Source organism: Haloarcula amylolytica JCM 13557 (genome assembly GCF_000336615.1).
GTDB classification, from domain to species: Archaea; Halobacteriota; Halobacteria; order Halobacteriales; family Haloarculaceae; genus Haloarcula; species Haloarcula amylolytica.
In genome coordinates, this window is the sequence record NZ_AOLW01000018.1 from 109,578 (window position 1) to 150,860 (window position 41,283).

Below are 41,283 nucleotides of genomic sequence, written 5' to 3' on the forward strand. Positions count from 1 at the left end.
GGGTCATCTACGTGAACGCCCACGGCGGGAACGTCGAGCACCTCCGGGAGGTCGGCCGGCGGCTCCGGGACGACGAACTGCTGTACGCCATCGAGTGGATGTGGGACGAGAGTATCCCGGACCTCGTAGACGACCTGTTCGAGCAGAACGGGCCACACGGCGGGCCGAAGGAGACGGCCATGATTCAACACCTGCGCTCCGAGCTGGTTCACGACGACCGCCTCGAAGACGCACGGGACGGCGGGATTCCGAGCGTCGAGGCTGCGGAGACAAAGAAGTACGGTTCGCGAACCTTCTACGACGCCGCTGATAACACCGGCAACGGTGTCCTGGGCGACCAGACCGACGCAACGGCCGAGAAGGGGGCCGAGATGTTCGAGGCCGCGACCGAACAGCTCGTCAGGCTCTGTGAGTGGCTGGACGCCCAAGCGTTCGACGACCTGCTCCCAGAGCCACACGTCTAACGCCGGGCTGTCGGCACCCGAGAACGATTCCCGCTCTCCGGGGCTGCCGTTCGATAGCCAACCCCCGGTAGTTGGGTTTTTGCGACAGGCGGGAGTACGGGATGTATGGCCCTCCTCCTGTTTCCCGGGATGCCCGGTACTACTGAACTGTTCGTCATGCTCGTCATGATGGGGATGTTTCTCGTCGTTCCCCTCGCACTCGTCGTGGCCGCGTATCTGTTCGGCAAGCGCCGCGGCAGAGCCGAAGTGAGCGAGTCGGGCGATTCATAACCAATCGCCAGACGGCGGCCAATCGGCGTGTAATGGGCCTGTCGCGGCGAATCGACTCGTTTATCGGTCCCACTCTATGAGGGAGATGTGTGTCCCCACCGAGTCCCCATCCCGAGTCGCTTCGTAGCCGAGCGTTCGAAATAACGGTTGATGACGGACGAGAGACCTTCAACGCGCTCAGTATCGAGCACGCCGATTGTGAGACGGAATGGATCATCTCCGACACGGTGTATGCGCTCGAAAATATGCGGTAACAGGTAGCAAACTGTTGCGTTGTGGCGTTACGATAGTGGACCCAACTGCGTCGGAACGGTGACGCCGCTGTGTCTGTACCGCCGGTTCTTCGTGTGAGTCATTCCGCCGAGAATCGCCGCCAGACTGGCATGAAGACGCCGTAGAACGAGCCAAAAACCAGGACACCAGCCGCGATAGCTAATTCTCGCCCTGCCACGCCGAATACGTCGTACAGAGTCCGGAGGACGATGAATACCCCGAGTCCCCAGACAGCGAAGGCGGCACGCTCTTTCCAGGAGAGGCCACTTCTGTGGAACACACGCTGTCTCCGCAATAGACGGTATCAAAGCCTGTGGTTCGACGCGATATCGGACCGCGAGTATGAGGGGATGATAACACACGCTGCACAGATCACAGCAGCTGTAACTGGGATGGGTCGTGCTGGTTCCACAGAAGTCCGTTCCCGCCCTCACTCGGTCGGGATAGGGCCGGTCCCGATGACGTCCCGAACCGCGCTTTCGAACTCCTGACGGTCGGCGAAGTACGGGATGTCGACGTCCTCGAGCACCGTTGCGAGTTCCTGCGGGCCGTCCGGCGTCCGAATCGTCGTGTCCCCTTCGCGGCTGACGATGGTGCTGTGTTCGATGCCCCAGGTGAGCCGGGCCGAGACGCGGGCCAGCGGCGCACCGGCAACGTCTGGTCCGTCGCCGAGTTCGACAGCCGGCTCCTCCGCGTCCTCGCTTTCGTCGTCGCTCATACCCGAACTGTTCCCGTGGGTCCGATTAGTGCTTTCGGAACGGCTCGCGCACTTGGTGAATCACGCGCGTGCCCGCGTCATGCATCTGTCTGACGGGTAGTTTTATCGGATGTAGCAGTAGTATACTGCATGACTAGTCTCACCGACGTGTACGAAGGGGAGGTTGGGCGCGTCGCATCGCGCCGCCAGCAACTCGTCGGGACAGCCCTGTTTCTCGTTGGTGTTGCCGGACTCGTCGGGGCAATCGCGCTCGCAACGACCGGCATCGGAAACAGATACGGGCTGGACGCCTACGCAGCCAGGCGGATCGCCGGCGTCATCGCCGGGCTCGGGCTGCCGTCGGTCATCCTCGGCGTGTTCGCGGTGTTACCGGCCAGTCGTCGAATCCGGCTGACCGCCCTCGGTGGCACGGGCGTCGCAACAGTCGGCGTCGTGCTGTTCCGGTCGCTGTATCCCTACAGCTGGACCAGCAGCGACCCGCTGCTGGCACTGCTCACCGGCGTCGTCTACTTCGCCGGTATCGTGACGACGTTCTGGTGCCTGTTCGCGTCGCTTGCGACGTTCAAGACGCGAAACGACCCCGGCGGGACGGCACGCATGGAAGTGACCGAGGAAGGGACGATCCGTCTCGTCGAGGAAGCCCGGACGCTGCCGGGACTGGGCGGCATCGGGTTTTTCGGACAGGACCCGGACGGCACGGTCGAGACGCAGACGAACCGAGCGAGTGCGACCGACGAGGGCGCTGTCAGCGACGGCGGGACCGGACAGCGCTCGGGCACTACGCGCACGGCCAACGGCCGCAGTCGGCAGCCGACGGGCGGCACGCAGTCTGACCGCAGCACGCGGTCCAAGCGACGGTCGGACAGCGGCACGGCGACGGAGCGACAGTCGGACCGTCGGGCGACCACTGGCTCGAACACCGGCCAGCAAAACACCGCGTCGCGTGGGACGAACCGAACCGGCCCTTCCGAGAACGCGCTCGACCCGAAAATAGCCGAAGCCGGTCCGGAAGCGTCGCCGTCGACCGACGGCGGCACGGCGAAGACGGGGCACGACGCGATCACCGAGACGGCGGTCCACCAGGGCGAACCGGACACCTACTGCGGGAACTGCCGGCACTTCGAGTACGTGATGCAGGACGGCGACATCGAGCCGTACTGTTCGTTCCACGGCGAGGTCATGGACGACATGGAACCCTGTTCGGCGTGGGTTCGCAACGACTGATACCGTCGGCACTCCGATTTTGCTAAGCTTCCGCACTGCACAGCGATGGGGACCGACAGAACGGCCTGGGCGAAACCGGGTATTTAACACGGTCGGCAGGCAAACGGTGGTACTACAATGGAGTTTTGCGACGAATGCGGTTCGATGATGAAAACGGACGACGAGCGCTGGGTCTGTGGCAGTTGCGGCTACGAGAAGGCTCGAAACGCCGAGACCGAACAGGAGATGGCCGTCACCACGCAGGGCCAGGAGGAGTCGGAAGTCGTCGACACCTCCGAGGTCGACGCCGAAGACATGGGACCGACGACGGGCGCACGCTGTCCCGAGTGTGGCAACGAGCGGGCCTTCTACGAGATGAAGCAGATCCGCGCGGCCGACGAGTCCGAGACGCGCTTTTTCACCTGCACCGAGTGCGAACACAAGTGGCGCGAGGACGACCACTGAGGCCGGACCGTGCCCACTGACCCCGCGTTCCCGGACGTTCCCGCGGACCGGCTGTGCGACGGCGGCTGGGAGCTCGTCGACGAGAGCGTCGAAACCGTCTTTCAGTTACCGACGGCCCGCGTCGAGGGCGTGACGAAAGTGTACGACGACGCCGAAACGCGCGAGGCGGTCAGAGACGCGGTCGGGTTCGACCACCAGTGGCGGTTCTTCTTCGCGACCGCGCTATCGTTTACCCCGCCGCTCGCGCCGGGTATCGGACCGGCGATGATTCTGCCGACAGTTCGCTCAGAAGCGCAGTCGGCCTTCGCCGAGGAGTTGGCCGACAGAGGGTTCGTATCAGTCGAGCGCGGGCGGAGCGAGCGGGTCCGCGTCGACAGCGGCGACCGGGCGCGGCTCCGGACCTACAGCGCCGAGCTCGACCTCGAAGCGGTCGATGCGACGCTGTCGATCACCGGGTGGGTCGGCGTCTGGCACGGCGATGGGTTCCGTATCGCCGCCGGCGCGTACCCCGACCAGTCGCTGTCGTCACTGCTCGGCATCGAGACCCCCCCTGACCCCCTCCAGCGGTCGCCGTCGGACTACCGGGCCGAACTGCTTGACCTCATTCGCGCCGTGGCGTAAGCGCCAGAAGCGCGCCGTCGAGGAACAGCTCTATCGGCCCGAGACCGAGCCGTTTTGCGAGCGAACTCGGAACGGCGTCCGCGCCGAGGCGGGCCACGGGCGCTCCGCGAACGCGGATTTCAGCCGTCAGTCCGGCCGCAGTCAGCGCCGCGGCGGCGTCTCTTCCCTCGACCGGTCGGTCCCGCCAGAGGGCGAACGCCGCCCCGAAAGACGGTAGGTCGACGGCGACGAGGTCGTCGTACCCGCGAACGCTGAACGCGACCCCGTCCCGCTCGACGGTCAGGTCGGCGTCGACGAGCAGGTCCGGCTTTCCCTCGACCTGGTCGAACAGATCACCGACCGCCTTCGCCGTGGTGACCACTGTCAGTCGTTATCGCGTGTCGTGATAGTCAGCGTGCCATCGACCCGCCAGCGAGCGTGCTCGGCGTCTTCGCCGGCCTTGCTCGGGACGTCGACTTCCATGTCGTCGAAGTCGTACGTTATTTCCGCATTACGACCAGTCAGGCGGTCATAGAGCCCGATCGCGAGGTCTGGCCAAGTTGTCGTCTCCATCGGCGTTTCTGATTCGCTCATGCAGTACAGTGTACGTGCTACTACATGTTTAAAGTCGACCCCAACAAGAGGGGTTGAGAGGGGTGACCGGAGCCGTCAGGGCCGCCGCGCGAATGTCAGGTAGCCGGTATGCCCGACGCCACCGGTCGATGGGCGGGAGCCGCGGTCGTCGAAGTCCATCTCCCGCTGGATGGTGTCGAGCGTCTCGACGCCGTTGAGGCCGACCTCGGTGGCCGTCGCCACGACCTCGCGCGTGTTCTCCACAAACGGGGAGTACACCGCCAGCGATCCGCCCCGGTCCAGCAGCGTCGGCGTTCGCTCGACCACAGTCGGGGCGTCCTCGGTGTCGAGGGTCAGCACGTCAAAGCCCGAGAGGTCGTCGAGGTCGTCGGTGATGTCGCCGGTCCGGACCTCGACGGTGTCCGCGACGCCAGCGATCTCCATGTTCTGGCGCGCTACCTCAGCGAATTCGGGGTCCTGCTCGTAGGTGACCACGTCAGCGCCAATGCGGCCCATGTACGCGCTGAGGATGCCGGTCCCGGTGCCGGCGTCGAGGACGCGGTCCGCCGCGGCCACGCCGGTCTTGCCGACGACCAGCCCCACGTCGCGGGGCATCATCGGCGCGCCGGTGCGTTCGAGGTGGGTGAACAGGTCCGGGCCGCGCAGCCGACGGACGGTGAAGCCGGTCCCCAGATGGGTCTCGACGACATCGCCCGGTTCCACGTCCTCGGGGACCTCCAGAATTCCGAGGTCGGACTCGAAGCGCTCGCCGGGGTCCAGCAGGTACTCGCGGTCTTCGTGGACGAAGAGATACGCCACGTTACTCCAGTTCGTCGACCGCGTCGGCGAGGTCGCCGTCGTTGGCTTCCAGCGCTTCTCGCGCAGTGTCTTCGTCGACGCCCGCCCGCATCGCGACGAGTTCGACGTCGTCCTCGTCGACGCCGGAGTCGCTGCCGCTCTCGTCTGCGTCGTCCGCAGCCGCCGCGGCCGAGCCCTCGCCGGAGCCGAGTTCGCGGCTCTCGGGTTCGCCGACGACCTGGTACGTCTTCTGGCCCTGCGCTTCCATGAGCTGGACCTCCGCGTCGTCGAAGACGAGCTCCTCGTCCGGGGTGCGGATAATTACTTCCTGCGCATCGATGTCCTCCATGTCGATGCCCATCTGTTCCATCATCTGCTTCATCTTGCGCGGGTTCATCCCGCCGCCTCCGCCAAACATACGTGTGACTGGCGGGGCAGGGCAGAAAAGCGTAGCGACCCGGGCTCGGACTGGAGTCCGTCGCGGGGCAGGCCGGTCGACCGGGCGAAACCGGCACGCTCCCACGGCTTCGTAACGATTCTAAGGCTCGCCCGTCCATCCCCGCCGTGTCACTGCTGTCCATCTTCGCCACGGCCATCCTCCCGGTCGTCGCCGTCGCTGCGGCCGGCTTCGCGCTCGGCCGGGTGAAAGGTACGGACCCGGACGCGCTCAACACCATCACGGTGTACGTCCTCGCGCCCGCGCTGGTGGTCCACAGCCTGACAACGTCCTCGCTGGCCGGCGATACGATTCTGAGCGTCGTCCTCGCTGTCGTGCTGTTCACCGCGGCGATGCTTCTCATCGCGGAGGGCGTCGGCCGCCTCACGGGGCATTCGGAACCGCTGCTCGGCGCGTTCGTCCTCGTCGCTATCTTCCCCAACACCGGGAACTACGGCATCCCGCTGGCGGATTTCGCCTTCGGCGCGACCGGGCGTAGCACGGCCGTCCTCGTGACCGCGCTGCAGGGCGTGCTACTCTACACCGTCGGCATCTACATCGCCGCCCGGGGTAGCGGCGACAGCCCGCTCGCGGATATGCGCCGTGTGTTCGGCGTGCCGCTCGTCTACGCTGTCGTCGTCGCGCTTGCACTCCGATGGGTCGGCGCAGTGCCGCCCACAGACTCGACAGTGATGCAGACACTCGAACTGCTTGGCAACGCCTCGATTCCGGTGATGTTGCTCATTCTCGGCATCCAGCTATCGAACGTCGACGGGAACAGCGATTTCCGGTCGGTCGGGATCGCCAGCGCGTTGAAACTCCTGCTGGCGCCAGTGCTCGCGTTCGCCGCGGTGCTCGTGGTCGGGTTCCAGAACCAGACAGTCGCGCGGGTGGTCGTGCTCCTGTTGGCGACGCCGACCGGCGTGACGACCATCATCCTCGTCGGCGCGTTCAGCCATCAGACTGGCGACCGCTCGCCAGGCGAATTCGTCAGCGCGACCGTGTTCCTGACGACCGTCGTCAGCGCGGTGACGGTGACGGTTCTCGTGTGGCTGCTGCAGTCCGGACTGGTGCTGTGACTACTCCTCCCAGTATATCCGTATCTCCTCGGCGGTGATGTCGACGAAGTGGTTCGAGCCGTTTCTGACCGCGAACCGGCCGATAGGCCGGTCGATGGTCCGGCTGGGGCCACCCTCCACCTGGACAGTGATCGTGTATTCGCCGGTCGCACCGATCATCGGGTCATACTCGACCGACTCGCCGGCAGCCAGCGTCGCCGTCTCGTCCAGTACCGCCGTTTCGTTTCTCGTGATAGTGAGTGTGACAGTCTGCTCGCTGTCCGTGTCGTTGTCGACGACAAACAGGATCGGGTCGTCCGGAGCGGGCGTTACTGTCGGCGTCGGCGTGTCCTGCCGTGTACTGGTCACTGCCGTTGTCGGCTGTTCCTGTGGCGTCGTTGTGGCTGTCGATGATGTCGAATCGTCCGTCGACGTGTCGTCACCGGGCGCACTGCAGCCGGCAACTGGGGAGAGCGCAAGCGCGGCGAGGAGCGTGCGGCGGCGCATATCGCTCGTCTCGAAGGGAGCAGCAAATGCTTTCTGTCATACTAATCCTTGTCGACCATCCTGGATAGTGCCAACCCACGAGGGCGGCACGCCCCGGCGATCGCCACAAAACCCGTCAGTCCTCTGCGCCCTGCCGGACCTTCACGGCCATCCCCGTCTCGAAGTCGTCCATGCCGCTGCCGGGCAGTTCCGCGCGGCCGACGGCGAGTAGATAGCCGTCCTCGTGGACGACGAGGGCTTCGTCGCCCGGACGGAGAGCGCTGTCGGCGGACTGGACGAACTTCGCGAAGGCGTTGCGGCCCTCACGGATGAAGGGCTCGCTCTCGTCGCCGACGACCACGCGGTGTCGCGGCCCGTCGAAGGCATCGAGGAGTCTGCTCCCGCCGGCGAGTCCGAGTCGGAAGCGTCCGTCGTCGCCGTACGTGGCGATGCGGCCGTCCGTGGCATGGACCTGTCGCGGCCGGCCAGAGCTTGTGTGTGTTACGTCGAGGGCGTCAGCGCCGGTGAACAGCGCTGTCCCGCCGCCACCGCCGAACTGGTAGTCGGCCGCGCGCCGGAGCCCGCGGAACTCGTCGTCACTCATTGCCCGTGTTCGATGCCGGGTGATAAACCGCCTTTCGGTTCTGTCCGTACCACTGTCCGGCGCAGTCTGAAATGAAATGGTCGCCCAGCCGTGGGTGCCCGAACCACGGCCGACCGAAATCGTGTGGCGATGGTGAATGCCACTCCCCCAATCCGTTCCGAATCAACGGTCCGGCCCTATGGGTGACGGAGTCCCGAACCGGAATGCCATTGGTTCGCTCCGTCAGTCGCCCCGGCCCGAGTACACGGGGCGTGTGCCTCTGTATCCGATCCGCGGTCAGCGATCCGACCACGACGCCTGGAACTGCAGTGGGTCTCCATCTCGCGCCTGTTCCGTGACGAGCGCGAGGGTGTACCGACTATCCTCAGCATATGACAACACGCCGTCTCTGTGACCCAACTGGTCGGGGGAACTACACGGGGATGTGTTTGCTGCTTCAGTTATGCAGGGGGGCCGGAATTTCCGTTCTGCCGAGCCGGAGCGGTGGCGTCTCTCAGGAACGATGTGGGCATTGCTTCCTAGTACCATACTTTCCTCCGTCGATTTTGGGGAAATTTATACCGGATGCCTTCCAAGTGACGGGTGACATGGCTACAGACACGCGAAAAGTGATTCTGGGCGCTGCGCTGCTGGCGATCAGCACCGTGCTCATCCTTGGTACTGGGGCAATCGACATCGGCATCCCGGCCGCTGCCGGAGCGCTGGCTGCACTGGGACTGGCCGCCGGAGCCCTCCTCGTTGGAACGTCAGAAGACGGTCGCCCGGTCTGACCGCGGAGGTATTTTTCCGTCGAGGGTAACCCAGATGAGAGCAGCTGTGAGGCCGTCGCACTGTGAGAAGGTATCCGGTACCGTGGTTGGCTAACGGAGACACGGTGGCAGAGTGAGCGCCCACACTGGGTGGGCTATAGCAGGAACCGGTCGGAATCGTCGCTCATATCGATAAACCCGTCAACGGCCGCTTTGAGATCTTCAGAGGACGACTCCTCGAATCCCATCGCTTCGACACGACAGCCCTCGTGGCGGAGATACCGACACACGCGAGCGAAGTCTCCGTCGCCAGTACAGAGCACGACCGTATCGACGTGATTCGCCAGCGAAACCGCGTCGAGGCTCATCCCGACATCCCAGTCGGCCTTCTTCGACCCGTCCTGAAACGTCTTGATGTCCTTGATACGCGTCTCGAAGCCGATGTCGACGAGCGCTTCGAAGAACGACTCTTCTTCGGGTGAATCCGCGCGGATGACGTAGGCGATTGCGCGGGTCAGTTCGCGGCCGTCAACGGCCTCTTCCAGTAGTGCCTCGTAGTCGATGTTCCGCGAGTAAAGACTCCGGGCAGTGTGATAGAGGTTTTGCGCGTCGGCCAGTACGGCCACGCGCTGTCCCGGCTGGGAAACTGTCATATCAGGTATTGGCTACCGCCCGGAATATGCTTTCGGGATACAAACGTGAAAGAACGGCGTAATTATGCCCCAACTAACCAGTTGTTGTCGCTTCAGCAGTTCTGGTCGCGGATAGAACCTGTCAATAAAAGGGGCGGAGTACCGAGGCGTGCAGTCAACTTAGTGAGCATTGCGTTTCACTCAGACAAGCGCGGAACAGCCTACTTCTGGAGGTCGAACGCAACTGCTACCGGAGTAGCTGTCCAGTAGACGAACCGATACCGACCGGAGACGAGTTCAGGACACACAGTAAAATCTTTCTCGCCGGGAACCACCCCATCTTCGGTCAGACGGAGCGACCATTCAAATACCTCCCCGGGTGCTGCCTCAGTACCCATATCCACGTATTGAAACTCATCGTCCCCGGTCTGTCCACGGACATCTTGCCAGCCATCTTCAGTGAGCAGTTCGATCTGGTACATATACTTAAGACCCAGAGTGAGGGTGCTATCAGACGTGTTTGTCAGCGTAATTTGGGCTGTGTCACCGTATTCAAACGCTGTCCCATCAATCCGTAGTGACACATATCCAGTATCTCCCCACGGAACGGAGCCTTCGTCATACATTGGCGGGTGGCGAGTGAAGTTGCCCTTCTCACACGAGAGGTCTTTTACCGGGGACTCAGGACTCTCAGCTGGCCGAATGTGACCACTGAGTTGACGCTCTGTCATCTCTTCGGTATTTCCAGCTGTTTGTTGCTCAGTGTTCTCGGTTTCCGTTTTTGCAGCTGTCTCGGTCGGATCACTGCTGGTACTCGAACAGCCGGCGAATCCGAGGACGCTGGAGGTGGCTAAAAGATAGTGTCTTCGACGCATACCTGCCGATATTATGTACCTTGCAGTATGTGTTTTTTGACCGATACTTATGTGTTATTGTCAGAATGTAATGTGTACACCTCTGACCGCTTGTTTCAGACAGGACGCAAATACCAAAATACAGTCGGGCCTGCTCCAGCAGCGTCTCCCAGACAAGCCGAGGGAAACGCTGGCGTACTGCCACACGATGGGGGTCCCGCCGTCTCCATGCGACGACTCGATAAGGCTTCGAATGCACTGTGAAAGGCGACAGCGAGAACACAAAAGCTAAGTCGGTCACGCTTGGTTACTCAACCATGCGACGACGCCGTCAGTCCGGAACCGTTTCGTGGCTCCCCGGCGAGGGCGTCGTCCGCGCGAAACGCAAGCCGACGTTTTAGCGGCTCGTGGCGGACGTGGCGACTCCGTCTCGGGCCAGGTCGTTTGACACACAACAGCCGGCGGTATCGGCCGGCTATCGCACCGTTTCCGACCGGACAACCGAACCCACAGCGACACCACACACTCAGCAATGACAGCTATCGACTTCCGCGGCGTGTTCCCGGCGATGTGCACGCCGTTCCACCAGGACGGCAGTATCGACTTCGAAACGCTCCAAGAGGACGCCCAACGGCTCGAATCCGCCGGCGTCGACGGCCTCGTTCCGGTCGGCTCGACCGGCGAATCGGCGACGCTCTCCCACGACGAACACATCGAGGTCGTCGAGGCGGTCATCGACGCCGTCGACGACGTGCCGGTTATCGCCGGCTCGGGGTCGAACAACACCAAGGAAGCACTGGAGCTGTCCCGGCGCTCCGCCGAGGCCGGCGCTGACGCCCTGTTGCTCATCTCGCCGTACTACAACAAGCCCGAACAGCAGGGGTTCGTCGACCACTACACGACCCTGGCTGACGCCGTCGACCTGCCACAGATCGTCTACAACGTCCCATCGCGGACGGGCCAGAATATCGAGCCGGATACGGCGGTCGAACTCGCATCCCATCCGAATATCCGGGCCTACAAGGCCGCGAGCGGGGATATGAACCAGATTTCAGAGATCATCGAGCGCACCCGGGACGAGGACTTCGCGGTGCTGTCCGGCGACGACGGCATGACGCTGCCGATGCTGTCGGTCGGCGGGACCGGCTGTATCTCCGTCTCGGCCAACATCGAGCCGGAGCGCACCTGCGCGATGGTCGGTGCGGCGCTGTCCGGCGACTTCGAGCGCGCCCGCCAGATTCACCACGAACTCGGCCCGCTGTTCCGCGCGATGTTCGTCGAGACAAACCCCATCCCGGTCAAGGAAGCGATGCGGATTCGGGGCTACGGCCCGGCACATCTCCGCTCGCCGCTAACCCGCCTGTCCGACGAACACCTCGACCACCTGCGTGACGTGCTCGCGACGCTCGAAACCGAAGACCTCGAAGACGAGTACGCGGAGGCCGAGCGATGACGCGGGTGGCGGTCAACGGCGTCACCGGGCAGATGGGTGGGGCCGTCGTCGAGGCCGCCACCGACAGCGAGGTCGTGGTCGGCTTTGCGACCAGCGAGACGGACGCGGTCGACGGCGTCCCGATCGTCGACCCCGCCGATGCCGCCGAGGCGCTCCGGGAGTACGACGTGGACGTTGTCGTCGACTTCGCCGTCCCCGAGGGCGCGCTGACCGTCGCCGAGGCCTGCGTCGAAGCGGGCGTCCCGATGGTCGTCGGAACTACCGGCTTCGACGATGACGGGCTGGCCCGACTGCGAAACGCCAGCGATGAGATTCCGCTGCTGAAGGCGACCAACTTCTCGCAGGGGATTCAGGTCCTCCAGCGCCTCGTCAGTGAGGCGGTCGCCACGCTCGACGACTACGACCTCGAACTCATGGAGACCCACCACAACCGCAAGGTCGACGCGCCGTCGGGGACAGCCAACAGTATCCTCGACGTGATCCAAGAGGAGCGCGACGTAGAGCCGGTGTACGGCCGGGAAGGGCACGCACCGCGCGACGACGACGAAATCGGCGTGTTCGCCAGGCGAGCCGGTGACATTCGCGGGGAGCACGAACTCGTGCTGGCCGGCAACGACGAAGTCCTCTCGCTGTCGCACCGGGCCGAGGACCGCGGCGTGTTCGCCGCCGGCGCACTCGATGCGGCGACGTGGCTCGTCGGCCGCGACGCCGGCTGGTACGAGTTCGGCGACGTTGTAGACGCCTGAGCGAGAACGGGAGGGAAACACGGGACGGTTTTCAGTGGTCTACTCGCGGCAATTGATTGCGGTTCTATAGTAACAATTGAAACGATTTACACACTGATCGCACTGCCGTCGTGCGATCAGGTGTGCATTGATTTTCAATGGCTACTATAGACGGATCGGTGAGCGGCTCCCATATCGACACCCGGTGTTCGGAAAATATGAATATGTGATAATACACACTCGAATACCTCTCTCAATACCACGGTCAGCCTTATATGCCGGAGTTGCCGCGTATCGTGTATGGCTACGAACCAGCGCGTACAACTACCAGCGACCGATTGCCCGCGATGTTCCAGCGAATTCGAAGCGACGGCACCGCGCATCAGTATGTGCCGGGAATGCGGGTACATCCCCGGCCGCGGGTCCGACTGAGAGAACGACAGACGGAAAATGCGGCGTGGTAACACACCCATCCCGAAACCCCGATAGGTAAGCCCCCGGCGTCGCAACCGGGTGGTATGAGCCTCGAAGCCGATATCGACGACCTCTGGCAACGGAAACAGGACGGGCTGACGGCCGCCGAAGCGACCGACGACCACCTCGCCGTACTCGATGAATTCCTCGCGGCGCTGGAAGCGGGGGAGGTCCGCGCCGCGGAGCAGTCCGGCGGCGAGTGGGAGGCGAACGCCTGGGTCAAGCAGGGCATTCTACTGAACTTCGGCCTGCGCGAAACCGTCGCCCGCGAGTACGGCGGCGTCGACTACCACGATGTACTCCCACTCCGGGAGACCGAGGACCTCGGCGAGCGCGGGACCCGCAACACGCCGGACGGCACGACCATCCGCCGCGGCGCGTACCTCGGCGAGGACTGCATCATGATGTCGCCATCCTTCGTCAACGTCGGGGCGTACGTCGGCGACGGCACGCTCGTCGACTCCTGTGACACCGTCGGCTCCTGTGCGCAAATCGGCGAGAACGTCAAACTCGGCGCGAACACGCTCATCGGCGGCGTCCTCGAACCGGTCGAGAACGCGCCGGTCATCGTCGAGGACGAGGTGTCGCTGGGCGCTGGCTGTCGCGTCACCAGCGGCTTCGTCGTCGGCGAAGGCTCGATTGTGGGTGAGAACACGCTCCTGACGCCGCGGATTCCCGTCTACGACCTCGTCGAGGACGAGGTACTGTACGGCGAACTGCCGCCGGAACGGCGCGCGTTCCAGCGCTTCGTCGACTCTTCGGTCGGCGAGAACGATCTGATTCCCGGCGGAGCGTACAAGCCCGCTGTGGTGGCAACTGATGTCGAGCAGGAGACGCTGGAAGCGACGGAGAGAGAAGACGCGCTTCGGGAGTAGCGAGGAAGCGACCGTAGGGAGCTTCCTCGACGGAACGGCGACCAGCGGGAGCCGTGGAGCAGCGAGGGCGGCACGAAGTGCGGTCCGCGGTAAAGCGAGCGGAGCGGGACCGAAGGGCCTGCAGGCAATCGGGCGGTATCACCGCCCGACGACAATGCGCGAAGCGAACAGTGAGCAGCGAGAAGTGACCGCAGGGAGCACTCTCGGTATCATCTCGTCCGGCGGGCAGTGGAGGGTGCTTTGAGTACGCTCGTCCGGCGGGCAGTGGAGGGTGCTTTGAGTACGCTCGTCCGGCGGGCAGTNGGGTGCTTTGAGTACGCTCGTCCGGCGGGCAGTGGAGGGTGCTTTGAGTACGCTCGTCCGGCGGGCAGTGGAGGGTGCTTTGAGTACGCCGAGTTCATCGTGAGAATCCACTCAACGAAATCAGTGGGCATTCCGAAAATACGGGGATAAACCGTGGATATCGAAGCGGAACCCTTGTTAGCCACCGACGCCGTGGTTTCCCCAATGAGCCACGATTCGCCGCCGGTCCGCCGCCTCGCGGACTGGGACCACGAGCGCCTCGAGGCGGTCGCTGCCGAGCACGGCACGCCGCTGTACGTCGTCGACCTCGACCGCGTCGCCGAGAACTACGAGCGGTTCGCCGCGGCGTTTCCCGACGCCCACGTCATGTACGCCGCGAAGGCCCACACCGGGCAGGCTGTCCTCTCGAAGTTACTGGAGACGGGGGCCGACATCGAATGTGCGGCATGGGGGGAACTCCAGCGGGCCATCGACGCCGGCGCGGACCCGAACACGCTCCAGTACACGGCCGTCAATCCGCCGGATCACGACCTCGACTACGCCGTCGAACTGGCTGCAGAGCATCCCGGACTGACGATTACAGCGGGTGCGCGGGACACCTTCGACCGCCTCGAAGAGCGCGGCTACGACGGCCGGGTCGCCATCCGCATCAACCCCGGCATCGGGACGGGCCACCACGAGAAGGTCGCCACCGGAAAGGACGCCAAATTCGGCATCCCCTACGACGAGGTGCCCGAGGTCGCGGCTGACGTACGGGAGCGCTTCGACCTCGTCGGCCTGCACGCTCACGCTGGCAGCGGCGTCCTCCATGACGACCTCGACGACCACTGCCGTGCCATCGCCAAGGTCGCCGACATGGGCCGGGAGGTCATCGCCGATGGCGCAGATCTGGACTTTGTCGACTTCGGCGGCGGCTTCGGCGTCCCCTACAGAGAGACTGTCGAGCCGCTGGACATGGATACCGTCGGCGAGAAGGTCCGCGAGGCGGTCGGGGACCTCGACGCACAGGTCAAACTCGAACCCGGTCGGTACGTCGTCGCCGATGCCGAATGCATCCTCACCGAGGTCAACACGGTCAAGGAGACGCCGGCGACGACCGTCGTCGGCGTCGACGCCTCGCTGGCGACGCTCATCCGGCCGGCGATGTTCGGCTCCTACCACCCGATTCGGAACGTCACCGCGCCGGACCGCGAGGCCGAACCGGTGTCGGTCGGCGGCCCCTGCTGTACGAGCGCCGACGTGTTCTGCACCGACCGGCCCATCGCACGGCCCGAACGGACTGACCTGCTCGCCATCGGCAACGCCGGGGCGTACGGCTACGAACTGGCGAACCAGTTCCACTCCCAGCCCCGCCCTGCCGAGATCGCCTTCGAGGGCGGCGAAACGCGGCTCGTCCGCGAGCGCGAAGATCTGGCGGACGTGACCCGCATGGAACAGTAATGGCGTTCGACATCCCCTCGTTCCACCGGCAGGCCGTCGAGACGCCGTCGCACGAGAGCGTCGAAGACATGCGCTCGCTGCTGGTCGACACGCTCGAAGACGCCGGGGAGTACCCGGACGTAGACGACCTCGGGAACGTCGTCGCCTCACGAGGTGACCCCGACGGGACGCATATCCTGCTTAACACGCACATCGACACCGTGCCGCCGCATCTGCCCTACGAGCGGCGGGCGGAACCACCGGGGCTGGACGAGACTGTCGATGGCACCGGCGGCGATGGGGACGGCGACATCGTCTGTGGCCGCGGGGCCTGTGACGCGAAAGGCCCGCTCGCGGCCCTCCTCGATGCGTTCCTCACCGTAACGCCCGACGACGGCCAGGTCACGCTGGCGATTTCTACAGACGAGGAGACGACACAGACCGGCGGCGCACACCTCGCCGAGACCATCGACGCCGACGGCTACATCGTCGGCGAGCCGACCGGCCTCGACGTGTGTACCGCCGCTCGCGGCCAGTTCGAGGGTACGGTCACCATCCACGGCGAGAGCGCCCACGCCGCCGACCCCGGCAGTGGTCACAACGCGATCCGTGCCGCCGCACCGATTCTACAGGCGATGGAGTCATATGATGACAGCGAGGCGCGAAGCGCCTCGGGAACCGCGAGCGGTGACGAGGAGGAACCGCGAGCCCGGGGCCCCGGCGAACACGAGACGCTCGGCTACCCCATCCTCACCCCGTCGATGGTGGAGGGCGGCGAGGCGACCAACCAAGTCCCAGCCGAATGCACCATCACGTTCGACCGTCGGAGCGTCCCGCCGGAGACCAGCGAGTCCTTCTGTGCTGACCTGCAGGCCCACCTCGAACAGTGGCTCCCGGATTCGATGAGTCTCACCGTGGACCTGATTCGCCCGGACACGCCGTTCCCCGAGGCGTTCGCGACCGACACCGACGCAGAACTGGTCCGCACGCTGCAGGAAGCAAGCGGCGGCGTGGTCCGGCAGTTCGGGGCCGCGACGGAAGCTTCGTATTTCGCGAGCAACGGGCCGACCGTGGTGTTCGGTCCCGGCGACCTGAGCGACGAGAGGGGGGCTGTCGCTCACTCGAAACGGGAGTACGTCCGTCTCTCAGAGGTTCGGACGGCCGCGCGAGCCGTGCGGGAGACAGTCGAACGGCTGGTCTGATACGGATTGTTGTAGATTATTTCCGGATAGCTCCGACCCCGGGGTCGGCGCATAGCTGTAAATTGCTCCAACAATCCGTATGAGGCGGACAATCACGACCTATGCTGACCGCCGCTGGACGAGGTCAGAGAGCGCCGTCGTCGCTTCTTCGTCCGTCACGGTCTCGAACTCCTCGTAGTAGTCCGCGGTGGCCTGGAACGCTGCCGGTTTCAACGGGACGACGACGTCGTCGGCCCACCGCTGTACCTCCTCGAGCACGTCTGGCGGCGCGACGGGGGCGGCGGCGATAACCTCGTCGGCACCTGCTTTCCGCAGTCGCTGGGTGGCGACGCGCATCGCCGCCCCCGTCGGAATCCCGTCGTCGACCAGCAGGACCCGCTTGCCGGCCACGTCGAGCGGCCCCCACGTCTCGCCATAGGCGACTGCCCGGGTCTCGACGGTGTCGCTCGCGTGTGTCTTGGCTTCCTGAACGTACTCCCAGTTCACGTCCAGAAACCGCATCATCGGGCTGTTGATCCACGAGAAGCCGCCCGGCGCGACGGCCCCGATAGTCAACTCAGGGTGGTTTGGAGCACGTATACGTTGTATGACAATGACATCCATCGGGAGTCCGGTCGCGTCAGCGACCACGTTGCCGACGGGGACGCCGTTCGGTGCGAGCGTGACGACGATATCGCCGACGACATCCCGCCGGCGCAGCGCGGCCACGAGCTGTTGCGCCGCATCCGAGCGGTCTGTGAACATACCACACTATACGGAATCGTACATCCTAACCATTCCGGTCAGTTGTCACCGGGGCTGGCGGCCGACCGAGCGGGTGGCTGCGTCACCGGCTCAGTCCTGTGGTGCCGGCTGCTCCGGCTCCTGGCCGAGGTCCAGCGTCTCCTCGACCTGCGTGTAGGTCAGCACGAGTCCGACGAACGCGAGCGCGGCACCGGCAGTGAAGGGCGTGCTGAACGACCCGAAATTGTACAGCAGGCCCGACGCCAGCGGTCCGACAGCGACGCCGAGGCCGAACGCCATCGTCAGGACGGACAGCGTCGTCCCGGACCCGCGCGCGCCGGCCAGGTCACCGGCGAGTGCGAGCGACGGGGCGAACACGAGCGCGACGGCGATCCCCTGGATGAACCGCGCCAGGAGCATGAGCCACGGGCCAGTCACGACACCCTGTGCGAACACCGACGGGACGAGGATGACGAACCCGGCGACGATGAACGGCCGCCGGCCGAACCGGTCGCTCGCTCGGCCGATGGGCACCTGAAAAACGACGTTTGCGATGACGACGGCGGCGAACTGAACACTGAAGAACAGCGTCGACTCGTCCAGCCGCATTCGAACTGGCCCTTCGAGCGTGGCAAACAGGGCGATAGTGGCCGCCATCATGAACGTGCCGACGCCGAGGACGAACACTGAATCGAGCCCCTCCCCCTCTCGGTCCAGAATCGCTATCGAGAGGTCTTTGCCCGCTTCGGCATCGACCGGCGGATCCTGAATCAGGGCCCACACGAGGACGAAGCTCACGACAGCGCCCAGGACGGCGATGGCGAAGGCGGCGGTGAAGCCGGAGACGGCGGCGCCGGCGAACCGGTAGGTCACCACCTCGTTCGCGGCGAGTCCGCCGGTGATGACGACGCCGGCGATTATCGGCCCGAACCCGAAGCCGATGAGCCGGAAGGTGTTGAACACGCCGAAGTTCCCCCCGCGCTCGGCGTCGCTCGCGGCGTAGTCGTTGACGAGTGCGACCGTCGCCGGAATCGTGAACGCCGCCCCGATACCCTGAAACGCCCGGGCGGCGAGGACCGTCCAGTACGAGGAGAGGAACGGGTAGGCCGCGCTGCCGATAGCGAACAGCACCAGCCCGGTGAGGACGAAAACCCGGCGCTTGCCGGTCCGGTCAGAGAGCCGCCCGGTGAAGGGCTGGCCGAAACTGTTCAGCAGGCCAAAGAGGGAGAGCACCAGGCCGATGAGCGTCTCCGTCTGAAGCGTGAACCCGAGCACCTGTTCGCCGACGATACCCGCAAGGGACACCTGCCCGCTGGCGATGTACAGGGGGAGGACGATAATGAGAAACGAGTTGCCCAGCGCGTCCGCCATCCGGGCGAACGCGAGCGTCAGGACTCGCGTGTCAGTGCCGAGGACCATCTACCCCTGACGAAGGCGGCCACGCCCCTCATAGTTGCGTTCGCCGCGGTGGTACGTCGACCCGAAAACAGCACCGGCGAGGCAGCGACTCTCAGATGTCGTCGGCCTGCTGCGCCGCGATGCCCGTATAGTCGGTCGGCGTCAGCGCCTCCAGTTCGGCTCGTACCTCGTCGCTCACGTCGAGGTCGGTGAACATCTCGTGGAAGTCCTCGATGGAGACTTCGCGGCCCCGAGTGGCCTTCTTCACCTGCTCGTAGGCGTCGGCGTACCCCTCGCGCCGGAGGATCGTCTGGACGGCCTCGCCGATGATTTCCGGCGTGGCGGCCAGGTCGTCGGCCATTACCTGCTCGTTGGGGACGACCTTCGCCAGCCCGTTCTGGCACTTGCTATAGCCGATGAGGCAGTGAGCGAAGGCGGCCCCGATGTTGCGCTTGACCGTCGAATCCGAGAGGTCCCGCTGGAGCCGGGAGTTCGTGACGTAGTCGCCGAGGAACACGAGGTCGGAGTTCGCCTTCGAGAGGTTCCCCTCGCTGTTCTCGAAGTCGATGGGGTTGACCTTGTGTGGCATCGTCGACGACCCCGTCTCGCCCTCGACGGCCTCCTGGCCGAGGTAGCGGTCCGAGACGTACAGCCACACGTCCAGATCGAGGTCCAGCAGGATGTTGTTCGCCCCCCGGAGCGCGTCGAACAGGACCGCGAGGTCGTCACAGGGGTTGACCTGCGTCGTCAGCGGTTCGTGGTCCAGACCGAGGTCGCCGACGAAGGACTCTGCAAAGGCCTGCCAGTCCACGTCGGGGTAGGCGGCGACGTGGGCCGCGTAGGTTCCCGACGCGCCGGCGAGCTTTCCGGAGAGGGCGTCGGCGGCGCGCTCTACGCGGCCGATGGCCTGGCCCAGCCGCGAGGCGTAGACGGCCATTTCCTTGCCGAACGTCGTCGGCGTCGCGGGCTGGCCGTGGGTGCGGGCCAGCATCGGCACGTCGGCGTAGGCGTGGGCCATCTCCACGAGCGTGTCCCGAATTTCGCGGAGTTCCGGCACCAGCACCTCCTCGGCGGCAGGCTTGACGAGCAGCCGCTGAGCGAGGTTGTTCACGTCCTCGCTGGTCAGCCCGAAGTGAATCCAGTTGGCGGCGTCGAGGTCCTCGGGCATACCCAGCCGGATGAAGTACTCGATGGCCTTCACGTCGTGATTGGTCGCCGCGTACTCGCCGTAGCCCTCGGTTTCGAGCTGTTTGACGACGCTCGCGTCCTCGTCGTCGAACGCCTCGTACAGCGCCCGGAGCGTCGCGCGCTGGCCGTCGTCGATTGACAGCGACGTGGCGTCGAGGTCGGCGAGCGCGATGAGATACTCGACTTCCACTTCGACGCGGGCGCGCATCAGCGCCCGCTCGCTGGCGTACGGGACGAGCGGCTCGGTGTAGCGGGCGTATCGGCCGTCGAGCGGCGAAACGGCGGCCAGTGGCCCTCTCTCGGTCATACCGGAGTGTGCGCGGGAGGCGCGAAAAAGCGTGTCGTTCTCCCCCAACGGCGACGCGGTGCGACAGCGACGCGTGGCGTGGCGGCGGGAAGGGTGGAGAGTCGGGGTTCGGGTAAAAAGGAGGTGCGTCGTTAGTTGCTGAACTCGTTACAGACCGGGATACCGACCGTGTTGTAGTCGCTCATCGCGGCCAGTTCGTCGGGCACTTGGTGGATGTCGACCGTGTCCTCGACCAGCGCGGTCGGGTCGAGTTTGCTCGACTCCACCATGTCCAGCATTTCGCTGTACCGCGATGGCTGGAGGCCGAGCGACCCCTTGAAGTCGATTTCTTTCGCCACGAACTCGTCGGTCGGGAGCGACACCATCCCCTCCTCCTCGCTAGTGGTCAGTCCGATCTGGACGTGCGTGCCGCCTTTGCGGAGCGAGTTCACCGCGTTCTGGCAGGTCGTTGCGATACCGAGCGCGTCCGCAGACACGTCGGCACCGCCGTCAGTGATGTCCCTGACCTCCTTTGCGGGGTCGTCGACCTCCTGTGCGTTGACCGTGGCGACAGCGCCGAGGTCTTCCGCACGGTCCAGTTTCTCGTCCATCAGGTCGACCCCGATGACGTTGCCGCCGAGGGCGTTCGCGATGTGGACCGCCGAGAGCCCGATGCCACCGCAGCCGTGGATGACCACGTCGTCGCCGGCACTGACCGGCGCGCGGTGGGCCATCGCGTGGAACGAGGTCATGAACCGACAGCCCATTCCGGCGGCCGATTCGGCGTCGATATCGTCCGGGAGCGGAACGGCGTTGAGGTCGGCGTTTGGAATGTGGACCTCCTCGGCGAACGCGCCGGGAGCCTGGTTCATGAACCCGAGGCCGATGTGGTTTTCACAGATGTTTTCGCGCCCGTTACGACAGAGGTCACAGGTCCCGCAGGCGAAGTTGAACGGGATAGCGACCTCCTGGCCCTCCTCGACGTTTTCGACGTCCTCGCCGACGGAGACGATTCTGCCTGTCGGCTCGTGACCGAGGATATGTGGCGGGTCAGGCCGGTAGCCGAACCAGTCCCAGTCCCCCTGCCAGCAGTGCCAGTCGGACCGACAGATACCACAGCCGATGACCTCGGCGACGGCACCGTCCGGCTCGGGCTCGGGGCGTTCGACATCCTGTACTGTTAGCGGTTCCTGAAACTCTTCTAGTAGTACTGCTTGCATTACAGTATTAACATTGAATATCTTACTAATGAATATTATGGTTTTTCGACTACACTATTTTTATACGAAGGAAGTGTCCTGTCCAGAGTATCGGAGATATCTGGTGGCTGCCGAATAAGTCTAGATATATTTAAAAAGGCCAGCCACTACTTCGAGGACCAGTAGTATATGTCAACGATATCTATGTCGGCTCAATCGGAGGAGCTTCGAGAAAGCAGGCGAGAAACGATTGCGTCAGCGGGCAATCCTCAGTTCAGCCAGCCGTAGTCGCCGTCGGCGTCGCCAAAGCGGCCATCCGGCGGGTCGAAACGATAGAGGTCCTGTCCGAGTGCGGCCCACGCGAGGCCGTAGACGGTTGCCGTTGCTGGCTGGAGTTCGAATCCGAGAAACGCGATGGTCCCGACTCCCAGCAACACGCCCAGCCAGGGTGGCTGGATGCGTGTCCTGACGAGGCCGGCAGCGACCAGTATCGACCCGCTGACCAGCACGAGCACGCCGATTCCGATGACCGCCTCGCCACCACCGTCGAGGAGGCGGACCAGTTGCCCGGCCGCGAAGACGAGGCCGCCGAGGCCGCCGACCCACGCGCCAACGGTCCCGGGCCGCTTCATCCGTGCGCCGTAGAAGTCCTCGACGGCGTAGTGGCCGACCACGATACCGAGTGTAGAGATGACGATACCGGCTATGATTGGCAGGTTCGTTGCTGTCTGGTCGGTCGCGGACAGCGCAACGGCCCAGCCGATCCAGACGATACCGCCAACGGCAGCAACCATACCAGCGCGCTGACACCGTAGCTTCGCCATACGGGCGAGTTGGCGGCGTGCTACAAATGCACACCGGACCTGTAAACGGCGTCGCTGGTGACCCGGGTTCGGTGTGGCTCGGTCGCACGCCACAGACCGGCCGGGGGTTTCGCAACAACTTTGCACTGGCCGGTCCGTCGGTCCCACATGAAACTCGCCGGCATGGCCAGCAACCGCGGCCGAAACCTCATGAACATCGCGGACCGCGCCCCGGGCGGGGCGTCCTTCGCCGTCGTTCTGACCAATGACGCCGACGCGCCGGTGCTCGAAGCAGCCGCCGAGCGCGGCATCCCGACCGAGGTCGTCGAGCGTGACGCGGACGAGTCGCGCGAGTCCCACGAGGAGCGCGTTCTCGACGCGCTCTCGGAGTACGACTTCGACCTCGTCACGCTGGACGGGTACATGCGCGTCCTCAGCGAGACGTTCCTCGACGAGACACCGACCGCGTTGAACGTCCATCCGAGCCTCCTGCCGAACTTCACCGGGGCGAACGCCCACGAGCAGGTCCTCGACGCCGGTGTGAAGGTGACGGGCTGTACCGTCCACGTCGTCGACGAGAGCGTCGACGGCGGCCCCATCGTCACGCAGGAACCCATTCCCGTCTTCGAAGGTGACGACGAGGACAGCCTCAAGGAGCGCGTGCTCTACGAGGGTGAGTTCACCGCTTACCCGCGCGTCATCGAATGGTTCGCCGAGGACCGCGTCACCATCGACTGGGATGCAGGCACGGTCTCAGTAGAGGGCGACGAGGGCGGCGACTTCCCCGCCCGCCGCATCGTCTCGGACGACCTCGCGTCGAGCCTGCGCTACGGGGAGAACCCCCACCAGGACGCCGCGCTGTACACCGATACGACCGTCTCCGAGGCCAGCGTTGTCCACGCCGACCAGCTCAACGAGGGCGCGAAGGCGCTGTCGTACAACAACTACAACGACGCCGACGGCGCGCTGAACCTCATCAAGGAGTTCGAGGAGCCCGCCGCGGCGGTCATCAAACACACCAACCCGGCCGGCTGTGCGACTGCCGACTCCGTGGCCGACGCCTACGAAAAGGCCCTCTCGACGGACCCGATGAGCGCTTTCGGCGGCATCGTCGCCTTGAACCGCGAGTGCGACGCCGCCACCGCCGAACAGATCATCGACTCGTTCAAGGAGGTCGTCGTCGCGCCCGGCTACACCGACGCCGCGCTCGACGTGCTGTTCGAGAAGGACAATCTCCGCGTGCTGGATGTGAGCCCCGGGGACGGCCGGACGGGCGAGTCCGGTCGGTCCGACAACTTCGAGGTCACGGACAGCCTGACCGAGAAGCCCCTCGTCGGGGGGCGACTGGTTCAGGAGCGGGACACCCAGCACCTCTCGGCCGACGATCTAGAGGTCGTCACCGAGCGCGAACCGACCGACGAGCAGATCGAGTCGCTGCTGTTCGCCTGGCACACGCTCAAACACGTCAAGTCCAACGGCATCCTCTTCGCTGACGGGACAGAGACGGTTGGCATCGGCATGGGGCAGGTGTCCCGGGTCGACGCCGTCCGGCTGGCCGCGATGAAGGCCGACGAACACGCGGAGGGGAAGGACGCCGAGGGCGCGGTGATGGCCTCGGACGCCTTCTTCCCGTTCCCGGACGGTATCGAGGAGGCCGCCGACGTCGGTATCGAGGCGGTTATCCAGCCCGGCGGCTCGAAGAACGACGAGAGCGTCATCGAGGCCGCCGACGAACACGACATGGCGATGGTGTTCACCGGGCAGCGGTCGTTCAGACACGACTGAGCGTCAGTCTAATACTCGATAGACGAGTCCAAAGTCTATCGGTGGTTTAGACGGACTGACAGCGGGCTCTTCCGCAAGTCTTCTCCGGGCTGACTGTCGGCAACGAAAGACGTTTCATACCGGCTATTCAACCAGCGACCGATGGCAGACAACAACGATCGGGAGGAAGCTGTCCGCGACGCTGTGGACGTCTCTCGGAGCGGTGCCCCGGCGGGTGGGAGTGTCATCCGCGACCGGTTCTCCGCGGACGAGATCTTCCAGCGCATCATCGTCGCGGCCGACGAGGAGGTGACAGTCGGGACTCGCGAGATGTTCTTCGCCGGTGTCGCGGGCGGGTTCGCTATCACAGTGACGTTCATGCTGTACGCGTCATTGTACGCGAAGACCGGCGGCGACCCGATACTGAGCGCGCTGTTGTACCCGCTCGGGTTCGTTTTCATCATTCTCGGGGATTACCAGCTCTACACCGAGAACACGCTCCCGCCGGTCGCGCTCGTCCTCGAACGGCTGGCGAGTATCCCGTCGCTGCTCCGTATCTGGGTCGTCGTCCTGGTGTCGAACGTCTTCGGCGGAATGCTCGGGGCGCTCGCGCTGGCGACGACCGACGTTCTCTCCGACGACGCGGCGGCGGCCGCCGCCGGCTTCGCCCAGAAAGCTATCGCGACCTCACAGCTAACGCTGTTCTCGAAGGCGGTGTTCGCCGGCCTCATCGTCGCCGGCGTCGTCTGGGTCGACTACTCGCTGCGGGACAGCATCTCCCGACTCGTGTTGATCTACATCGCCTTCCTGGCGATCCCGTTCGGGAACCTCTACCACGTCGTTGTCTCCGCGACAGAGATGTTCTACCTCGTGTTTATCGGCGAGCTGGCACTGTCGGTCGGCCTCTGGCAGTTCGTCCTGCCGGTACTTCTCGGCAACTCCGTCGGCGGCGTCGTGCTCGTGACCGTCGTCAACTACTTCCATACGACCGAACGGCGGCTCGAAACAGCGCGGGATCAGGGGTCCAAGCGCCAGCTCACCATCCGGGAGTGGATCTGGGGCGGGTGGTCCGCTTCGGGCCGCTCGTACGTGCCGGCGACCGACGAAATTCCCCAAAGCGATCCGGAGTCGCGAGAGAACGAGCGCTGACACAAACCATTTCAACGCCCTCCGGCTATCGTTGGTGTGAACTGGGTGAGAGATAACCGGCTGCTGCTTCTGTTTGCCGCCGTCGTTCTGACGACGCTGGGGGCTGTCGGGCTGGGAATCGTCGGTGTCGTCGCGACAGTCGGGGCGCTTCTCGGCGGCGGCGCGGTCATCGAGACCTTCGCCGGGTTCCTGCTTGGCACATTGCTCCTAGTGGGCGTAGACATCGTCTTCTCGGTCGCGCTGGTCCGTGCGCTGGCCCGGCGGGCGTCGGTGCCGAAGAGCCAGCGCGTCGCTGGTGGGCTCACCCGTCTCGAATCAGTCGTGCCACCGCTCGCGTCGCTCGGCCTCTCCGACGTGTTCGCACCGCCGGAGCCGACAGTTGAGGAGCGACACGAGGCGTTGACGCGCCGGTACGTCGAGGGGGACCTCTCCGAGGCCGAGTACGAGCGGGAACTGCAGGCGCTTCTCGGCGAGTCAGAGAACCCGGATTCTGAACTGCTGGACGCCGTCGACATGGAGACCGACCTGTCGCGGACCGCGGCGACCGACGCCGAGTACGAACCGGCCCGGGAATAGCACTGAGCGGGTTTTACATAGTCGCCCGACGACGGGTCGCGTATGGACGCACCCACGTTTCTCGAAGTCGAGGTGGAGCGGGACGCTGTCGCCTCGGCGCTCGACGCCGTTCCCGGCGTCGCCGTTGCCGACGACGACGCTGCTGTCCCATCACCAGCGGGGCCGGACGGAGCCGAGGATTCCGGCCCGGGTCTAACGGACCGCCTCAAGTCGCTGTGGCGACAGTGGGGACTCCTCGGCACGGGGCTGTCCCTCATCGCGCTCGGCGCGGCAACGGCCGGGCTCTGGTGGTACCGCCGCCGCAACGCCGACGGAACCGATGCCGGGAGCACCGCCGGGGACGCGTCGGAATGGGCCACGGAACGTCCGGACGAGACGCCACCACCGGCTGAACCGAGCGTTGACACGCCATCACCGGCCGAGACGGAGTTCGAGCCGACAACCGTAGTGGAAGATGTCGACGAAACGCCGACTCCGGAGGCGCAGGAAACGTCGCTGGCCGCAGAGATGCCACAGACTGAGTCCGAGTCCCGACAGCAAGACACTGAGACGGGTTCGGAGCTATCTGGCGCTCCCAAGTCAGAGACCGAGACGGACACTCTGGAGCAAGCGGAGACGGAGCCCGCTGAGACGGATACGGACGAGCGACCGGAGGCGAAGATCGACCCGGCACCGCTGCTGGGTGCCGCGTTCCTGATTCTGTCGAGCGCGCTCGGTCGGTGGGCCACGCGCGACCGCAGCGACCAGCCGTAATTTCACCGGCAGGTCAGTGGGGGACCAGTTGGCTACGCGGGCTGTTCGTGGCGTCTTCGCGGCGGACACACGTAACAGTCCGACAGGCTAAAGCGAACGGCTCCGATAGCCCGACCATGGAGTTCCACGAGGCCGCGAACTTCCTCTTCGAGTTGCGCCGGTTCGCCTCGCGACCCGGTACTGCTGCCACGCAGGACCTGCTATCGTCGCTCGGTGACCCACAGGAGGGGCTTCGCTGCGTCCAGATTGCGGGGTCCAACGGGAAGGGGTCAACCGCGCGAATGGTCGAACGAACGTTGCGGGAGGCCGGCCTCGATGTCGGACTGTACACGTCCCCGCATCTCGACGACGTGCGCGAGCGGATCCGGATCAACGGAAGGAAGCTCTCCGAGGCCGCGCTCGTCGAGTTCGTCGAATCGGTTCAGGCGTACGTGACCGAACAGGGCGCGGCCAACGATTCGCCTACCTTTTTCGAGACGATGACCGCGATGGCGCTGTGGGAGTTCGACCGCCAGGACGTAGACGTTGCAGTGCTGGAGGTCGGTATCGGCGGCCGATACGACGCCACGAGCGTGGTCGACCCGGTCGCAAGCGCCGTCACGTCCGTGACGCTCGAACACACCCACATCCTCGGCGATACCGTCGAGGAAATCGCCCACGACAAGGCCCACGTCGCCCCGGACGGCAACCCGCTTGTGACCGGCACGACAGGCGACGCGCTCGCGGCCGTCCGCGAGTTCACCGACGATGTCGTGACCGTCGGGAGCGCCGTCGAGACAGACCAGAACCCGTCCGAGAGCGAGGCCGATATATCCGTGAGCTACGGCGGTCGTGAAGGCCTGGAGGGGGCGGTCTCGGTCGACGGCCCCGACTGGAGCGTCGATACCTCCCTCCCGCTGCTGGGCGCTCATCAGGCACAGAACGCCGGAATCGCGGCCACACTGTGCCGTCAGGTCGCGGACGTCTCGCAGACGGACCTCGAACGCGGACTCCGAAACGCTCACTGGCCCGGTCGGTTCGAGGTGATGAACGAGTCGCCGCTGGTCGTCCTTGACGGGGCACACAACCCCGGGAGCATCGAGCGCACCGCGGAGACGCTGTCCTCGTTCGACTACGACGACCTCCACGTCGTCATCGGCGCGATGGTCGACAAGGACCACGAGCGTATCGCCGCGGCGTTACCGGGCCCTGACCACGTCGTCGCTTGCCAGCCCAACGTCGACCGGGCCGAGTCCCACCACGTCGTCGCGACCGCGGTGGAGAACACGACCGACGCCACCATCGAGACGCGAAGCGACGTCTCCGGGGCGCTCGATATCGCACTCGACGCCGCGGACTCCGGTGATGCAGTCCTCGTGACCGGGTCGCTGTACGCCGTCCGGGAGGCCCGGACCGGCTGGTCGCGCTCGCTGATCCCCAAGCAGGTCGACTCGCTGGCCGAGGCCCGCGAGACCATCGAGAGCGCCCACGTCACCGATACCGGGGCCTGGCGGATGCGGGGGAAGGGCGTCCACCGCGTCCTGCGCACCCGCGTCCAGCCGCGACAGGCCCAGTACCTCAAGGAGGAACTGCTGTCGCTGGGCGGCGAGTGTGCGATTTCCGGCCTGAACGACCAGGACGAGGAGTCCCTCGACGTGGTCATGATGGCGACGATGGCCCAGTACAAGCGCCTCGCGGAGAAGTTGGACGGCCAGCCCTACGGGCTCGCGTCGTTCGCCGACGAACTGCGGGCGGCGCTGTCCATCCAACAGTCCGAGCCCGACACGTCGGCAGCGTATCCCTGGGACGACGGGACGGCCGTCATGGGTATCTGCAACATCACGCCGGACTCCTTCCACGACGGCGGCGAGTACAACGCCGTTGAGGACGCTGTCGCCCGCGCTGAGCAAATGGTCGAGGACGGCGCGGACATTCTCGACATCGGCGGGGAGTCGACCCGGCCCGGTGCCGAACCGGTCCCGGTCGAGGAGGAGATCGACCGCGTGGTGCCGGTCATCGAGGCGCTTTCGGAGCTGGACGTCGCCATCTCCGTCGACACGCGGAAGGCCCCTGTCGCGCGGGCGGCACTCGACGCCGGGGCAGACATCCTGAACGACGTGTCCGGCCTCGAAGACCCCGAGATGCGCCTCGTCGCTGCCGAGTACGACGTGCCGGTGGTCGTGATGCACTCCATCGAGACGCCGGTCGACCCCGACAGCGACATCCACTACGACGACGTGGTGCAGGACTGCATCGACCAACTGACAGAGCGCGTCCTGCTCGCCGAAAAGGTCGGACTCGACCGCGAGCAGATCATCGTCGACCCGGGCATCGGCTTCGGGAAATCTGCCACGGAGAGCTTCGAACTGCTCGACCGCCTCCCGGAGTTCGAGGCACTCGGCTGTCCCGTCCTGGTCGGCCACTCCCACAAGTCGCTGTTCGGACTGGTCGGGCAGGAAGCGGGCGACTGTCTTGAGGCGACTATCGCCGGGACAACGCTGGCGGCCGAACGGGGGGCCGACATCGTTCGCGTCCACGACGTCCCGGAGAACGTTGCCGCGGTTCGGGTCGCTGAGGCAGCTCAGAACCCGGAGAAATTCGAGGACTGAGCGGCGCTGTTTGTCCGTAATGCCACCGGACCGAAAGCACTTACGCCACCACCGAGCACCGCTGGTATGGATCAGCGAGACGTTGTCCGCGAGGGGTACGACGAAATTGCGAGTACCTACGCCGAGAAGCGGGACGGGAACGGTCGCGAACGGACCCTTGTCGAATCGCTTGCAACGGCCCTCCCTGATGGTAGTCGTGTCCTCGATGCGGGCTGTGGTGCGGGTACGCCGGCAATGGAAGTTCTCGCCGATCAGCACGATACCATCGGACTGGATATCTCAGCCGAACAGCTCCGTACCGCTTGTGATACTGTCGACTCCGACGGACTGGTCCGTGGTGACCTGGCGACGCTCCCGTTCGCTGACGATACGTTCGACGCTGTTGTCTCCTACCACGCCGTCATCCACGTCCCGAAAACCGAACACACCGCCGTCTTCTCGGAATTCAACCGCGTGCTCCGGTCCGGGGGACGACTGCTGGCCGCACTCGGTGACGACCCGTGGGAGGGTACCAACGACGACTGGCTGGACACCGGTACCGCCATGGCCTGGAGCTTCCACGGGCGAGAGCGTAACGCTGACCTGCTGACTGACGCCGGCTTTCACATCGAGTCGGCCGAGTCGGTCGACGACGAGCTTGGGGGGACCTTCGCTATCTTTCAGGCACAAGGGTAGAGCGCCAGCGTTCCCAGACTCCGGGCAGCCGTATCAGAAGGACCGTCCGAATCGCGATTGGTCGGGAGATTCCGTTTCGAATTACTGACGAATATGTATGATACCACCATCCCACCCGTAATATTCGGGGTGTCCCTCGATAATACTTTCAACAATGAGAATCGGGAGCGAACATATAAGGTTTGTATCGGTGGAGGTCCGTCATGGAATTACGGGACGGGAGTAAGAACTCCCGAGAGCGTATCAACTCTTCTGACAGAAAAGGGGTCGACGGCGGAACGCTTACCGATCGTATCGGACTGGACGCCGAAGAGATCCGCTGGCGGAAGGAATTCACTGGATTTGACGAGTCGGATATCGATAATCTCACTGCGATGGAGGCGAAGACGAACGCCCGGGCCGAATCTGTCGTCGACGACTTCTACGATCACCTCGAATCGTTCGACGAAACCGTCGAGATTTTCGGGCGGTCCACCAAGTCGGTCGACCAGCTCAAAAACACCCAGTCGCAGTACCTCCGCGACCTCGTCGCCGGGACCTACGACAGACAGTACTTCGAGAACCGGGCCCGTATCGGGAAGATTCACGACATGCTCGACCTCGGCCCGAAGATCTATCTCGGGGCCTACAGCATCTACTTCGAACATTTCCTGCGGACAATCGTCGAGGACTTGCAGTCGGGCGACGCCGCCCGGGACGAGGCACTCGAAGAGATGCGGTCGCGTGCGCTGTCCGTGTTCAAACTCCTCAACCTCGACCAGCAGGTGGCGATGGATACCTACATCGACTCGTACAGCCAGCGCCTGGAATCGGCAATCGACGACCAGCAAGCGCTGATGGAGGAGGTCGAGAGCGGACTCCAGCAGCCAATCGACGAACTGAGCGCCTCAGCCGAGGAAGTCGCCCAGACGAACCAGCAAATCACCGACACAGCCGAGACACAGTCCGAGTCGATGGACGAGGTGGCGGGCGAAGTCGCGGACATGAGCGCGACCATCGAGGAGATCGCCTCGACTGCCGAGGAAGTTGCCAGCACGAGCACATCGGCCGAGCGGAAGGCTGAACGCGGAAACGAAGCCGCACAGCAGGCCGCGGCCATGATGAACGACGTCGACGACGCCGTCGATACGGTGTCCTCAGACATCGCCGGTCTGCAAAAGCAGGCCGACGAGATCGACGACATCGTCGAGGTGATAAACGACATTGCGGACCAGACCAATATGCTCGCACTGAACGCGTCCATCGAGGCCGCACGCGCCGGCGAGGCGGGCGACGGGTTCGCCGTCGTCGCCGACGAAATCAAGACGCTCGCCGGCGATTCACAGGACCACGCGAACCAGATCGAAGACACCGTCACGGAGATTCAGGACGAGACCGTCGACGCCGTCGAGAGCCTCGAAACCGTGACAGAGCAGGTGACGGAGGGCATCGATCAGGTCGAGACGGCGGCCGAACAACTCGAAGAGATCGTGTCGGCAGTCAACGAGGCAGCACAGGGCATACAGGAGGTCTCGGCGGCCACCGACGACCAGGCGGCGTCGACCGAGGAGGTCGCCAGCATGATCGACGAACTGTCGAGCGGCATCGACGACATGACGGCACAACTGGACGACCTCGCGGCGACGAACGAAGAACAGACGGCGAAGATTCAGGACGTGGCCGAGACCGCGCGCCGGCTCGATACCGACACGGAATAAGATCGACCTACAGTCAGCGCGTCTGGCTTACTCCTCGACTTCGGGCGGCTCGACGGCCTCGGCCTCCGTCTCGGTCACGCGGATGCCCTTGGAAGCGAGGTGGCGCATCTGCCGGCGGACGAAGTCCTCTTCTGTCGTCCCCCGCGTCGCGAGAATGACCATCCGGGCGTCGCCGGCGGGGCGCATCGTCCGCCCGGCCCGCTGTGCGCCCTGCCGACGTGACCCTCCCAGTCCAGACGCGACGAGCGCGAGTTCGGCGTCCGGCAGGTCGATGCCCTCGTCGCCGACGCGGGAGACGACCAGCGTGTTCAGTTCGCCGCGGCGGAACTCGTCGAACAGCTTCTCCCGGCGGGCGTGTGGCGTCTCGCCGCTGATAAAGGGCGCGTCGATGGCCTCGCTGATGGCCTCGCCCTGGTCTAAGTACTCGATGAACACGAGCGCCTTCGCGGCCGGATTCTCGGCCAGTGCGTAGCGTATCTCGTCGATTTTCCCGGTGTTGCTGGCGGCGGTCTGCCGGCGGTCGTGGCCCGACGTGGAGCTGTATTCGGACTGCTCGGTCTCGTTGCCCCACGGTACGAGGCGGATTTCGACCTCGGGTTCGGCCACGTAGCCCTCGTCGAACAGTTTCCCCCAGTCCGTGCCGATTGGCGGGCCGATGAGCGTGAATATCTCCTCCTCGTCGTCGCTCTCTCGGGTCGGCGTGGCGGTCAGGCCCAGGCGGTGTTTGGTCTGGAGGTCCGCGCTCCGGCGGTGGATGGGCGACGGGACGTGGTGGACCTCGTCGAAGACGATGAGGCCCCACTTGCGCTGGTCGAACAGTTTCCGATGGCGGTCCATCCCGGCGGTGCGGTAGGTAGCGATGGTGACCGGCCGGATGCTCTTTTCGCCGCCGTGGTACTCGCCGATGTCGTCGTCGGTCAGGGAGGTGTGCCGGACCAGTTCGTCGTGCCACTGGGTCGCGAGCTCGCGCGAGGGGACGAGAATCAGCGTCTCGCCGCCCACGGCGGCCATCGCGCCCATCGCGGCGACGGTCTTGCCCGACCCCGGCGGGCCGACGAACACGCCCGAGCCCTGCTCGGTGAACCGCTCCACCCAGTCCTGCTGGTAGTCCCGCAGGCGCAGGCGGAGGTCCATCTCGATGGCGTCGCCGGTCTCCAGGTTCCGGTCGTCCCGGACTGGATAGCCCGCCTCGTACAGCGTGCGCTTGATCTCGGCCGTGGCGTCCTCGTTGACCCACGACTCCGAGTCCGAAATCGGAGCCCGGAGGTGGTCGTCGTCGAGTTTCGGCCGGGCGACGTTGCCCATCAGGTCGTCGCTCTCGGCTTCGAGGACGACGTAGCCGTCCTCGTGGGTCTTCAGGCGGAACTTCCGGGCGCGTTCCCACTGGCTCGTCACCCACTCTTCGAGGTGGGGCGAGCGCTCGCCCAGCACGTCCCGCATCGTCGTCAGGAGGTCATCAAGGGACTCGTGGGGGGCGGCCCAGATGTCCTCCTCGCGGAGTTCGTACACGTAGCCGCCCGAACGGTTGGTGTCCTGCAGGCGCGCGAACTGTGAGAGTTGCGCCCGCGTGAACTGATCGGGGTGTTCGACAACGACTTCGCGGCGGTCGGGAAACAGGACGACGCGTTCGCGGTCGGTCACCTCGGCGATATCTGCCGGATACCATACAGACTCGACCTCGGACACGTCCTGGCGCTCGATGTCACCGTCGTCGGCGAGGCGGTCCAGTGCTTCCCGCGCCTCGTCGGGCGTCAGATCCGTCTTCCGGGAAAGTTCTGTCGCCGTCAGGTGTGGACGGCCGACGGCGTCGATAGCGTCGTAGACGGCGTCGAGTTCGAGTTCCGCGAGGTCCGAGTCGTCGTCTCGGTCGGCTGGCTCCTCGGCTGTCACTACTGATTGGTGGGTGTCGACGCTCAAACGGGTTTCGTCTGGGCGACCGCCCCGTCGGTCCGAACACGTACATTAATATAGCGCCACTTAGACCTGCCGGCATGGTTGAGGGAATCGCGGCTGGACCGTGGTCGATCGTGCCTGCGCTCGTCGCCATCGGTCTCGCCTGGTACACCCGGGACGCCCTGATCGGGCTGTTCGTGGGCATCGTCATCACAGGCGTGCTGGTCGGCGCGTTACATCCCCAGGCTGTTGGGGTCCCGTCGGACCTGATCACCGCTGGCGGTGAGGTGGCGACAGTCCAGCCACAGGCCGAGGACGGCAGTCCCTGGACGGTCGGCGTCGGTGGTATCGTACTCGGAGCGATCTTCGGGCTGAAGCTCGTGCCGGAGATAATCGCCACGGCCCCGCTGTTCGGGGAGTGGTACGTCAAGAACGTCCTGCTCGCCATCTTCGCAATCGGCGGGCTGATCGGACTGATGATCCGAGCCGGGGCGATCCAGGGCGTACTGGAGGCGCTGGTGGCGCGGGCCGACTCCGCCGCAGACGCCGAGAAGGCCGCGTTCCTAGCCGGGATCGCCATCCACATCGACGACTACTTCAACTGCCTCGTGGTCGGCTCGATGATGCGGCCGCTGACCGACAAGTTCGACGTCTCGCGGGCCAAACTGGCCTACTACGTCGACTCAGCGGGGTCGCCGGCCTCCCGGCTCGCGTTCTACTCGACGTGGGGGGCGGCGATGGTCGGCTTCATCGGGGGCGGCCTCGTCGAGGCACAGCAGCAGGGGACGCTGCCCTCGGGCATGACCAACTTCGTGAACACCGGCGGCGAGCAGGTCACCGCGGCGACCGGTGCCGTCTGGCCGCTGTTTTTCAACACGCTGTTTACCGGCTTCTACTCCTGGATCGCGCTCGGTCTCGCGGGACTCGTCGCGTGGCAGGTCGTGCCAAACATCTACGGGATGGGGACGGAGGAATCCCGAGCGAGAAACGAGGGGAAGGTCGTCGGCGACGACGCCGACCCGATGATTTCCGCGGAGATGGACGAGTACGAGGTGTCAGAGACCGCGACGCCGGACTGGCGGAACTTCGCCTGGCCCATCCTCACTATGATCGTCGTCGGCCTCGGCGCGATGTTCTGGCGGGCCAGCCCCGTCATCTACGTCAAGGGGAAGGAAGGGATGGGGGCCACGCTGCTCCAGCTCGGCAGCTGGCAACTCATCACGCCCCCGAGCGGTCCGTGGGCGTTCAACATCGGCGGCGTCCAGTTGGGTCTCGCGTCCTTCTCGGCACTCATCCTCGCCTTCCTGCTGTATCGCTGGAAGGGCGACATCCCGTCCAACGACGATGCCACCGACGCGATGATGGTCGGCTTCAAGGGCATCCTCCTCGCGGCTGTCATCCTGATGTTCGCCAGTTCCATCCAGAACGCGGTGACGATACTGGGTATTTCGTCGTTCGTGACGAACGTCTTCGGCGGCGTCCCGGCGTTTATCATCCCGGTCGGCGTCTTCCTCGTGACCTCGTTCGTCAGCTTCTCCGATGGCTCGTCGTGGTCGACCTACGGCATCATGTTCCCAATCGCCATCCCGCTCGCGTTCTCGACGGGCGCGAACCTCCCGCTCGTCCTCGGTGCGGTGTTCAGCGGCGGTATCTTCGGCGACCACACCTCGCCCATCAGCGACACGACCGTCCTGGCGTCGTCGACGAGCGGCAGCGACCACATGGTCCACGTCCGGAGCCAAGCGCCTTACGCTCTCATCGCGGCGGGTATCGCGGCCGCGCTGTTCCTCGTGTTCGGGCTAGTACTCCCCGAGGGGTTCCGCGTCATCCCGTACTGACTGGTGGCGGTTTGTCCCCGTCGTCAGCGCGTCTGAGCGGTGTTCCGATTAGAAAAGACCGGTCTCCTCGATACGCGACTCGTACAGGTCCTCGTACTCTGCCCGGACCTGTGCGTGGTCGAACTCGGCGCAGGACTCGTCGACAGTCCGGCGCTCGAAGTCGGCCGATTCGGCGATTTTGTCGGCGATCTCCTGCGGGTTCGTCACCCGGAACGCGCGGTCGCGCTGCTCGATGAGTTCGTGGGCCGACGACTCGGCCTGGTACTCCACGATACCGATACAGCCACAGGCCATCGCCCAGAGGAGATCCGTGGCAAAGCACTCCCGAAACGCCGTCTGGACGAATACGTGCGCGCCCTTGTAGATCGAGACGCGCTCCTCGATGTCGCACGCGCCAGCGAAGGTCACGCGGTCGTCGATACGGAGGTCGGCCGCCTCCTGTTCGTAGTACTCCCGCTCCGGGCCGTCGCCGATGATCGTCGCCGACCAGCCCTTCTGTCTGAGTTCCGCCAGCCCGAGCAGCAGCGACTCGACGTTCGCGCTGCCGTCCAGTTTGTGGGCATACACCACGTCGATCTCCTCATCCGTGTCAGCGTCCCGGACGAGGTCCATGTCGATGCTCTGTGGGAGGACCGTGGTCTGGTCCGCCGTCGCTCCCCGCTCTCGGACCCGCGTGCGGACGAGTTCGGAGGGGGTGACGAGACAGTCCGACGCGCGGAGCGCGAGGTCGGCCCGGCGGCTCTCGGGCACGTCTTCGTCCCCATACCACTCCGTGAGAAGCGGGGCGCGAGACAGCGTTGCACCGGTCTTGGCCGCGAGTGCGACCGACGACGGCGTCGGGTGGACGTGGACGACGTCCGGGCGGAACCGGGCGAGCATGGCCGGGAGGCGGACACAGAAAGAAGGGACAGTCGGCGAGACGGTGACGGCGCGGTACGTGACGCCGTCGCGCTCGCGCTGATTGTCGAACCCCGGCCACCACTGCGAACAGAACACGGTCACGTCGTGGCCGGCAGCGGCGAGTTCGGTAGCCACCCGCTCCAGCCGGGTCCGGCCCACTGTGTCCCGGTACTGACTCGTCTCCATGGCGACGACCGCGACACGCATACAGGTGCGACGACGTGGCCGCTCAAAAATCCACCCGTTCGCGGTTGACGGCGACAGATGGCGGATTGGCCGCCGGAACTGTCGTTCGACTGGATGTTTATTACAGCGACCGCGCAACGTGTCAGTGTATGAGTGATGATGACGACCTCGAAGCGGAAGTACGGGACCTCCGCGCCGAGGTCGATGCCCTCCAGACACGCATCACCGCCCTGGAATCGGCACTCGACACCGACCCGCCTCCGTCTGCCGGGGACGAAACTGCAACCACTGAAGCGGACGCAGCGGCTCCCGGATCGGAGGCCACACACGGTTCGGAGTCAGGGACAGCGACCGGCGAGACAGCCGACAGCGGAGCGCCGTCCGGCGAGCGGAACTGGGAGCGCGACATCGGGATGAAGTGGCTCGGCGGGGTCGGCGGACTCGCGCTGGTGGTCGGCGTCGTCTTCTTCATCCGCCTGGCCATCGAGGCGGGCTACCTCGGTCCGCTCGGGCGCGTGCTAATCGGCACAGCAGGCGGGCTCATACTGCTCGCTGGCGGCCGGTACGCCGCCGAGCGGCAGGGCTACGACCGGTGGGGCCGACTCGTCGCGGGAACCGGCCTCGCAATCGCGTATTTCAGCGTCTACGCGGCCTACGGCTTCGAATCGTACCGCGCCGCCATCGGAGCGCCGCTGTGGGTGGTCATGCTGGTCCTGACAGCTCTCGTGGCCGCCACAGCGGTCGTCTCGGTGCGGGACCACGCGCCGGCCGTCGCTGGCGAGGCGTTCCTGCTGGGATACGTCACTGCCTACGTCGGACTCGACGCCGGTTCCTTCGTCGTCTCGCCGGCCTACGTCGTGCTTCTCACGGCCGGGCTGGTGACCATCGCAGCCGTCCGGCCGTGGAGCCGGCTCGTCCTCGGCAGCGTCGTCCCGGCCTACGTGCTCCACATCGCCTGGATGAACAGGCTAGAGCCACCCGAAGCGGTTGCCACCGCCATACTCACCGCGACGTTCGCCGTCTACGCCGCTGGTGTGTACGTGCTCCGTGCGAGCGACCGAACAGACCGATGGCACCGCCGACTGGTGGAAGCGACGACCGGTCTCAATGCCGTGTTCGCCGCGATCCTGCTGGAAGGCGTCGTTCGTCGACTCATCCCGACAGCGCCGGACGGAGTGGCTGTCGGCGCAGTCGGACTCGCCCTCGTCGGCGTCTACGCCGTCACGGGGTCACGCCTCGGACAGCAAGACAGCGCCGCTGGGATGCTTGCCGTCGTGCTCCTCGCCGTCAGCGTCGTCCTCGCGGCCGACCCGTTCTTTGCGACCGCCGGACTTCTCGGCCTGCTCTGTGGGGCGCTAGCGCTCGGATCTCGCCGCGACGCGAGGGCAGTTCGTATCGGCGGGCACCTCGTCGCCATCGGGACCGTCGCCAAACTGCTCGCTGTGGACGCGACCAGATTACCGGCGTTCTCGCTTGCAGACCCACTTGTGACCGTGACGGGCCGTCCGGCCGCCTATCTGCTGGGAATCGCGGTCTTCTACGCGCTCGGTCGGTGGTTCGGCGGGGCATCGACGACGGTTCCCGGCATTGACCGCGAACTCTCTATGGCTGCTCCGTACGCCTGGACAGCGACCGGGCTCGCGGTGGTGTTCCTGGGACTGGAGCTTTCGGGGGCCGGGCTATCGGTCGCATGGGCCGTCCTGGGGCTCGCGTTCGTCGGGGCTGGCCTCGCGTTTGACGCCCGCAGTCGCCGGCTCCAGGGCGTCGTCGTCCTCGGCCTGGTGACAACCAAGGTGTTCCTCTACGATACGCAGGGGCTCGATACGCTCGCCCGGACCCTCTCGTTCCTCGTGCTGGGTGGCATCCTCCTCGTCGCCTCGTACGCGTACGCCCGGTGGCAGGGTGAGGAGCCGCTCAAGCGGCTTTCTGGGTAACAGCCGCCGCGTTCCGCTGAATCAGACCACGGCCGCCACAAAGGGTTTTGCCGGTCCCTGCCCTCCCTCCGGTTGTGACCGCGTACGACCTTTCGCGCTATCTCAACGTCCGGAGCGCCTACGGCAGCTCGTTCGCGCCGGACGGGACGCTCGCCTTCCTGATGAACACGACCGGCGTTGCCCAGCTCTGGTCGCTCACCGAGCCCCACGGCTGGCCCGAGCAGCTGACCTTCTACGACGACACCGTGAGCTTCGTCGACTTCTCGCCCGAACGCCAGGAACTCGTCTTCGGCATGGACGAGGGCGGCAACGAGCGGGCGCAGCTATACCGGCTCGACGCGGACGGGCGCGTCCACGAACTCACCGGAATGCCCGACGCGAAGCACCGCTGGGGCGGCTGGTCGCCCGACGGCGAACGCTTCGCCTTCGCGTCGAACCGCCGCGACAAGGCCGTGTTCGATATCTACGTGCAGGACCGCGCCGCGACCGGCGACGACGCGGACCTGGTCTGGGAGGGCGACGGCTGGCTCTCCGTGGGCGGGTTCTCGCCCGACGGCGAGCGCCTGCTGGTCAGCGAAGCCCACTCCAGTTTCGACCAGGACATCTACGTGCTGGACATCGACAGCGGGGACCTCAGCCATCTCACGCCGCACGAGGGGAAGGTCCGCTACACGAGCGCGTCGTGGGGACCAGACGGCGATTCGGTGTATCTTGTGACCGATGCGGAGAGCGACACGCTCGAACTGGCCCGCCTCTCGCTCGACGGCGACCTCGACGTCGTGCGCTCAGACGACCAGTGGAACATCGACGGCGTCGCGCTGGACGAGGACAGCGGCCGCCTCGTGTACTCGCGCAACGTCGACGGCTACAACGAACTCACCGTCGGCGAACTGACGGGGCCGACGACCATCGAGACGTTCCCGACGCCGGACCTGCCGGGCGGGCTGGCTGGCGGCGTCGCCTGGGGACCCAACGCCGAGCGTTTCGCCGTTAGCGTCACCGGGCGGCGGGTCAATACCAACGTGTTCGTCGTCGAGACCGAGACGGGCGAGAGCGAGCAGTGGACGGCCGCTTCGACGGCCGGCATCCCGCGCGAGACGTTCATCGAGCCAGAGGTCGTCCGGTTCGACTCCTTCGACGGGCGAGAGATTCCGGCGCTGTTCTCGCTGCCGGACGGGGCAGCTAACGGGGCCGGTGCTGACGGCGACACGCCCGTCATCGTCGACATCCACGGCGGCCCGGAGAGCCAGCGCCGCCCGTCGTTCTCGGGCCTGACCCAGTACTTCCTCTCGCGAGGCTACGCGGTCTTTGAGCCCAACGTCCGCGGGTCGACCGGCTACGGGAAGGCTTACACGCACCTCGACGACGTGGAAAAGCGGCTGGACTCGGTGAAGGACCTGCGGGCCGGCGTCGACTGGCTCCACGCCCACCCGGCCGTCGACCCCGACCGAATCGTGGCGATGGGCGGCTCCTACGGCGGCTTCATGGTGCTGGCGGCGCTGACGGAGTACCCCGACCTCTGGGCGGCCGGCGTCGACGTGGTCGGCATCGCCAACTTCGTGACGTTTCTTGAGAACACCGGTGACTGGCGACGCGAACTCCGCGAGGCCGAGTACGGCTCCCTTGACGAAGACCGCGAGTTCCTCGAATCCATCTCGCCCATCAACAACGTCGACCGCATCGACGCGCCGCTGTTCGTCCTCCACGGGGCCAACGATCCGCGTGTTCCAGTCGGCGAGGCCGAGCAGATCGCCGAGCAGGCGGCCGAACGGGGAGTTCCCGTGGAGAAACTCGTCTTCGACGACGAAGGACATGGCATCAGCAAGCGGGAGAACCGCATCGAGGCCTACACCGCTGTCGTCGAGTTCCTCAACAAGCACGTCTGAGAGGTCCGACCGAATGCTGTGACGGGCGGTATTACAGGGAATCACAGCCGGCGCACAGGGTAGTTTCAAACTATGAGAGCGTTCAGGCGGATTTATTACGCTGCCGAAGCACCGTTTCGTATGGAGATAGCCGAGCGCTCGCGAGCGCGGGTGCAGGAACGCCTCGCCCGGCTCGAACAGGAGTTCGGCTCGACGCCGGTGGACCAGACCACCTTTTCGGTGGGGGCGGAGGGGTACCAGCGCGCTGTCGAACGCTCGCGAGAGGGGCAGGTGGATGTACACGCGTTCGTCCACAACGAGTCGGGCGACGTGCTACTCAGCGACGCCGACGGGTCCTGGGAGATCCCACAGGGACAGACACAGGGGGCCGAGCGGCCGGCGGCAGCGGCCGAACGAGTCGTCACCGAAACAGCCGGCGTCTCGTGTACCATTCGGGACGCGGTTCGGGCGACCATCTGTGGCGTGCGAAACGAGACAGATCAGGACGCCGAGACGGTGTATCGACTCAGTATCGTGTTCGACGCCGAAGTCAACAGCGCCGCGCCCGGCGGCAGTGACGCCGAGATAGCCGAGGAAGTCGACGCGTCGATTCGATGGGACGACTCGAGCGATGTCGCGGTCGCAGAACTAGTTTAGATAACACCAGTGACTGTTGCTGCTTCTATCGCCGCTTCTTCGCTCATCCCGTCCCCGAGTACCGTGTAGCGGTCCCGTATCTGGTGGGCCGTGGTCAGCGCCTCGATCACTGTCTCGTCGTCGATGCCGAGCTCGTCCGCCGTCGTCGGCGCGCCGATGGCCGCCAGCGCGTCTCTGGCGTCTTTCCACTTGCCTTTCTGGCCGCTGTGGAGGTACTCGGTCATGATCGAGCCGACACCGACCTGATGGCCGTGGAGCGCGCCGTCGGGGACGAGCCGGTCCAGCTGGTGGGAAAACAGGTGTTCCGCGCCGCTTGCCGGACGCGAGGAATCGGCGATGGACATCGCGACGCCGGAGGAGACGAGCGCTTTCACGACGATCCACGAGGACTCCTCCAGACCCTGTTTTATCGAATCGGCGCTCTCGACGAGCATCTCGGCAGTCATCTGGGAGAGCGCACCGGCGTACTCGGAGTAGTGGACGTTTTTCAGGCGGTGGGCAAGCTGCCAGTCCCGGACCGCGGTGTAGTTCGAGATGATGTCGGCACAGCCGGCGGTCGTCAGCCGCCAGGGGGCCT

At 65.3% G+C, this 41,283-nt stretch carries 42 protein-coding genes and 1 pseudogene (1 of these 43 cut by a window edge); 25 read left to right on the forward strand and 18 right to left on the reverse strand.

The features are described from left to right. The 3 genes from C442_RS10195 to C442_RS22130 all read left to right on the forward strand — a co-directional run. Nucleotides 1-464, forward strand: partial view of a creatininase family protein gene (locus tag C442_RS10195; RefSeq protein WP_008310139.1) — the 3' portion only. It extends 307 nt beyond the left edge of the window; the window shows 464 of its 771 coding nt (coding positions 308-771); the start codon falls outside the window, past its left edge; the stop codon is at nt 462-464. 105 nt (nt 465-569) lie between these two features. Next, the gene (locus C442_RS22125; RefSeq protein WP_008310141.1) at nt 570-734 is read left to right on the forward strand and encodes a hypothetical protein; all 165 of its coding nucleotides are present in this window, start codon (nt 570-572) and stop codon (nt 732-734) included. Between the two features lie 89 nt (nt 735-823). Next, complete coding sequence (locus C442_RS22130) at nt 824-988, forward strand: hypothetical protein (protein ID WP_005535361.1); 165 nt, start codon at nt 824-826, stop codon at nt 986-988. 98 nt (nt 989-1,086) lie between these two features. Here the strand turns inward: C442_RS22130 and C442_RS10200 are convergent, their stop codons facing one another. Together C442_RS10200 and C442_RS10205 are read right to left on the reverse strand one after the other, a co-directional pair. Further along, the gene (locus C442_RS10200; protein WP_008310143.1) at nt 1,087-1,287 is read right to left on the reverse strand and encodes a hypothetical protein; all 201 of its coding nucleotides are present in this window, start codon (nt 1,285-1,287) and stop codon (nt 1,087-1,089) included. 150 nt (nt 1,288-1,437) lie between these two features. Then, nucleotides 1,438-1,725: a DUF5789 family protein gene (locus tag C442_RS10205; RefSeq protein ID WP_008310145.1), complete on the reverse strand. Its 288-nt coding sequence runs from the start codon at nt 1,723-1,725 to the stop codon at nt 1,438-1,440. A 129-nt stretch (nt 1,726-1,854) separates the two neighbouring features. On the opposite strand from C442_RS10205, the gene C442_RS10210 reads away from it, so the two are divergent. From C442_RS10210 to C442_RS10220, 3 genes are all read left to right on the forward strand, one after another. After that, nucleotides 1,855-2,949 carry a DUF7139 domain-containing protein gene (locus C442_RS10210; protein WP_008310146.1) on the forward strand — a complete coding sequence of 365 codons (1,095 nt, stop codon included), beginning with the start codon at nt 1,855-1,857 and terminating at the stop codon, nt 2,947-2,949. A 117-nt stretch (nt 2,950-3,066) separates the two neighbouring features. Then, nucleotides 3,067-3,393, forward strand: coding sequence for a transcription factor S (locus C442_RS10215; protein WP_005535365.1), 327 nt, complete (start codon nt 3,067-3,069; stop codon nt 3,391-3,393). Nucleotides 3,394-3,402: 9 nt separating this feature from the next. After that, a complete protein-coding gene (locus C442_RS10220) occupies nt 3,403-4,014 on the forward strand; it encodes a hypothetical protein (RefSeq protein ID WP_008310147.1) in 612 nt (203 codons plus the stop codon). Here C442_RS10220 and C442_RS10225 read toward each other — a convergent pair. From C442_RS10225 to C442_RS10240, 4 genes are all read right to left on the reverse strand, one after another. Next, nucleotides 3,995-4,375, reverse strand: coding sequence for a hypothetical protein (locus tag C442_RS10225; protein ID WP_008310148.1), 381 nt, complete (start codon nt 4,373-4,375; stop codon nt 3,995-3,997). The genes C442_RS10220 and C442_RS10225 overlap by 20 nt on opposite strands. Nucleotides 4,376-4,377: 2 nt before the next feature. Continuing rightward, entirely contained in the window at nt 4,378-4,587 is a 210-nt protein-coding gene (locus C442_RS10230; protein WP_004962941.1) for a hypothetical protein, read from the reverse strand. 75 nt (nt 4,588-4,662) lie between these two features. Next, nucleotides 4,663-5,385: a methyltransferase domain-containing protein gene (locus tag C442_RS10235; protein ID WP_008310150.1), complete on the reverse strand. Its 723-nt coding sequence runs from the start codon at nt 5,383-5,385 to the stop codon at nt 4,663-4,665. Nucleotide 5,386: 1 nt separating this feature from the next. Then, nucleotides 5,387-5,782: a nascent polypeptide-associated complex protein gene (locus tag C442_RS10240; protein ID WP_008310152.1), complete on the reverse strand. Its 396-nt coding sequence runs from the start codon at nt 5,780-5,782 to the stop codon at nt 5,387-5,389. Between the two features lie 146 nt (nt 5,783-5,928). On the opposite strand from C442_RS10240, the gene C442_RS10245 reads away from it, so the two are divergent. Continuing rightward, nucleotides 5,929-6,879, forward strand: a complete 951-nt coding sequence (locus C442_RS10245) for an AEC family transporter (RefSeq protein WP_008310154.1) — start codon at nt 5,929-5,931, stop codon at nt 6,877-6,879. Here C442_RS10245 and C442_RS10250 read toward each other — a convergent pair whose 3' ends face one another. Next, nucleotides 6,880-7,365, reverse strand: a complete 486-nt coding sequence (locus C442_RS10250) for a hypothetical protein (protein WP_008310156.1) — start codon at nt 7,363-7,365, stop codon at nt 6,880-6,882. It lies immediately after the preceding gene. 115 nt (nt 7,366-7,480) lie between these two features. After that, nucleotides 7,481-7,948 carry a PUA domain-containing protein gene (locus C442_RS10255; RefSeq protein WP_008310158.1) on the reverse strand — a complete coding sequence of 156 codons (468 nt, stop codon included), beginning with the start codon at nt 7,946-7,948 and terminating at the stop codon, nt 7,481-7,483. Nucleotides 7,949-8,535: 587 nt separating this feature from the next. Here C442_RS10255 and C442_RS10260 point away from each other — a divergent pair. Continuing rightward, entirely contained in the window at nt 8,536-8,718 is a 183-nt protein-coding gene (locus tag C442_RS10260) for a hypothetical protein (protein WP_008310160.1), read from the forward strand. A 134-nt stretch (nt 8,719-8,852) separates the two neighbouring features. Here C442_RS10260 and C442_RS10265 read toward each other — a convergent pair whose 3' ends face one another. Together C442_RS10265 and C442_RS10270 are read right to left on the reverse strand one after the other, a co-directional pair. Continuing rightward, entirely contained in the window at nt 8,853-9,350 is a 498-nt protein-coding gene (locus C442_RS10265) for a LabA-like NYN domain-containing protein (protein ID WP_004516675.1), read from the reverse strand. A gap of 200 nt (nt 9,351-9,550) precedes the next feature. Beyond that, entirely contained in the window at nt 9,551-10,204 is a 654-nt protein-coding gene (locus tag C442_RS10270; RefSeq protein ID WP_049942932.1) for a hypothetical protein, read from the reverse strand. A gap of 511 nt (nt 10,205-10,715) precedes the next feature. On the opposite strand from C442_RS10270, the gene dapA reads away from it, so the two are divergent. The 6 genes from dapA (at nt 10,716) to C442_RS10295 (ending at nt 16,634) form a co-directional block, all read left to right on the forward strand. After that, nucleotides 10,716-11,636: a 4-hydroxy-tetrahydrodipicolinate synthase gene (dapA, locus tag C442_RS10275; protein ID WP_008310166.1), complete on the forward strand. Its 921-nt coding sequence runs from the start codon at nt 10,716-10,718 to the stop codon at nt 11,634-11,636. Then, nucleotides 11,633-12,382, forward strand: a complete 750-nt coding sequence (gene dapB, locus C442_RS10280; RefSeq protein ID WP_008310168.1) for a 4-hydroxy-tetrahydrodipicolinate reductase — start codon at nt 11,633-11,635, stop codon at nt 12,380-12,382. The genes dapA and dapB overlap by 4 nt, the downstream gene beginning before the upstream one ends. 279 nt (nt 12,383-12,661) lie before the next feature. After that, nucleotides 12,662-12,793 carry a hypothetical protein gene (locus C442_RS22890; RefSeq protein WP_275039408.1) on the forward strand — a complete coding sequence of 44 codons (132 nt, stop codon included), beginning with the start codon at nt 12,662-12,664 and terminating at the stop codon, nt 12,791-12,793. A gap of 86 nt (nt 12,794-12,879) precedes the next feature. Beyond that, nucleotides 12,880-13,710, forward strand: a complete 831-nt coding sequence (locus C442_RS10285) for a 2,3,4,5-tetrahydropyridine-2,6-dicarboxylate N-succinyltransferase (RefSeq protein WP_008310171.1) — start codon at nt 12,880-12,882, stop codon at nt 13,708-13,710. Between the two features lie 507 nt (nt 13,711-14,217). Next, nucleotides 14,218-15,453 (forward strand): diaminopimelate decarboxylase, encoded by a 1,236-nt coding sequence (gene lysA / locus C442_RS10290; RefSeq protein WP_008310173.1) that lies wholly within the window; start codon nt 14,218-14,220, stop codon nt 15,451-15,453. Then, the gene (locus C442_RS10295) at nt 15,453-16,634 is read left to right on the forward strand and encodes a M20 family metallopeptidase (RefSeq protein WP_008310174.1); all 1,182 of its coding nucleotides are present in this window, start codon (nt 15,453-15,455) and stop codon (nt 16,632-16,634) included. Before lysA ends, C442_RS10295 begins: the two co-directional genes overlap by 1 nt. A 99-nt stretch (nt 16,635-16,733) precedes the next feature. On the opposite strand, the gene C442_RS10300 is transcribed toward C442_RS10295, so the two are convergent. From C442_RS10300 to C442_RS10320, 5 genes are all read right to left on the reverse strand, one after another. Then, on the reverse strand, nt 16,734-17,378 hold the full coding sequence (locus tag C442_RS10300; RefSeq protein ID WP_008310175.1) for a phosphoribosyltransferase: 645 nt from the start codon (nt 17,376-17,378) through the stop codon (nt 16,734-16,736). Between the two features lie 90 nt (nt 17,379-17,468). Beyond that, a complete protein-coding gene (locus C442_RS10305) occupies nt 17,469-18,776 on the reverse strand; it encodes an MFS transporter (protein WP_008310176.1) in 1,308 nt (435 codons plus the stop codon). A 91-nt stretch (nt 18,777-18,867) separates the two neighbouring features. Beyond that, the gene (gene purB / locus C442_RS10310; protein WP_008310177.1) at nt 18,868-20,250 is read right to left on the reverse strand and encodes an adenylosuccinate lyase; all 1,383 of its coding nucleotides are present in this window, start codon (nt 20,248-20,250) and stop codon (nt 18,868-18,870) included. A 131-nt stretch (nt 20,251-20,381) separates the two neighbouring features. Further along, nucleotides 20,382-21,449, reverse strand: coding sequence for a zinc-dependent alcohol dehydrogenase family protein (locus C442_RS10315; RefSeq protein ID WP_008310178.1), 1,068 nt, complete (start codon nt 21,447-21,449; stop codon nt 20,382-20,384). 248 nt (nt 21,450-21,697) lie between these two features. Further along, nucleotides 21,698-22,252: a hypothetical protein gene (locus C442_RS10320; protein ID WP_049942933.1), complete on the reverse strand. Its 555-nt coding sequence runs from the start codon at nt 22,250-22,252 to the stop codon at nt 21,698-21,700. A gap of 147 nt (nt 22,253-22,399) precedes the next feature. On the opposite strand from C442_RS10320, the gene purH reads away from it, so the two are divergent. The 7 genes from purH to C442_RS10355 all read left to right on the forward strand — a co-directional run bounded on the left by purH (nt 22,400) and on the right by C442_RS10355 (nt 31,433). Then, nucleotides 22,400-24,016, forward strand: a complete 1,617-nt coding sequence (gene purH, locus C442_RS10325) for a bifunctional phosphoribosylaminoimidazolecarboxamide formyltransferase/IMP cyclohydrolase (protein WP_008310181.1) — start codon at nt 22,400-22,402, stop codon at nt 24,014-24,016. A gap of 141 nt (nt 24,017-24,157) precedes the next feature. Beyond that, nucleotides 24,158-25,144 carry a formate/nitrite transporter family protein gene (locus C442_RS10330; protein ID WP_008310183.1) on the forward strand — a complete coding sequence of 329 codons (987 nt, stop codon included), beginning with the start codon at nt 24,158-24,160 and terminating at the stop codon, nt 25,142-25,144. Between the two features lie 36 nt (nt 25,145-25,180). Beyond that, nucleotides 25,181-25,720, forward strand: a complete 540-nt coding sequence (locus C442_RS10335; protein WP_049942934.1) for a hypothetical protein — start codon at nt 25,181-25,183, stop codon at nt 25,718-25,720. A 42-nt stretch (nt 25,721-25,762) separates the two neighbouring features. After that, complete coding sequence (locus C442_RS10340) at nt 25,763-26,473, forward strand: hypothetical protein (RefSeq protein WP_008310188.1); 711 nt, start codon at nt 25,763-25,765, stop codon at nt 26,471-26,473. Between the two features lie 116 nt (nt 26,474-26,589). After that, a complete protein-coding gene (folP, locus tag C442_RS10345) occupies nt 26,590-29,061 on the forward strand; it encodes a dihydropteroate synthase (protein ID WP_008310190.1) in 2,472 nt (823 codons plus the stop codon). Between the two features lie 66 nt (nt 29,062-29,127). Continuing rightward, nucleotides 29,128-29,736, forward strand: coding sequence for a class I SAM-dependent methyltransferase (locus tag C442_RS10350; protein WP_008310193.1), 609 nt, complete (start codon nt 29,128-29,130; stop codon nt 29,734-29,736). 203 nt (nt 29,737-29,939) lie between these two features. Then, entirely contained in the window at nt 29,940-31,433 is a 1,494-nt protein-coding gene (locus C442_RS10355) for a globin-coupled sensor protein (RefSeq protein ID WP_008310194.1), read from the forward strand. 27 nt (nt 31,434-31,460) lie between these two features. On the opposite strand, the gene C442_RS10360 is transcribed toward C442_RS10355, so the two are convergent. Beyond that, nucleotides 31,461-33,323: a DEAD/DEAH box helicase gene (locus C442_RS10360; protein WP_008310197.1), complete on the reverse strand. Its 1,863-nt coding sequence runs from the start codon at nt 33,321-33,323 to the stop codon at nt 31,461-31,463. Nucleotides 33,324-33,424: 101 nt separating this feature from the next. On the opposite strand from C442_RS10360, the gene C442_RS10365 reads away from it, so the two are divergent. Next, entirely contained in the window at nt 33,425-35,164 is a 1,740-nt protein-coding gene (locus C442_RS10365; protein WP_008310198.1) for a Na+/H+ antiporter NhaC family protein, read from the forward strand. A 48-nt stretch (nt 35,165-35,212) separates the two neighbouring features. On the opposite strand, the gene C442_RS10370 is transcribed toward C442_RS10365, so the two are convergent. After that, nucleotides 35,213-36,271 carry a glycosyltransferase gene (locus C442_RS10370; protein ID WP_008310201.1) on the reverse strand — a complete coding sequence of 353 codons (1,059 nt, stop codon included), beginning with the start codon at nt 36,269-36,271 and terminating at the stop codon, nt 35,213-35,215. A gap of 128 nt (nt 36,272-36,399) precedes the next feature. Between C442_RS10370 and C442_RS10375 the strand changes: the two genes are divergently transcribed. From C442_RS10375 to C442_RS10385, 3 genes are all read left to right on the forward strand, one after another. Further along, nucleotides 36,400-38,184, forward strand: coding sequence for a DUF2339 domain-containing protein (locus tag C442_RS10375; protein ID WP_008310203.1), 1,785 nt, complete (start codon nt 36,400-36,402; stop codon nt 38,182-38,184). A 74-nt stretch (nt 38,185-38,258) separates the two neighbouring features. Further along, nucleotides 38,259-40,070 (forward strand): S9 family peptidase, encoded by a 1,812-nt coding sequence (locus C442_RS10380; RefSeq protein WP_008310206.1) that lies wholly within the window; start codon nt 38,259-38,261, stop codon nt 40,068-40,070. A 120-nt stretch (nt 40,071-40,190) separates the two neighbouring features. After that, the gene (locus C442_RS10385; protein WP_008310207.1) at nt 40,191-40,706 is read left to right on the forward strand and encodes an NUDIX domain-containing protein; all 516 of its coding nucleotides are present in this window, start codon (nt 40,191-40,193) and stop codon (nt 40,704-40,706) included. On the opposite strand, the pseudogene C442_RS10390 reads toward C442_RS10385, so the two are convergent. Then, nucleotides 40,703-41,283: pseudogene (locus C442_RS10390) on the reverse strand (iron-containing alcohol dehydrogenase); the annotation flags it as partial. The gene C442_RS10385 and the pseudogene C442_RS10390 sit on opposite strands and share 4 nt — an antisense overlap.

Coding starts and splice junctions, on each gene's coding strand:
- C442_RS10285 (WP_008310171.1), top strand. CDS start 12,880: ATGAGCCTCGAAGCCGATATCGACGACCTCTGGCAACGGAAACAGGAC.
- C442_RS22890 (WP_275039408.1), top strand. CDS start 12,662: ATGGCTACGAACCAGCGCGTACAACTACCAGCGACCGATTGCCCGCGA.
- purH (WP_008310181.1), top strand. CDS start 22,400: ATGAAACTCGCCGGCATGGCCAGCAACCGCGGCCGAAACCTCATGAAC.
- C442_RS10340 (WP_008310188.1), top strand. CDS start 25,763: ATGGACGCACCCACGTTTCTCGAAGTCGAGGTGGAGCGGGACGCTGTC.
- folP (WP_008310190.1), top strand. CDS start 26,590: ATGGAGTTCCACGAGGCCGCGAACTTCCTCTTCGAGTTGCGCCGGTTC.
- C442_RS22125 (WP_008310141.1), top strand. CDS start 570: ATGGCCCTCCTCCTGTTTCCCGGGATGCCCGGTACTACTGAACTGTTC.
- purB (WP_008310177.1), bottom strand. CDS start 20,250: ATGACCGAGAGAGGGCCACTGGCCGCCGTTTCGCCGCTCGACGGCCGA.
- C442_RS10240 (WP_008310152.1), bottom strand. CDS start 5,782: ATGTTTGGCGGAGGCGGCGGGATGAACCCGCGCAAGATGAAGCAGATG.
- lysA (WP_008310173.1), top strand. CDS start 14,218: ATGAGCCACGATTCGCCGCCGGTCCGCCGCCTCGCGGACTGGGACCAC.
- dapA (WP_008310166.1), top strand. CDS start 10,716: ATGACAGCTATCGACTTCCGCGGCGTGTTCCCGGCGATGTGCACGCCG.
- C442_RS10315 (WP_008310178.1), bottom strand. CDS start 21,449: ATGCAAGCAGTACTACTAGAAGAGTTTCAGGAACCGCTAACAGTACAG.
- C442_RS10350 (WP_008310193.1), top strand. CDS start 29,128: ATGGATCAGCGAGACGTTGTCCGCGAGGGGTACGACGAAATTGCGAGT.
- C442_RS10355 (WP_008310194.1), top strand. CDS start 29,940: ATGGAATTACGGGACGGGAGTAAGAACTCCCGAGAGCGTATCAACTCT.
- C442_RS10255 (WP_008310158.1), bottom strand. CDS start 7,948: ATGAGTGACGACGAGTTCCGCGGGCTCCGGCGCGCGGCCGACTACCAG.
- C442_RS10330 (WP_008310183.1), top strand. CDS start 24,158: ATGGCAGACAACAACGATCGGGAGGAAGCTGTCCGCGACGCTGTGGAC.
- C442_RS10205 (WP_008310145.1), bottom strand. CDS start 1,725: ATGAGCGACGACGAAAGCGAGGACGCGGAGGAGCCGGCTGTCGAACTC.
- C442_RS10305 (WP_008310176.1), bottom strand. CDS start 18,776: ATGGTCCTCGGCACTGACACGCGAGTCCTGACGCTCGCGTTCGCCCGG.
- C442_RS10375 (WP_008310203.1), top strand. CDS start 36,400: ATGAGTGATGATGACGACCTCGAAGCGGAAGTACGGGACCTCCGCGCC.
- C442_RS10230 (WP_004962941.1), bottom strand. CDS start 4,587: ATGAGCGAATCAGAAACGCCGATGGAGACGACAACTTGGCCAGACCTC.
- C442_RS10270 (WP_049942932.1), bottom strand. CDS start 10,204: ATGCGTCGAAGACACTATCTTTTAGCCACCTCCAGCGTCCTCGGATTC.
- C442_RS10250 (WP_008310156.1), bottom strand. CDS start 7,365: ATGCGCCGCCGCACGCTCCTCGCCGCGCTTGCGCTCTCCCCAGTTGCC.
- C442_RS10320 (WP_049942933.1), bottom strand. CDS start 22,252: ATGGCGAAGCTACGGTGTCAGCGCGCTGGTATGGTTGCTGCCGTTGGC.
- C442_RS10300 (WP_008310175.1), bottom strand. CDS start 17,378: ATGTTCACAGACCGCTCGGATGCGGCGCAACAGCTCGTGGCCGCGCTG.
- C442_RS10215 (WP_005535365.1), top strand. CDS start 3,067: ATGGAGTTTTGCGACGAATGCGGTTCGATGATGAAAACGGACGACGAG.
- C442_RS10385 (WP_008310207.1), top strand. CDS start 40,191: ATGGAGATAGCCGAGCGCTCGCGAGCGCGGGTGCAGGAACGCCTCGCC.
- C442_RS10295 (WP_008310174.1), top strand. CDS start 15,453: ATGGCGTTCGACATCCCCTCGTTCCACCGGCAGGCCGTCGAGACGCCG.
- C442_RS10260 (WP_008310160.1), top strand. CDS start 8,536: ATGGCTACAGACACGCGAAAAGTGATTCTGGGCGCTGCGCTGCTGGCG.
- C442_RS10210 (WP_008310146.1), top strand. CDS start 1,855: ATGACTAGTCTCACCGACGTGTACGAAGGGGAGGTTGGGCGCGTCGCA.
- C442_RS10265 (WP_004516675.1), bottom strand. CDS start 9,350: ATGACAGTTTCCCAGCCGGGACAGCGCGTGGCCGTACTGGCCGACGCG.
- C442_RS10365 (WP_008310198.1), top strand. CDS start 33,425: ATGGTTGAGGGAATCGCGGCTGGACCGTGGTCGATCGTGCCTGCGCTC.
- dapB (WP_008310168.1), top strand. CDS start 11,633: ATGACGCGGGTGGCGGTCAACGGCGTCACCGGGCAGATGGGTGGGGCC.
- C442_RS10370 (WP_008310201.1), bottom strand. CDS start 36,271: ATGCGTGTCGCGGTCGTCGCCATGGAGACGAGTCAGTACCGGGACACA.